Below are 45,112 nucleotides of genomic sequence, written 5' to 3' on the forward strand. Positions count from 1 at the left end.
GTGCTGGCCCGCGTGGCAGCCGGGAGCGAGGACGGCGCCCGGCTGCGCGCCGGGGGCGCGCGGACCCTGACCGGCACGGGCGGCAGCTTCCTGGAACCCACCGTGTTCGACCGGGTCGACCCCGCGTCCCGGCTGGCCCGCGAGGAGGTCTTCGGACCGGTCCTGTCGGTGTTCGTCTTCGACGAGCCGGACGAGGCGGTGGCGCTGGCCAACGCGACGGACTACGGGCTGGCGGCCGGGGTGTGGACCTCCGACCTGAGCACGGCCCACCGGATGTCCCGAGCCCTGCGGGCCGGCACGGTATGGGTCAACTGCTACGAGGAAGGGGACCTGAGCGTGCCCTTCGGCGGGATGAAGCAGTCCGGCAACGGCCGGGACAAGTCCGTCCACGCGTGGGAGAAGTACACCGAGCTCAAGACCACCTGGGTGCGGCTGTGAGGCCCCTGGTCGCGGTCCCGGCGCGCTTCGCCGCCTCCGCCTCGGCGCTGCGCCACGCCGCGGAGGTGACCGCCCGGGCACTGGCGGAAGCGGTCTGGCGGGCGGGCGGCGAACCGGTGACCGTCCACCCGCACGCCCCCGGCGGCACGGCGGACCCCGGCGAGGTCGCCGCCCGGCTCGCCCGCTTCGACGGCGTGCTGCTGCCCGGCGGCGGTGACGTGGCTCCGCACCGCTACGGTGCGGCCGTAGCGCACGCGAGCGTCTACGACGTGGACGACGTGCAGGACGGCTTCGACCTGGCGGTGGCACGCCGGGCGCTGGCCACGGGGATGCCGCTGCTCGCCGTCTGCCGCGGCCTGCAGGTCGTCAACGTCGCGCTGGGCGGCTCCCTGGAACAGGACATGGGCGGCCCGGTCGGCGAGCACCGTCACCGGGTGCACCCGGTGACGGTGTGCCGCGGCTCCCTGCTGGCCGGGGCGACGGGCGCCGGGACGGTCGCCGCTTCCTGCTACCACCATCAGCGGGTGGCCCGCCGGGGGGCGGGGCTGACCGTCGCCGCGCGGGCCGCCGACGGCACGGTGGAGGCGCTCGAACTGCCCGGCGCGTCCGGCTGGTTCACCGCCGTGCAGTGGCACCCGGAGGACACCGCGGCGCACGACCGGGCGCAGCAGGGCCTGTTCGACGCCCTGGTGCGCGCCGCGCGGGCGGCACGCGGCTGAGGCGCCGCCCGGGTCCGCCGCGCTCGCGCGGGCGGTGGCCGGCGCGGTCAGGAGCGGGGACGCCGCCCGCTGCGCCGGGGCGCCGGGGCGGCGCCGTCCAGCAGGGCCAGGCGCCGCTCCTCCCCGTGGGCCTCCACCTGGAGCACGACGCGCCGCAGCACGTCGGCGGTGCGGCGGCACTCCTCGTCGCTGAGCTGGCCGACGACCCACGCCTCCTCCTCGTTGAACTCCGGGAAGAGCCGTCGCATCAGCGTCTCGCCCTCCTCGGTGAGACTGAGCACGGCGAGCCGGCCGTCGGTGGGGTGCCCGGAGCGCCGGACGAGCCCGCGCGTCTGGAGGGTGCGGGCGACGCCGGTGAGGGTGCCCTTGGAGATGCCGGCCTCCTCGGCCACGCGGCGGGTCTCCGATGCGCCCCAGATCCACACCACCCACAGGACGACGAAGGCCGTCCACGTCAGCTCCGCCTCGCGCAGAACGGAGTTCTCCAGGTGCTGCCGGACGGCGGCGGCGGCGCGGTGCATGTTGGCCACCACGGCCATCTGCTCGCGCCGCACGCGGATGCCGCCGAGCTTCTCCTCGACCAGCTTCTCGGCTTCGGTGATGGATCGCTGGCCGGGCACAGGCATTCCTCCGTCGGCGGGTGACCGTTCGGGACCGAATTGTACGGCCGCGCGGGCCGGGGCCGCCGCTGGCCCGCGCGGCCCCGGTCGGCCCTGGCTCGCCCGGGGCGTCGCGGGGCCGCCGCCGCGGGAGCGGCCGGGGCCGTCAGGAGCGCCGGGGCGGCCGGACGCCGCGCAGTTCCCAGTCCCCGCCGAGCGCGGTGGAGCGCACCTCCTCCGACTCCGTGGGCTGTGCTCCGACGTCGGTGCGGACGGGGACGGGGCCGGTCGCGATGTGGTTGACCAGCCGTCCCAGCCCCTCCACCTCGACCTCGACCACGTCGCCGGGGCGTACCGGCCGGGAGTTGGCCGGGGTGCCGGAGAGCAGGACGTCACCGGGGCACAGGGTGATGGTGCGGGCGATGTCCGCGACGAGGTAGTGCATGTCCCACTCCATCTCGTCGGTGGAACCGTCCTGCACCACCTCCCCGTTGACGTAGGTGCGCAGCGACTTGCCGCGGAAGTCCCAGTCGGTGACCAGGCCGGGGCCCAGCGGACACAGGGTGTCCGACCCCTTGACGCGCAGCATGGAGCCCGCGTCGGTGTCGCGGAAGTCGTGCAGGCCGTAGTCGTTGGCCACCGTGTACCCCGCGATGTAGGCACCGGCCTCGCCGGGGGCGATGTTGCGGCACGTCCGGCCGATGACGATGGCGACCTCGCCCTCGTAGTTGAGCCAGGCGCAGCCGGCGGGGCGGACGACGGCCCCCCGGTGCGCGTTGAGCGCCGAGACGGGCTTGTGGAAGTAGGTCGGCGCCGGGCCGAGCGGGATGCCGAACTCCTCCACGCGGCTGCGGTGGTTGAGGTGGACCGCGATCACCTTTGTGGGGGTGACGGGCGGCAGGTGCGTCGCCTCGCTGGCCCGCACCCGGCGGCCGTCGCCGGCGACGAGGTCGTCTCCGGCCGTGACGGTCTGGACGACGGCGCCGTCCAGGAGGATGCGGCGGTACTCAGGCATGGGCGGTCTCCCCGCTCGGGACGGACGTGGTGGCGGGGCGGCTCGCGGACGCGGACGCCGGTGCGGTCCAGCCGCCCGCGGGGCGGTCGAACCACAGGTGCGCCTGCCCGGTGCCGACCGAGTTCTCGTAGGCGCCGTACTGGCGGGCGCGCGCCGTGCAGCGGCTCTCGCCCAGGGCGCCCGCCAGCATCAGGTAGTGGGAGAAGCCCGCTTCGGGCCGGTGGACGCGGAACTCCGGCATGGTGCGCAGGACCTCGTCGTGGCGGCCCTCGGTGAACCAGGCGATGCGCCGCAGGTCGGCCTCCCGCGCCTCGGGGGAGAAGATGTGCACGGGGTCGCTGGCCTCGTGGTCGCGCAGTTCGCGCAGCGGCCAGAAGGTGTGCGACAGGGCTCCGGAGGCGATGAGGAGCACCTTGCGGTCGGTCGCCGCGATGCCGTCGGCCAGGGCGCGGCCCAGGCGCAGGTGGTCCTCGACGTCGCCGGTCTGGCAGACGCCGATGGACACCCACCGCTTGTCGGGCAGCCCTTCGCCGAGGTACTTCCACAGGTTGAGGGTGGCGTAGTAGACGGGCAGGTACGGGTCGTCGATGGGGGTGATCCAGGTGCCGTGCTCCGCGGCGAAGGAGGCCACGCTGCGGGCCAGTTCGGGGTCGCCGGGGTAGTCGTAGGGCATGCGGCACATGCCGCGCGGCAGTTCCTCGGAGGTGTAGAGCCCGGCGCGGCGCGGCTGGGCGGTGACGACGAACTCCACGGTGGTGGCCCAGTGCGAGTCCAGGACGACGACGGTGTCGTAGTCCGCCGTGGCGAACACGTCCTCGCGCAGCCGGCGCAGGCCGGTCACCAGGGTGGTCTCCTGGCCCTCGTTGAGCTCGCGGCGGGTGTGTTCGGGCAGGACGATGGTGGGCACGTGCGCGAGCAGGCCCGCGCCGACGATCTCACCCATGGCGCGACCACCCTCCGGGTGCGGTGACGGCGTTCTTCAGGTCGCAGTAGAAGTCGAAGCTCCAGTTGCCGCCCTCCCGGCCGACGCCCGAGTGCCGGGAGCCGCCGAAGGGTGCCCGCAGGTCGCGGACGAAGAAGCAGTTGACCCAGACGGTGCCCGCGACGAGCTGCCGGGTGACGCGTTCGGCCCGGTCGCGGTCGCCGGTGGCGAGGGTGGCGGCCAGGCCGAAGCGGGTGCCGTTGGCGAGGTCGACGGCCTGCTGTTCCCCGGTGAAGGTCTGCAGGGTCAGCACGGGGCCGAAGACCTCCTCCTGGACGATCTCGGAGTCCTGGGCGACGTCGGCGAGCAGGGTGGGCCGGTAGTGCAGGCCGCCGAGTCCGGGGTGCGGACCGCCGCCCACGACGGCGCGGGCCCCGGCGTCCAGGGCGCGCCGCACGAAACCGTCGATCCGCTCCAGTTGGCGGGGGTGGACGACGGGGCCGAGGTCGGTGGTCTCCTCGCGCGGGTCGCCCTGGACGAGCGCGTCGGCCCGCCGCGCGAACCGGCGGGTGAACTCCTCGGCGACGGAGGACTCCACCAGGATGCGGCTGGCCGCCAGGCAGACCTGGCCGGCGTTGTCGTACTGGCCGACGGCCAGCTCCACGGCCAGGTCGAGGTCGGCGTCGGCGAAGACCAGCAGCGGTGACTTCCCGCCCAGTTCGAGGCTGAGGGGGGTGAGGTTGGCCGCGGCAGCCCGGGCGATGCGCCGCGCGGTGGGCACGGAGCCGGTGAAGCTGATCCGCCGGATGTCCGGGTGGGCCGCGAGGGCGGCACCGGCCTCGGCCCCGTGGCCCTGGACGACGTTGAGTACGCCGTCGGGCAGTCCCGCTCCGGCGGCGATGTCGGCCAGCAGGGAGGCGGTCAGCGGCGACCACTCGGCCGGTTTGAGCACCACCGTGTTGCCCGCGGCCAGGGCGGGGGCGACCTTCCAGGTGGCCAGCATCAGGGGCGCGTTCCACGGAGTGATCAGCGCGCAGGGGCCGGCCGGGTCCCAGGAGACGTGGTTGGTGTGGCCCCGGGTGTCGAAGTCCTGGTGTTCCAGGGCGAGCAGCCAGTCGGCGAAGAACCGGAAGTTGTGCGCCACCCGGGGCATCACGCCCCGGCGGTGCGAGCGCAGGAGGGCGCCGTTGTCCGCGGTCTCGACGCGGGCCAGTTCCTCCAGCCGCCGCTCCACACCGTCGGCGAGTGCGTGCAGGAGGCGGGCCCGTTCGGCCCGCGGGGTGGCGGCCCAGCCGGGGAAGGCGTCCCGGGCGGCGGCCACGGCGGCTTCGATCTCCGGGGCGCCGCCGCGCGCCACCCGGGCGAGGGTGCGGCCGTCCAGGGGCGAGGGATCGGTGAACGTCTCACCGGAGGCGACGCGCCGGCCGCCGATCCAGTGGCGGGTGTCGACGGCGACGCCTTCGACGGTGGCGGTGTGTTCGGACATGTGCGGTGCTCCAGTCGGCGGGCGCGGGGTGTCGTACGGGGATCGGGTCGGTGCGGGGGCCGTTGGGGGCGGGCCGGACGCGCCGGTCACCGGGCCCGGGAGGTGCCTGACGCGAGGAGCCTGCCGCCGTCCCAGACGACGCCGACCTGCCGGTAGTACGCCGCGATCGGCTCGCGGATCTCCAGGCGGGCCAGTTCCTCGTTCGGGGCCTCGAAGAGCTCCAGCTCGGCGTCGGCGGCCCACGCGGGCCCGGCCTCGAAGGCGGCGGCGCCGGACTCGACCAGTTCGTCCAGGGCGAGCCCGCCGCCCTTCTCGATGGAGGGCAGCCAGCGGTGGTGGGCCATGGGGTGACCGTTGACGAAGCCGCCCGTGGCCGAGGGCTCCCGCAGCTCCACCACCGCCTGGGCCAGCCGGCGGTCGCCGGCGGCCAGGGTGGCGCCGAACCGGGCTCCGGGGGCCAGCCGGGGAGCGGGCCCGTGGGGATGCGGCCGGGTCTGGTGGATCGAGCCGAGCTTCTTGGGGTAGCCCTGGTGGAGACCGCGGGCGAGCGCGAAGTCCTTGTCCACCCAGATGTGGACGCAGCGCGAGTAGACGCGCCCCCGGTGGGAGCAGCGCACGACCGCGAAGGCCTCCTTGTACTGCGCGCGCACGGGGTCCAGCAGTTCCTCGCCGGAGGCGCCGCAGGACTGCCAGTCGGCCCAGACGAGCGCGACGGCGCCCGGGTCCTCCTCGGCGAGTTCCAGCGGCTCGGGCAGCAGCTCGCGGACCCGGGCGGGGTCGGTGCGGTACTCGATGGTGATGAGGTCGCCCGAGTAGTGCCACGGGGGAGGGGGGATGAGCGACGACCGGCCGGTCGCCGTCTTGGGCGGGAAGTAGCCGCGGACGCCGGTCACACGTGCCTCCTGTTCGCAGGGCCGTACGGTCTGCCGGGGATGCGGGGATGCGGGGATGCGGGGATGCGGGGATGCGGGGATGCGGGGCGGTGGGGGCCGGGCGCGTGGGCGCCCGGCGGCCCGGGCCGAGGCCGTCTCCGGGAGGGGGAGGAGGAGCGGCACGATAATCGTTTGAGCCCAAACAACATATCCGGGCCTCCGGCTCCGGTCAACACGCCTCCCGGCGGGCGGAAGGGTGCCGCCGCCCCCTTGCCCGCGCCGCCGCTCCCACTTACTGTTTGACCTCAAACGAAATGCGGGAAGGTCAGCTCGGGCCCGCCTGCCCGCCGCGTCCCGCCTGAGGAGCCCCTGGTGAGCGCCCACACACCGCACGAGATCCAGCAGCACGTCGACCGGCTCGCCGCCGCGGGCGTCGACGTCGTCCGCGTCGTCTACCCCGACCTCATCGGCACCGACCGGGCCCGCGACGTGCTGCTCGACCACCTGCCCGCGGCCTGCGAGAGCGGTCTGGGCTTCTGCCGGGCCGTCTACCACACGACCCCGCGCGGCGAGACCGTCCACGTCCCCGGCGGCGGCCTGGAGGCCGGGCTGCCCGACATCGCCGTGCGCCCCGACCTGACCACCCTCGTCCCCCTGCCCTGGGAGCCGGGGGTGGCCTGGTGCCTGGGCGACGTCCTCGACCCGGCCACCGGGGCCCCCGGCCCCGAGTCGCCCCGGGACCTCCTGCGGTCGGTGCTGGCGTCCTGTGCGCAGGCCGGCCTGCGCCTGGTGGCCGGCCCGGAGCTGGAGTACTACTTGTGCGAGGAGTCGGCGGACGCGCCCGGCGGCCTGCGCCGTTACAGCGCGGACACCGGCACCGTCTACACCGCCGGGCTGCGCTCCGACCCGGCCAACCACCTGCTGCGCACCCTGCGCCACCTGCGCGACCTGCGCCTGGACGTCATCAGCGGCAACCACGAGTTCGACGGCGGCCAGTTCGAGATCAACCTCCGGCACGGCGAGGCGCTCCACGCCGCCGACCGCGCCTTTCTCTTCAAGGCCGCCGTCAGGGAACTCGCGCGGCGCGAGGGCCGGGTCGCCACGTTCATGGCCAAGCCCTTCCAGGACGCGGGCGGCTCCGGCTTCCACCTCCACCTGTCCGGGGAGGACCCGGCGGGCGGCAACGCCTTCGACGCCCCCGCGGCCCCCTTCGGGCTGTCGGCCACCGCGCGCCACGCCGTCACCGGCCTCCTCGCGCACGCCCCGGCGCTGGCCGCCCTGCTCAACCCGACCGTCAACTCCTACAAGCGGTTCGGTCCCGACAGCCTGGCGCCCTGGCTCGTCGACTGGGGCCTGGACAACCGCAGCGCCATGGTCCGCGTCCCGCCCGAGCGGGGCGCCGGTACCCGGCTGGAGCTGCGGCTGGGCGACGCCGGAGCCAATCCGTACCTGGCCGTCGCGGCGTCCGCCGCCGCCGTCCTGCTCGGGGTGCGGGCCGGTGAGGAGCCCCCCGCCCCGCTGGAGGGGTACGGCTACGACGGCGCGGCCGCGCGGTCGCTGCCCAGGTCGCTGCCCGAGGCGCTGGACGCGCTGGAGGCCGACACCGCGCTCGGTGAGCTGCTCGGCAAGGAGTTCACCGCCTCCTTCCTCGCCTACAAGCGCGACGAGGCCGAGCGCTTCGCGCGCCACGTCACCGACTGGGAGCGCGCGGAGTACGCCCGGCACCTGTGAGGGAACCGCACGCGGGCCCCCTCCCGGCGCGGAGCCGGGAGGGGGCCCGCGCCGTGCTACGCGCCCGCCGCCCCGCCGGAGCGCTCGTGGACCACCTGCCCGTCGAACACGGTCAGGTCCACCTCGATGCCCGGGATGTCGTGCGGGTCGGTGGCGAGCAGGTCCCGGTCCAGGACGCACAGGTCGGCCACCTTGCCCGGCTCGACGGTCCCCTTCCAGGACTCGGCCAGGTCCTGACGGGCCGGGTGGGCGGTGTAGGCCCGCACCGCGTCGGCGAGGCCGACGCACTGGTCCCGCCCGCTCGGCCGCCCACTGGCCTTGGACTCGCGCAGGAGCATCCCGGCGACCCCCTGCCGCCAGTCCGGCACGGTGATCGGGGCGTCGGAGCTGGCGCACACCGCGATGCCCGCCTCGAACGCCGACCTGACCGGCCACTGGTACGCCGAGCGCCGCTCGCCCACCACCTCGTCCATCAGGTCGGAGATCGTCCACTTGATGGCCGGGTTCATGTTGACCCCGAACCCGTGGGCCGCCAGCCGGGCCAGGCTCGCCGGGGAGACGAAGTCCCCGTGGATCACGTAGTGGCGCGGATCGGCCCGCGGCGCGGCCTCGTTCGCCGCGACGAAGGCGTCCACGACGGTGTCGATGGCCAGGTCGCCGGTGACGTGGACCCCGAGCTGGTACCCCGCCTCGTGCGCGACGCGGATCATCTCGCGCAGCTCCCCGGCCTGCCGCTCGGGGGTGTCCCCGTGGACGCACAGCGCGCCGTGTCCGCCCCCGGCGTAGGGCTCGCTCATCCAGGCGGTGCGGTTGGGCGGTACGCCGTCACCGAAGATCTTGACCCCGACGACGCGCAGCCGGCGGGGGTCGACGGCCGCGCCGCCCTCCAGGGAGGCCCGCAGCGCGGCCAGCCCCTCCCGCAGCTCGGCCGCCGAGCCGCCCGTGGGGGCGGGCAGCAGGAGCACGCTGACGCGGGCCCGCAGCGCCCCGTCCGCCGCCAGCCCGGCGTAGGCGTGCAGCGAGTCGGTGCTCAGACCGCCCAGCAGCGCCCCGCCGCCACCGGGTCCGAGGCCGGGCTCGGTGTAGCTGGTGATGCCGCGGGCGTGCAGCTCCCCGACGAGTGCCTCGATCGCCGTCCGCCGCCGGTCGACGCCGGGCAGGGGCAGGCGGTCCTGGACGAGACGCTGGGCCGCTTCCCGCAGGATGCCGGTGGGTTCGCCGTGCTCGTCGGTGTCGATCGTCCCGCCGGCCGGTGGCACGGTGGCGCCGTCGATGCCGCACGCGCGCAGCGCGGCGGTGTTGACCCAGGCCATGTGGGAGGAGAAGTCGGTGAGGTAGACGGGGGTGTCGGGGGCGGCGGCGTCCAGGTCGCGGCGGTGCGGCATCCGGCGCGCGTCGGCCAGGCACTCGGCCAGGTAGCCGCGGTCCCACCCGAGTCCGGTGACCCACTGACCGGGCCGGGCGGCGCGGACCGCCGCGCGCACGGCGGCCGCCACGTCGGCCAGGGACCCCACGGCCGGGTGCCCCACGTCCAGGGCGAAGGGCGGCTTCGTCAGCGCGTACGCCACACCGTGCAGGTGCGAGTCGTTGATGCCGGGCAGGAGCGTGCGCCCGGCGAGGTCGACGACCCGGGTCTTGGGCCCCGCGAGCGCTCGTATCGCGGCGGTGGTGCCGACGGCCGTGATCCACCGGCCCCGGACGGCCACGGCCTCGGCGGTGGAGAAACGGGCGTCCGCGGTGAGCACCGAGCCGCCGGTGAGGATGAGGGTGGGTGTGGTGTCGGCCATCGAGGGCCCCTTCCGGTTCGTTCTCTGTCCGTCGCCCCCGCCCGGCGGTGCGCCGGCGCGGGGACGCGGTCGCTGGGCACACGGGCCCCGACCGCCTAACATTTGGGGGCAAACGATCTGGGTGCGGTCCGGCCGGGCCGCACGGGAGGGAGGGACCGTGCGCGCACTGGTCGTCCGGCACGAGCACGCCTCACAGCCGGGGTTCGTCGGCGAGCGGCTGGCGGAGCGGGGCTGGGAGCTGACGACCGTGACCGTCGTCCCCGAACGGCACCACCACCGCCCCGCCGTCCGGTTCGACTTCCCCGACCCCCGCGCCTGGGACCTGGTCATCGCGCTGGGCGCGCCGTGGTCGGTCTACGACCACACCACCGTGGGGAGCTGGGTGGGCGACGAGACGGCGTTCCTGCGCGCCGCCCACGACGCCCGCGTGGCCGTGCTCGGCATCTGCTTCGGCGCGCAGGTGCTGGCCTCGGCGCTCGGCGGGGCGGTGGAGGCCGCGCCCCGCCCGGAGATCGGCTGGACCGAGATCGCCACCGACGACCCCGGCCTGGTCGCGGCCGGGCCGTGGTTCCAGTGGCACGGCGACCGCTGCGTGCTGCCCGACACCGTCACCGAGCTGGCCCGCACCGGCGCCGCTCCCCAGGCGTTCACCTCCGGGCGGAGCCTGGGCGTGCAGTTCCACCCGGAGGTGAACGCCGGCGTCCTCCTGCGGTGGCTGGCGGCAGGCGGCCGGGCGCAGCTCACCGCGCGGGGCCTCGACCCCGACCGGCTCCTGGAGCGCACCCGCGCGGCCGAACCCGCCGCGCGGGTGCGCGCACACCGCCTGGTGGACGCCTTCCTGGACCGGGTCGCGGGCACCGGGACGCCGCCCGCGCCCGGTGCCGACACCGCCGGTTAGGGCGGCCTCCCCGGGCGCGCCGGCCCCTCACGGGCCTTCCGGGTCGACCGCGTCCCGGTCGGCCCACAGGGGTTCGACCAGCGACCGCAGGCGCGCGGCGCCGACGCGCTCCAGCACCTCCAGGGCCGCGATGTTCTCCTGGAGCTGCCGGAGGCTGCTCGACCCGAAGAGCACGTTCCCGGCGGCGGGATGGGTCAGCGCGAAGGCGATGCACAGTTGGGCGGGTGTGGCGTCCAGCTCGCGGGCGATGTTTCCCAGCTCGCCCGCGGCCTGCTGGATGCGCGCGCGCACCCCGCCGGGGTCGCGGCCGATCTGCCGTCGGGGGTTCACCTTGCCCGCCAGGATGCCGCCTTCCATCACGTCCGACGCCTGCAGGGTGACGCCGCTCGCGAACACCTCGGCGAACGGGGCGCCGTCCGGGATCGACCGGCGGCACGGGCTGTACTTGAGCTGTGCCATCTGCGGCCCGGGGGAACCGGCGCGCAGCGCGTGCTCGCGGATCGCCAGGACGGCGGAGGCCGACCAGTTGTTCACCCCCCAGCAGCCGATGAGCCCGGCGCGTTCGAGCTCGGCGAGGTCCTCGGCGAGAGCCCGCAGGTCGGTGTCGTCGCGGCGGATGTCCCCGAGCACGGCGATGTCCGCACGGTCGGTCCCCGCCCGCAGGAGGGCGCGCTCGAGCTGCTCCTTCAGCGACTGCCCGGGGTAGGGCTCCAGCCAGAGCTTGGCGGACAGCAGGTAGGCGTCGCGCGCCACGCCCGCGGCCCGCACGACGGCCGAGAACAGCACGTCGGTGAAGACCGGCGGCTGGCCGGGAATCCCGTAGACGCCGACGTCGAACAGGTTGACGCCGCGGTCGACGGCGTGCCGCACCATGGCCACGGCGTCGTGGAAGTCCATGCGGTCGTAAGTGTGCCAGGACCCCAGGGAGAGCACGGACGCCTGCGGTCCTGCGGTGCCGATACGGCGGCGGGGAACGGTCGTGGGTGGCGTGGGCATCTGACTCCTTCGTCGGGCGGACCGCACGGCGGTCCGGGGGGAGGTGAGGGGGAACGGGGTGCGGCTAGGGCTGCCAGGGGTGCACGACGGCCTTGACCTGTTCGAGCCGTGACATCGACTCCACCGCCGCCGACGCCCGGCCGAGCCCCACGGGCTCGCTGAACAGGTCGTCCCAGCGGAAGCGGGAGCGGAAGGTGCGCAGGAACTCCACCGACCGGTGGTAGTCGCCGACGTCTCCGTTGAGGGAGCCGAGCACGGTCAGCTCCTTGCCCATCACGGTGCCCAGCGGGATCGGGTCGGGCCGCGGGCCGGTGCTGCCCACCACCACGAACCGGCCGCCCCAGGCGGCCATGTCCACGGCCTCCGCCCCGACCCCCGGGGCTCCGGCGAGGTCGAGCACCAGGTCGGCGCCCAGGCCGCCGGTGGCGTCACGCACCTGGCCGACGCGCTCGTCCGCGTCGCCGTCCAGGCCGATGGTCACGTCGGCGCCGAAGGAGCGCGCCAGCTCCAGCCGGGCGTCGGGGGCGCCCACGGTGACGACGGTGCCCGCGCCGCTGACGCGGGCCACCGCGGTGGCCAGGAGCCCGAGCGCGCCGGCGCCCTGGACCACGACGCTCGCCCCGGGGCGCACGCCCCCGGCCCGGTCGAAGGCGTGCAGCACGGTCTTGACCGCGCACCCGGCCGCGGCGGCCCAGGTGTCCTCGACGTCGTCGGGCAGGAGGACCTTCAGCGCCCCCGGAGTGACGTAGACGTGCTCCGCCAGGCCCGCGGTGGAGTACGGCCACCGGTCGGCGCGCTGCCGGAAGCCGTAGCCGCGCTCGGAGCAGGCCACCGGCGCGCGCAGCACGGTGCAGCCGTGGCAGTGGCCGCAGACGGACTCCGACCAGCCGATCCGCCGCCCCACGGTGATCTCGCGGCCCAGCGCGTCGACCGTTCCCGGCCCCGCGGCGAGCACGGTGCCCGTCATCTCGTGGCCGAGCACCATCGGCAGCATGTCCGGCAGCGCCATGGCGCCGCTCCACAGGTGGACGTCGGTGGCGCACAGCGTGGCGCAGTCCACCCGTACCAGTGCCGCGCCCGGTTCGCAGGCGTCGGGCAGCGGGATCTCCTCGATCGTCAGCGGTTCCCCGTGGGCGCGCAGGACCGCGGCCCGGGTGAAGGCGGGTATCGACATGTTCGCGTGTGCTTCCTCTCGCTATCGGCTGTGCGCGGTGTCCCACACCTCGTGGCGGCTGCGCCACCACAGCAGCACCACGATCACCAGGAAGGGGACGACGCCCTGGTACTGCTGCACCGCCTCCACCGCCGCGGACAGCCCTTCGAGGCAGCCCAGGACCAGCCCGCCGGCCAGCGTCAGCGGCAGGCTGCGGAAGGCGCCGAGCATCGCGACGGCCAGCGCCGTGTTGATGAGCTTGCCCAGCGTCGAGAAGTCGCCGCCCAGCCGGGGCGCCACCAGCAGGATCACCAGCGTGGTGACGGCCCCGATGACGACCCAGACGACGAGGGCCAGGCGCGGGGCCGCGATGCCCACGACCTGTGCGGTCGACGGCTGCTCGGACAGCGCCTGCAGGCGCAGGCCCACCCGCGTGCGGTGCAGCACGAGCCCGACGCCCGCGGTGATGAGCACCGCGAACGCCAGCGAGACCAGCGCGGACTGCGGCACCACGACGCTGCCGGCGGAGAACACCGGGGCGTCGAAGGGCCGGGGGAAGCTGTGCGCCCCCGTGGTGGTGCTGCCGAACAGCCGCAGCCCCACCGCCATGAGCGCCACGTACAGGGCGACGCTCACGGCGGCCTTGGTGTTCTGGCCGTGCCCGCCGAACCAGCGGACGAGCACCGCTCCCAGCGCCGCGGACAGGGCCGCGCCCGCCGCGACCCCGACGGGCAGGGCGAGCCAGGCGCTCACCCCCGCGTCGGTCAGCGACACCATCACGAAGGCGCCCATCGCGCCCACGGCCGCCATCGTGAAGTTGACCACGGCGACGAGCCGGTAGGTCAGCACCACGCACAGCCCGAGCAGCGCGTACACCCCGCCGCTCGTCAGGCCGGCGATCACTGAGTTCACCATCGGAACCCCCTGGTGGTTCGAGGGCACGCGCGGGGCCGCGCGTGCGCCGGCGGACGGGAGTCAGTTCTGCTCACCGGGGACGATGAAGCCCTCGGGCAGCACCTGCCAGGCGCCGCCCTCGGCCTTCACGAACCGGCTCCCCTTGACGGGGTTGTGCGCCTCGCCGGGGCCGAAGACCCAGGGCGTGCCGACCATGGGGTACTCGACGGGCTCCATGGACTTGAACGCCTCGGTCACCGAGGAGCGGGTGATGTCGCCCTCGATCGTCCTCAGCACCTCGACGAAGACGTCGGCGGACATCACGGCGCCCTGGCTGAAGGCGGTCCGCTGGATCTCGTTCTCCTCGATGATCTTCGACCAGCGTTCGTTGCCCGGCAGGGTGGCGTCGGTGTACGGCTGCCACTCGGTGCCGGCGTAGACGTGCAGGCCCGGCGGGATCGCCTGGGCGTTGGCGTCGGTGTAGCTGTTGGCGCCGACGATGAAGTCCACGTCCTCCATGCCCTGCGTCTTGGCCTGGGCGAAGTAGGGCCCCACCGGGCCGTTGTAGAGGACCGCCTGGCAGCCGGCGTTCTTGTCGGCGACCAGGTACTTGGTCGGGTCGCCCTCGCCGACCGACAGCTCCTGGTGGGCCAGCTCCTTGCCGGTCAGGTCGCTCCACTCCTGGATGGCCGCGTCGACGCCGCCGCCGCTGCCGGGGAGCACGGTGTAGTCGATGCAGACCCGGTCGTGCCCCAGCTCCTCGGAGGCGTAGTAGAGCATCGCCGTCAGCAGGCCGAACGGTCCGGGGTTGACCGGTGCGATGTTCGGGCTGGTGAAGCAGGCCGGGTCGACCCCGACGGCCGGGATGGAGACGATCTCGTGCTTACTGTAGGTGCCGCGGTTGAGCCCGCAGTCCACAGCGCTGGAGGAGCCGACGAGGGCCACGACGCCCTCGGTCTGGATCAGGTCCAGGGCCGCCTCGGTGGACCGCTGCGGGTTCATGGCGTCGTCCACGCTGATCAGTTCCAGCTCGCGGCCGTTGACGCCGCCCGCCTCGTTGACCTCGTCGAAGACCGCCTGGACCGCCTTGGGGACCTCGGGGGTCTGGAAGAGTCCGGTGACACCGTTGATGGAACCGACCTTGATCGGCCCGGTGGTCGCTTCCCCGCCCCCGTCGGTGGAGCAGGCGGCGCTGGCGCCTGCCAGGACCGCCGCGGCCAGGGCCGCGGTCACACGCGCGTGCTTCATGTGGTGCACTTCCTTGTTCTCGACGTTTTCGCCGTTTAAGCCGTTTAAGCCGTTCCCGCCGGTTTTGCCGTTCTCGGCGTTCTCGGCGTTCTCGGCGTTCTCGGCAGTGGTTGCCGCCGGACGGCCTCGGGCGGTCGTCCGGGTGATCCGCTTCCGGGTGGGGGCCGGTCGGGAGCTGGTGCGGGGCGGTGCCCCGGGCGGGCGACGGCGGTCGGCCGTGACCCGGTGCCGCCCGCCCCTGAGGGCGGCGGCCTGGCGGCGGGACCGCGTGGGGTCCCGTGGTGGTGGTCAGGGGACGGGGACGTCCGCCGTGCCCAGGTAGGCGGCCATGACGGCCGGGTCCCGCAGGACCTGCGCGGTCGGCCCCTGGGCGATGACGTGCCCGAAGTCCAGGACGGTCACCTCGCGGCAGGCCGCCCGGACGAGGTCCATGTCGTGTTCGACGAGGAGTACCGAGACGCCGAAGCGCTCGGGGACCTCGGCGAGTCGGCGGCCTAGCGTCAGCGACTCGGCCGCCGACTGCCCGGCGGCCGGTTCGTCGAGCAGGGCCGCCCGGGGGCGGGCGGCGATGGCCGCGGCCACGTCCAGCAGCCGCCGGGTGCCCGCGTCGGTGATGGACACCGGCACGTCACCGGGCGGGCAGCCGAAGAACTCCAGCAGCTCGTCGGCCTCGCCGCGGGACAGCCTGCGGCCCGCTCCGATCGTCAGGTACTCGTACTGGGTGAGCTCGGGGGCGATGGCCGTGGTCTGGAAGGTGCGGCGCAGGCCCCGCCTGGCCCGCGCGGTGGGGCTCAGCCGCTCCAGCGGCTCTCCGGCCAGTTCGACCGTGCCCGCGTAGCCCGCGACGAAGCCGGTGACCGCGGAGATGAAGGTCGACTTGCCGGCGCCGTTGGGTCCGATGAGTCCCACGACCGCTCCGGCGGGCACGGTGAGGTCGACCGCGTCCAGGGCGACCACCTTCCCGTAGCGCACGCTCAGGCCCCGCACCGCCAGGCACGGCCGCTCGTCGGCGGCCCCCTGGGGCGCCGCCGCGGTGGGGGCGGTGCCGGCCGGGAGGTCCGCCTCCCGGGGCGGGCTCGTGCCCTCCGGTGGCTCGGCTGCGGCCGGGGGCGCGGCACCCTCCGGCGCGGTCGGCTCCCGGGGCGGTCCGCTCTGTCCGGGACGGGCGCTCTCGCCCCCGCCGAGCAGCGGGCGGGCCGCGCGTTCACGCCGGCGCGTGCGGGTGAAGTCCGTCTGGCTCACCCCGCTGCGCAGGGCGAACACCGCCGCCACCCCGAAGAGCATCCCGCCCAGGTCCTGGGGCAGCCGCAGTTTGTCCAGGACGGTCGCCATCACCGCGCCGAAGATCCCGCCCATCACCGCGCCCTCGGGGTGGTGCGGCCCGATGAGGATCGCCACCGCGAACAGCGCCAGCGACTGCATCATGGCGAAGTTGCCGGCCACGACCAGGCCCAGTTGCCCGGCCATCAGCCCGCCGCCCACACCGGCGACGAAGGAGCTGATCGCGAAGGCGGCGAGCTTGCTGCGCGCCACCGAGACGCCGTGCGCGGCGGCCGCCCGCTCCGAGTGGCGCAGTTCCGTCCAGGACCTGCCCAGACGGGTGCGGCTCACCCACGTCAGCGCGAGGGCGAGCAGGGTGAAGACGAGCACCGTCAGCACGAAGTACCGGCCGTCGTCGGCGAACATCCCCGGCCGCTGGAGCATCTTCAGCTCGGCCGTGCCGGGGAACTGGTGGATGTTCAAGACGATGTCGGTGGAGACCGCGAAGCCGAAGGTGACCACCGCGAGGTTCACGCCCCTGATGCGCAGCGCCGGCAGGCCGATGGCCACGCCGACCGGGACGGCGGCGAGCCCTCCCAGGACGAGCCACAGCAGGAAGCCGCCGGGCGCGTCGGCCACGTTGAGCCGGAGCACGACCCAGGCGCCGATCGCGGCGAAGGACATCTGGCACAGGGACATCACGCCCACCCGGCCGACGATCACCCCGTAGCTCTGCATGATCACCGCCCCGGTGACCGCGGTGATCGCCAGGTAGATCCAGTACGGGGGCAGGACCACCGGCACCAGCAGGCAGGCCAGCACCGCGGTGCCCAGCCCGGTGGCCAGGGAGCGCTTGTCCGAGGGGGTCATGGTCTCTCGCTCTCTGCCGCGTCGGGGCGTGGGCGGTCGGCGGGCCCGGGGCCGCCGTGCGGCTGCGCCGTTCCGAAGTAGGCCGCGTGCAGCCGTGCGCTGTCGTCCCGCAGGTCGGCGCAGGCGCCCTCGAAGGCGACCCGGCCCTTGCGCAGCACGTAGGCACGGCTGCCGATCTCCAGGGCCAGGTGCGCGAACTGCTCGATGAGCAGGACCGCGATGCCCAGCTCCACCAGGTCGGTCACCGCCCGCATGAGGCGGCGGACCACCACCGGTGCCAGGCCCGCGGACATTTCGTCGATGAGGACGGTTTGGGGTCCGCTCACCAGCGCCCGGCCGAGCACGAGCATCTGCTGCTCGCCGCCGGACAGGCTCCCGGCCTGCAGCGTGCGGCGCTTGTCCAGTTCGGGGAAGAGGCGGTAGGCCGCCTCCGGTCCGCGGTCGCCGGTCTGGGAGACGAGCAGGTTCTGCTCGACGGTCAGCGTGCGGAAGACGGTGCGCGCCTGCTCGACGTAGGCCAGGCCCGCCTGGGCGCGGCGGTAGGTGGGGAGCTTGTCGACGCGGTGCCCGTCGAGCTCCACGGTCCCCCCGCCCGTCCGGGCCAGGCCGGCGATGCCGTCCATCAGGGTCGTCTTGCCCGCGCCGTTCGCGCCCAGCAGGACGGTGACCGAGGCCGGCTCGACGTCCAGCGAGACACCGTGGACGACGGGGACGTCCGCGCGCTTGATGCTGACGTCTTTCAGGGACAGGGCCGGAACGGACATCAGCGGCCTTCCCCGCACGCCGACCGCAGTGCCCGGACGACTTCCGCGTGCGCCCGGGCGGCGTCGGTGAGCTCACTCGCCAGGAGGCCGAAGAAGCCGTGGATGAGGCCGTCGAAGCGCACGAGCTCGACGGCGACGCCCGCGTCCTTCAGGGCGCGCGCGTACGCCTCGCCCTCGTCGCGCAGCACGTCGTACTCGGCCTCCAGTACCAGCGCCCGGGGCAGTCCGGACAGGTCGGTGGCCCGCAGGGGGAGCAGGTAGGGGTCCGCCAGGTCCCGCGCGTCGCGGGGGTACTGGGTGAAGAACCACTCCATCGCGGACGCGGAGAGGAAGTAGCCGTCCGCGTAGTCCGCGTAGGAGGCCCGCCCGTCCCCGCTGTGGCCCACCACGGGCGAGACGAGGACCTGGAGCCGGATGCCGGGCCCGCCCAGGTCGCGCGCCTTGAGGGCGACGACGGCGGCGAGGTTGCCGCCCGCGCTCTCGCCGCCGACCGCGATGCGGCCGGGGTCGGCGGCGAGCGCCGCCGCCTGGTCGTGGACCCAGCTCACCGCCGCGTAGCAGTCCTCGAGGGCGGCCGGGTAGGGGTGCTCCGGCGCGAGCCGGTAGTCGACCGAGACCACCACCGCGCCGGCCGCCGCGCACACCGCGCGGCAGGAGTACTCGTTCTCGTCCAGGGTGCCGATGGTCCAGCCGCCGCCGTGGAACCAGACGAGGACGGGGAAGGGGCCGGCCCCCTCGGGGGTGTAGACGCGCACGGGTATCTCCCCGGCCGGCCCGGGGGCCGTGGTGTCGGCGACACCGCCCACCGGGGGGAGGTCGTCGGGCATCCGCCACACCCGGCGGAACTCCTCGCGCATCGCCTGCGCGTCCAGCGGTGGGGCCTGGCCGGAACTCTCGGCGCTACCGCGCTCGATGATCCGCCGCGCCTCGGGATGCAGGGGCATCGTCACCTCCGATTGCCCAGGTGCGGTGCCGTCGCCACGATCCGGCACTGCAAATCGTATCTGATTCCATGTACGGTAAGGAGCCTCATCGGCGGTGTCTAGAGCGGGAGCGAAGAAGATGCTCGACGAATATCGGGACCTGACCGCGGCGGCCGACCTCGTCCTCACCGGCGGCCCGGTGCACACCGTCGACCGCGCGGACCGCGTGGCCGAGGCGGTGGCCGTCTCCGGCGGGCGCGTCACGCGGGTGGGCACGGCCGACGACGTCGCCCCGCTGATCGGCCGGGGCACCCGCGTCATACGGCTGCGCGGACGGTCGGTCCTGCCGGGCATCAACGACTCCCACCTGCACGGTGTCTGGCTCGGCGCGCTGTGGCCGAACCTGCTGATGGACCAGCTCGCCGACGCGGGCGGCGGGGACGGGCACCACGGCGGCCCCGGTCCGGCCGTCCGGCTGGAGACCGGCGAGCAGCGCCGGCGGGCGATCGCGCGCACCGGGGAGCTGCTGGCACCGCTGGGCGTCACCAGCTACACCGAACCGGGGCTGGGCCCCGGCGAGGACCACGGGGCGACCGGCTGCTTCGGCTCCGCAGCGCTGCACGACTACGCCGACCTCGCCGCGCGCGGCGAGCTGCGCGCCCGGGTCACCGCGCTCCTGCTCTTCGGAGAGCTGGACGGGCCCAGCACCGCCCCCGACCTGCTGCAAGGGCTGCGCGCGTTCCAGGCGCCCGCCGAGGTCCCGGGCTGGTTCCGCGTCGCGGGGGTGAAAATCTTCGCCGACGGCATCCCGCCCATGCGCAGCGCCTGGACGGAGGAGCCCTACCCCGACGGCTCCCACGGGCGGCTGCTGGTCGAGGGCGCCTCGGACGCCGAGCGCGAGGCCGCCCTGGTGTCGATGATCGACGCGGCGCACGCCGCCGGGCACCAGATCGGCGTCCACGCCACGGGCGGCCGGGCGACCCGGGTCGTCGCCGACGCCCTCGCCGCGGCCCGGGCCCGCGACGGCCGGGACGCCCGGCACTACCTGATCCACGGCGACCTGCTGCACCCGCGGACGCTGGCCGTCATGGCCGCGTCCGGGAGCGGGCTGAACACCCAGCCGGGTATCGCGGCGGCGACCGCGGGCATGCTCGCCGGCGCCCTGGGCCCCGACGCCCTCACCCACGCGTGGCCGACGCGCGACGCGCTGGCCGCGGGCGTCCGGCTGTGCCTCAGCTCCGACGCCCCCGTGCTCACGCCCGACTGGCGCGCCGGGCTGGCGGCGGCGGTGACCCGGCGCGGCCTGGACGACACGGTGCGCGGCCCGGAGCAGCGGCTGACCGTCGCCCAGGCCCTGCGCGCCTACACCGTGGGCGCGGCCTGGCAGGACGGCGCGGAGGACTGGAAGGGCTCCCTGGAGCCGGGAAAGGTCGCCGACCTGTGCGTCCTGGAGGCCGACCTGCTCCAGACGGAGGCGCGCGCCCTGCCTTCGGTCCCGGTGGCCCTGACCGTGGTGGACGGCCGCGTGGTCCACGAGGCGTGAGCCGCGCGGGCCGCGGCCGTCGCCGGCCGCGGCCCGCGGTGGTGCGGCGCGCTCACCCGCGCCGGGGAGCGTCCGTGCCCCAGGAGGCGTCGGCGTCCACCACGCCCCGGTCGATCCACAGCTCGGTCACCGCGTCCCGCAGGGCGTCGCCGTGCTCCTGCCACACCCGCACAGCCCCCAGGTTGTCCTCGAACTGGCGCAGGCTACTGGCCCCGAACAGCACGTTGGCGACGGCCGGGTGGGTCAGGCAGAAGGCGACGGCGAGCTGGGCGGGCGTCGCGCCGAACCGCTCGGCCACCCGCTGGACGGCGGGGTAGGCGGCGCTGATGCGGTCGCGGATGCCGCCCGGGTCGGCGCCGATCTTGCGCGCGGGGCGGAGCTTGCCCGCCAGAATGCCCCCCTCGAAGACGTCGGACGCCTGGAGCCCCAGCCCGGCCTCGGAGAACAGCCGCCCGTACGGCGCCCCTTCGGGCACCGAACGCCGGGCCAGGCTGTACTTGAGCTGGGCGAAGGAGGGCGGCGTCATCCCTTCGGCCAGGGCGAACTCGCGGGCGGTCCACACGTCGGCGGCCGACCAGTTGTTCACCCCCCAGGCGCCGAACCGCCCGTCGCGCACGAGTTCGGCCACGTCCGCCACCACGGCGCGGACGTTCAGGTCGCCCACGAAGTCCCCGGCGACGACGAAGTCGGCCCGGTCGGTGCCGACGCGCGAGAGTGAGACCTCGATCTGCTCGGCGAACGAGGACTCGGGGTACTCCCACAGCCACAGCTTGCCGCACAGCAGGTAGTCCTCGCGGGCCAGGCCCGCGTCGGCGACCGCCCTGCCGAAGAGCACGTCGGTGACGGCGTTCTCGGCGTGCGGCCCGAAGTTGTAGTGGGCGACGTCGAACAGGTGGGCGCCGCGGTCGACCGCCCGGCGCACGAGTTCGGCCGCCTCCTCCTTGTCCATGCGGTCCCAGGTGTTCCACGAACCGAGGCCGAAGACCGGCACACGCGGTCCGTCCGTGCCAAGCGGGCGGCTGGGCAACCGAGTTGGGTCGTTCATCGCGAACCTCCGATGGTGGTGCGCGGCCACTGGCCGCCGGAGCACTGATCGTATAACATTCAGCATATTCTTCGGCATCCAAGGAGTGCACCCATGTCCCATGGACCGGACCACACCGACCCCGCAGGACCGGACGGCATCGTGAGCGTCGCCATCGGCTACATGTCCGCCAAGCAGCTCTTCGCCGCGAGCGAGGCCGGGGTGTTCGCGGCCCTGTCCGACGCCCCGGCGAGCGCCGCCGAACTCGCCGAGCGCACCGGCCTGCCCGAGCAGACCGCCCGCATCCTCGCCGACTCCATGGCGGGCCTGGGCCTGCTCGTGCGCACCGACGGGCACTACGCCAACACCCCCAGCACGCAGCGCTACCTGGCCGGCGGGGGAGACGACGTCGACCTGCGGCCCTTCCTCGCCTTCCTCGACTCCGTCAGCTACGGCCACTGGCTCGGCTTCGGCGACACCGTCCGCACCGCGCGCCCCGCCCCGCTGGACCTCGACGGCGACCGGATGGGCACCTTCCTCTCCGGCGTGATGACCTACAACGCCCTGCACGCCCGGATGCTCGCCGAGCACTACGACTTCTCCCGGCACCAGCGGCTGCTGGACCTCGGCGGCCTCTCGGGCTCCTTTCTGGCCGAGGCGCTGCGCACCGCGCCCGGGGCCCGGGGCGTGTTCTTCTCCGGCGGCCAGCTCGTCGAGCACGCCCGCACCACGCTGGCCGACGCCGGGGTCGGCGACCGGGTCGAGATCGTCGAGGGCGACCCGGTGGCCGGCGAGGTCCCCTCCGGCTTCGACCTGGTGCTGCTGGAACACGTGGCCCACCGGTTCGACGCCGAGCAGAACCGGCGCATCGCCGAGCGGGCGCGCCAGGCCGCCGCCCCGGGCGCGACGCTGCTCCTGCTGGACTTCTTCCTGGACTCCCAGGCGCAACAGCGCAGCATCGACGCGCTGCACGCGGGGGAGTACCTGGTCATCGACGGCACCGTCGTCTACCCGGAGGACGAGGTGCGCGGCTGGCTGCGCGCGGCCGGCTGGGAGCCGGTCGAGACGCGCGCGCTGCCGGGCAGCCCGCGCGTGCTGATCGCGGAGGCCCGGTGAGCGCCGCCGGCCGCGTCGTCCTGGTCACGGGCGGCGCGAGCGGGATCGGCCGGGCCCTGGCCGAAGCCTTCACCGCCCTCGGTGACCGGGTGGCCGTGGCCGACGTGGACGCCGCCGCCGCGCACCGCACCGCCGGGGAGTGCGGCGGCACCGCCGTGACGCTGGACGTCACCGACCCCCGCTCGGTCACCGCGGGCCTGGACCTGGTGGCCGAGCGGCTGGGTCCGGTGGACGTCCTGGTGAACAACGCGGGGGTCGTCGCCGGCGGCGGCCTCCTGGTGGAGCTGCCCCTGGAGGTCTTCGACACGGTGGTGGCCGTGAACCTGCGCGGGACGTTCACCGTCACGCAGGCGGTCGCGGCGCGCATGGTCGCGGACGCACGCGCGGGCAGCGTCGTCAACATCAGCTCGATCGGCGCCCGGCAGCCCACCGCCGGGCTGGGGCACTACGAGGCGACCAAGGCCGCGGTGGACGCCCTCACCCGGACGGCCGCCCTGGAACTCGCACCGCACGGCATCCGGGTCAACGGGGTGGCACCCGGCCCGGTGCACACGCCGATGACGGCCGGGCTCATGGAGGACCCGGCGGCCCGGGAGGCGTGGGAGGCGCGCATCCCGCTGGGCCGCATCGCCACCACCGGCGACATCGCCCCGCTGGTGACGTTCCTGGCCTCCGCGCAGGCCGGACACGTCACGGGGGCCGTGGTCCAGGTCGACGGCGGTCAGCTCCTGGTGTGAGCGGCACGGCGGGCACGCGCGCGGGGCCCGGCACACCGACCGGGGAGGTGGTGGGCCGGGCCCCGCGTCGGTGGACGTGCCCGGCCGCGCGCCCGGGCCCTCACCCCCGTGTCCGCGCCGCGCGACGCCGGCCGCGGGCCCGGGCATGCGCCGGCCGCGCGCCCGGTCGGGCGGTGGTCGTGCGCCCCGGCCGCGCGGTCGGCGTCAGCCGGCGCTCCGGTTGCCGTCCGGGCCGGGCGGGGTCTGCGCGCCGTGCAGCGCCTCGGCGGTGGCGATCTTGTGGTCGCAGGCGACGCGTTCGATCTCCCGCGCCTCGGCGCCCGTCTCGATCAGGCGGAGCAAGTCGGCGTGCTCCTCGACCGAGCGGCGCGCGCGGCCGGGGACGAAGGTGAACGTCGAGCGCCGCATGTGGTCCAGCCGCGCCCACTCCGACTCCAGGAGCGCGCCGAGGTGCCGGTCCGGGCAGTGCCGGTAGAGGGAGAAGTGGAAGTCCCGGTTGAGCGCCGTGAAGGCCGCCGGGTCGAACGCCTCCAGGGCCTGGAACATGCCCTCGTTGATCTCCCGCGAGGCCGCCAGGTCCTTGGGGCCCATGTGGGGGGCGGAGATGGCGGTCGCGTACCCCTCCAGCCTGGCCAGGACCTGGAGCGAGTGCTCCACCTGCGTGGCGTCGAAAGTCGCCACCCGCGCACCGACGTTGCGCACGACCTCCACCAGTCCGTCGGACTGCAGCCTGCGCACGGCCTCGCGCACCGGGATGGTGCTGATCCCGGCCTCCTTGGCCAACTGGTTGACCACCAGTCGGTACCCCGGCACGTAGGTGCCGTCAAGGATGCGAGACCGCAGCAGCTCGTAGCTGAGCTCCGCCTTGGACTCGTTGGAATCCTTGGCCTTCTTGGCCCTCGTCCCCGGACTCACTGACGTTCCCTCACTCTCGACCGGCATCCGCGTCCTCGCTGTGGACCGGCTCGCGGTTAGCGGCCGGGAGCCGACGGCTGCCGCCGCCTTCGGCGCCTCCCCCGTGGTCACCGCGCGAGGACTCTCAGGACAGTGTGACGGAACGCGTCACCGGAAAGGGCCTGTTGGTGGTCGCCGGGCACACTCACCAGCTCCGCCACACCCAGTACGCCGAGGACCTGCTCCGTTCCGCGCACCAGCATGTCGTCCTGTCCCACCACGAGCACCGGCGGGGTGGCACCGGCCCAGGCCGTCGGACGGAACGGCGTGCTGCGCAGGCCCTCCACGCACCGCACCAGGCCGGGCGCCGCCTCGCCGTGGGCGCGCACCATGCCCGCCACGGCCGCGGTGAGGGGGTCGCGGGGCTCGCCCGCGCCGCCGACCGCGGCCCGCAGGGCCTCGACGTCCACCGCCTCGAAGGGTTCGGCCGGGCCCAGCCCGCCGAGCACCGCGCGCTCCACCCGGTCGGGGGCCGTCGCGGCGAGTTCCCAGGCGATCCTGGCCCCCAGCGAGTAGGCCACCACGTCGGCGGTCCTGGCCCCCTGCGCGTCGAGCAGGGCGAGCAGGTCCGCGGCGAAGCCGGCGGCCGTCACCTCCCGCGCGGCCGCGGGCGCCGGGCTGCTGCCGTGCCCGCGCAGGTCGGGGAGGACGACCGTCCGCCCGGCGCCGGTCAGGGCCGCGGCGATCCCGGTCTCCACCCAGTCCGTGTGGCCGCTGGAGCCGAAGCCGTGCAGCAGGAGCACCGGCGGCGCCGCCGCGGCGGCGCCCCGCTCGGGCGTGAGGATTCGGACGGCCAGGTCCGCTCGGTCCCGCATTCTTCCGGAACTCTCCATCACATCAGATACCATTCTCGATTGTATCCCGCTCGTACGGGACGGGCTTGACCGGCCGGGCGGACGTGCGGTCGGAATCAGCCGTTGCGGCCCGGCACGGGGAAGTCCACGACGACCTGCCCGGTGCCGCTGCTGCCGAAGTAGGGGCACAGCAGCTCGCCGCGCCCGGTGTACTCCTCCCAGCCGAGCAGCCCGAAGAGCATCGCCGTGTCCGCCATGGCCCCCTCGCCGGTGCACCGCCGGTTGTAGTCCGGGAGCATGTCGAGGAACTCCCTGGCCCTGCCCTGGGTCCACATCTCCAGCACCGCCGCGTCCACCTGGCGGTTGATCTCGCTGCTCACCTCGTTGAGCAGCGACTCGGCGATCTCGTTGGGCGGGAAGGCGTGCGAGAGGGAGCCGCTGGCCAGGAAGGCCACCTTGCGGTCGCTGCGCAGCACGGCCCGCAGCAGGGCCCGCCCGATCCGCCGGTTCTCCTCGATCGTGGAGTAGATGTTGCAGCCGATGGGCAGCACGCGGATCGCGGCGTCGTCGTTCATGAAGTACATCGGCACGAGGGTGGCGTACTCCAGGCCCAGGTCCCGGTAGGTGTGGACGCGCGCCTTCTGCCCGCCCGCGGCGATCTCCTCGCGCACCAGCTCGGCGAGTTCGGGGTCGCCGGGGTAGTCGTACTCCAGGTCGTGGATGAAGTGCGGCAGCTCGTGACTGGCGTAGGACGCCCGGTGGCGCTCCTTGCCGTTGAGGTGGAAGCCGATGCTGTTCATCCAGTGCGTGTCGGCCACCAGGAAGGTGTCGGCGCCCCGCTCGCGGGCCCGCCGGCCGATCTCGGTGAGTGCCTGCTCCGCGGGGCGGCGGATCCCGAAGTGCCGGCCCGGCTGGATGGACAGCCAGATCGACGGCACATGAGTGATCTTGGCCGCCATGACGATCTCTCCCATCACGCCCCTCCCGGGTGTGTGTACGCCTCGCACCCGGCGAAGGCGTCGTTGGTGCGCGCGCCCGGCACCGTCGGCGCGGGCGGGGTGTGACTCCTTCGCCTCGCGCGGTACCGGGTGACCGGAGTGCCGGTCGGGTGTCTCAGATCATGTACGAAGACAAATATCTTGTCCATAGCCCTCGCCAACCGGATCACTCATCGTGCATCATCTCGTATATGATTCAGGTCGACACGGACCACCCGCTGGGGCTGGCCCCCCAGAAGATCATCGCGGTCCACCTCAACTACCGCAGCCGTGCGCGGGAGCGGGGGCGCACGCCCGACGCGCCCTCCTACTTCCTCAAGCCGCCCTCGTCGCTGTCCTGGTCGGGACGGCCGGTGGTGCGCCCGGCCGGGTGCGAGCTGCTCGCCTTCGAGGGCGAGATCGCCCTCGTCATGGGGTCCAGGGCCCACCGGGTCCGCCCGGAGCGGGCGCTGGAGCACGTGGCCGGCTACGCAGCCGCCAACGACTTCGGCGTCTACGACCTCAAACACGCCGACCTGGGCTCCAACCTCCGCGCGAAGGGCCAGGACGGGTACACCCCCGTCGGCCCGGTGCTGCTCACCGACGCCGACCCCGCGCGGCTGCGGCTGTGCACCTACGTCAACGGCGAACGCGTCCAGGACGCCGGCACCGAGGAGCTGCTGTTCGGCTTCGACCTGCTCATCGCCGACCTGTCGCGGCTGATGACCCTGGAGCCCGGTGACATCGTCCTCACCGGCACCCCGGCCGGGTCCACCGTCGTGCGGCCCGGTGACGTGGTCGAGGTGGAGCTCAACGGCACCGGAAGGCTGCGCAGCGAGATCGTCGCCGACACCGGGGAACTGCCCGCGTGGGGAGCGCGGCCCCGGGCCGACGCGGCCACCCGCGCCGCCGCCCACGGGCCCGCGCACGGTGCCGCCCCGCCGCCCGCCTCGCCGCTGGACGAGGAGACCGCCGGGCTCCTGCGCTCGGTCTCCACCGCGACGCTCTCCTCGCAGCTACGCCGCCGCGGCGTCGACCACCACTTCATCGAGGGCGTGCGTCCCACCCGGCCGGACCTGCGCATGGTGGGAGTGGCCAGGACCCTGCGCTACCTGCCGCTGCGCGAGGACGTCTTCGCCGAGGTGGGCGGCGGGATGAACGCGCAGAAGCGCACGGTGGAGGAGATCCGCCCCGGCGAGGTACTGGTCATCGAAGCGCGCGGCGAGCGCGGCGCCGGCACCCTGGGCGACATCCTGGCGCTGCGCGCCCTGCGCCGGGGCGCCGCCGGTGTGATCACCGACGGCGGGCTCCGGGACAGCCCGACCTTCGCCGACCTGGAGCTGCCCGCCTACTACGCGGTGCCGCACGCCGCCGTACTCGGCCGCCGGCACGTCCCCGTCGACTCCCAGGTGCCGGTGGCCTGCGGCGGCGTGCTCGTGATGCCGGGCGACGTGCTCGTCGGAGACGCCGAGGGTGTCGTCGTCCTCCCGCCCGCCCTGGCCGCCGAGGTCGCCCGGGACGCGGCCGAGCAGGAGGCCGAGGAGCGGTTCATCCACGCGCAGGTGGACCAGGGGGCCTCGGTGGACGGCCTGTACCCGATGAACGAGACCTGGCGCGAGGTCTACCGCGAAGGGCACGGGGGCGCGTGAGCCGCCGCACCCCCGGCCGCGGCGGCGCGCCTGCGGGCGCGCGCCGCCAGGACCCGCCGCGCACCCACCCCAAGCCAAGGAGGACCACATGAAGTTCCGTTCGGACCCGGCGGCCGTCCGCGGGTCCATCGCCCCCGTCGTCACCCCCTTCACCGACAGCGGTGAGCTCGACCTCGCGTCCCTGCGGTCGCTCGTCCGCTGGCAGATGGAGCAGGGCTCGCACGGCATCTCGACGGGGGGCTCCACCGGCGAGCCGGGAGCCCTCGACGCCCGGGAGCGGGTCGCGGTGATGGCCGCGGTCGCCGAGGAGACGGCCGGCCGCGTGCCGTTCCTGCCCGGAACCGGCTCGGCGAAGCTTGAGGAAACCCTCTGGCTGACCGGCGAGGCACAGCGGCTGGGAGCGGACATCGCCCTGGTCATCACGCCGTACTACGCCCGGCCCACCCAGGAGGGCCTCTACCGCTGGTACGCCACGGTGGCCTCCGAATTCCCCGACCTGCCGATCGTCATCTACAACGTGCCCTCCCGCACGGCGGTGGACATCGCGCCGCAGACCGTCGGCCGGCTCAGACGGGCCCACGACAACATCGTGGGCATCAAGGAGACCACCAAGGACTTCGAGCACTTCTCGCACGTGCTGCACCACTGCGGCCGTGACTTCCTCATGTGGTCGGGCATCGAACTGCTGTGCCTGCCGCTGCTGGCCATCGGCGGCGTCGGCTTCGTCAGCGCCGCCGCCAACCTGGCCCCCGCCGCGGTGGCCAGGATGTACACCGCCTACGTCGAAGGCGACCACCGGACGGCCCTGGACCTGCACTACGCCCTGCACCCGCTGGTCGAGCTGCTGTTCGTGGAGACCAACCCCGCCCCGGCCAAGTGGGTGCTCCAGCAGCGCGGTCTGATCACCTCCGGGCACGTCCGCCCGCCACTGGCCCCGCCGACCGAGGCGGGGATCGCACGTATCAACGAACTTCTGGCCCACAGCGAGGGAGCGGCGTGATGAACCTGGAGCACTACATCGACGGGCGGCACGCCCCCAGCGTCTCCGGCGCGACCTTCCCCGTGCTGGAGCCGACGACGAACGAGCCCTACGCGACGGCCTCGGCGGGCGGACCCGAGGACGTCGACGCCGCGGTGGCCGCCGCGCACCGGGCCTTCACCGACGGCCCCTGGCCCCGCATGAGCGGCCAGGAGCGCGCGGCGGTGCTGCGCCGCATCGCCACCGCCATCGAGTCGCGCGACGAGGAGATCGCCGCGCTGGAGTGCCGCGACACCGGCCTCCCGATCACGCAGGCACGCGGCCAGGCACGCCGGGCGGCGCACAACTTCCGCTTCTTCGCCGACGTCATCACCACGCTGAGCGAGGACGTCTACCGGGTCGCCTCGGCCCAGCTCAACTACGTCCTGCGCAAGCCCGTCGGGGTGGCGGGCCTGATCACCCCGTGGAACACCCCGTTCATGCTGGAGACGTGGAAGCTGGCCCCCGCCCTCGCCGCGGGCTGCCCCGTCGTCCTCAAGCCCGCGGAGTGGTCACCGCTCTCGGCGGGGGTGCTCCCCGAGGTGATGGAGGAGGCCGGACTGCCGGCCGGGGTGTTCAACATGGTCCACGGCATCGGCGAGGACGCGGGCGCCGCGCTCGTCGCCCACCCGGACGTGCCGGTGATCTCCTTCACCGGTGAGACGGGCACGGGGCAGACCATCATGCGCGCGGCCGCCGACCACCTCAAGACCCTCTCGATGGAGCTCGGCGGCAAGTCCCCGCTGCTCGTCTTCGACGACGCCGACCTCGAACGCGCGCTGGACGCCGCGGTGTTCGGGGTCTTCTCGCTCAACGGCGAACGCTGCACGGCCAGCTCCCGCGTCCTGGTACACGAAGCGGTGTACGAGACGTTCGTGGAGCGGCTGGCCGACCGCGCGGCCCGGGTGCGGGTGGGCGCGCCCGACGACCCGGACACCGAACTCGGGGCGCTGATCCACCGGGAGCACTACGACCGCGTGCTGGACTACGTCCGCGTCGGCACCGAGGAGGGTGCCCGGCTGGTGGCCGGCGGGACGCGCCCGCCCGGGATCGCCGACGGCAACTTCCTGTCGGCCACCGTCTTCGCCGACGTCACGCCCGGCATGCGCGTCTTCCAGGAGGAGATCTTCGGGCCGGTGGTGTGCGTCACCCCGTTCACGGACGAGGCGCAGGCGTTGGAACTGGCCAACGCGACCCGCTACGGACTGGCCGCCTACCTGTGGACCAACGACGTGCGGCGCGTCCACCGGATGGCCCAGTCGCTCGAGGCCGGGATGCTCTGGGTCAACTCCCAGAACGTGCGCGACCTGCGCACGCCCTTCGGCGGCGTCAAGGCCAGCGGTCTCGGCCGGGAGGGCGGGCGGCACAGCATCGACGTCTACACCGAGTCCCACATCGTCCACGTGGCGACCGAGGAGCTGCCGGTCCTCCGCTTCGGCACGGCCTGACGCCCCCGCCCCGCCGGCCCCGGGCCGGCCGCCCCCGGACCGCCCCGGGCGACGGCCGGCCCGCCCGGCACCCCGCCACCCCCCGCCGCGGCGCCGGGTGAGCAGCCGCAGGGCGTGCCTCGGGGTGCCGGCGCGGTGTCCCTGACCAGACCCGGCGACGGAACGCGAAGTCGGATTCTCGCCAGCGTCGGCGCATGGCGACCCGCAGTCTGGACGCATGACGACAGTGACGTACCGGCCGACTGCCATCGCCCCCCCGCGTTCTCGACGAGCTCCGCCGACGCGACGACGCCGGCGCGGCCCCCCGCCCCTACGCGTACGACCCGGACGGAGCGCCCTTGCGCTGCTGCTTGCGCCGCAGCCGGGCGGGGGAGAGGGTCTCGCTGGTGTCGTACGCTCCGCTGCGCCGGTGGGCGGCGGAGGTGGGCGCCGACCCGGGGGCCTACGACGAGGTGGGCCCGGTGTTCGTCCACACCGGCCAGTGCGCGGGCCCGGACGCGAGCTCCGGCCATCCGTTCGCCGAGACCGGGGCGCGGCGCGTCCTGCGCCGATACGACGGCGAAGGCCGGATCGCCGGAGGCACGCTCGTGCGGCTGCCCAACGACCCCGGCCACGCCCGGGCCGCCGTGGACCAGGCCCTGCACACGGCCTTCGCCGACCCCGCCGTCGCGCTCGTGCACGTACGGGCGGTGGAGTACGGCTGCTTCCAGTACGAGGTACGCAGGCCCTGATCACCGACCAGGGCCACGGCCTGCGTGGCACGCGCCCGTCACGGCCCCCGCCCTGACGGGCACGCTCGGAACAGCGGCTCCCCGGCGAACGGTGAGCGCTTCCCGACCCGCTGGCCACGGCACGGTGCCGCGCGAAGCGGTCGATGCCGCACTCGACCCGGTGCCGAACCCACTACTCCGCCGCGTCGCATGCGGGCGGGCCACCGCCGCGCGGGCGTCCGAGTCCGCGACGGCTCGGCTCGACGTGACGGGGGCGAGGGGCGCGACGAGGAGGCCCCGCGCGTCCCCGAGTCCACCGCGCCGACCCCAACCCACGCCCGGCCGTCCGCGCCCGCTCCCTCCTCCGGGCGTCCCGGAGGACGAGATCACCCGGTCGTGCACGCGTCACGCTGCCGGTGAGCCGGTTCCCGAACAGCTCGCGCCCGTCCTGCGCGCACGTCGCGGTGACCGTCAGGGAGGGTTCCCGGGTCCTCACGCCCCTCACGCCACACGCCCGCTCGCCGCGGACGATTGAACGGCGCCGCCGCCCTGGTGGACCCCTCCCGGCCACGGCCTGGCCGTAGGCCAGGAGGGCCGTGACCCCCGCTCCGGCCCGGTGGGGAGGCTGTGCTCGGCTCCCGGTCGTCCGTCCGAACGCAGCGGTGACGAACGGCAGTTCGCCACTTCTGGATAGGCTGGCGGCATGGCGCTGCACCTCTTCGAAACGAATCTCAAAGCCCGGGATGACGCGGCACTGGGTCGGTTCTGGGCGGAGGCGCTCGGCTGGCGTGTTGCCGGCGAGGGGTCCGGTGCGACCAGCGTCAAGCCCTTGGGCCCCGCCTGGCCGGACGCCGCCGCCGTCCGCGTCGACGTCGTCGCCGTCCCGGACCCCGAGACGGTGAACTACCGCGCGCACATGGAACTCGCCACGACCTCCGCCGCCCACCACGCGGAGTTGGTCGCGCGCCTGGAGGAGCTCGGTGCGACGCCTGCCGATGTGGCCCGGGGCGACCTCCCGAGGACAGTCCTGGCCGATCCGGAGGGCAACGTGTTCTGCGTCCAGGAGCCTGGGGAAACCTACCGGGGCACCGGGCCGATCGCCGCGGTGGTCGTCGACTGCGCGAACCCGCGGGCCATGGCCCGGTTCTGGGGCGAGGCGATGGACTGGAAGCTGCACGAGGCGACCGACGATCATGCGCTGCTGCGCTCCGCCACGGGTGTCGGCCCGTGTCTGGAGTTCGTCCGCACGCCCCATCTGAAGGTCACGCGGCACCGCCTCCACCTCGACCTGGCGCCCTACCCCTTCGAGAGCGACGGTCAAGTGGCGGAGGCGGCCCGGCTTGAGGCCCTCGGCGCGACACCGGCCGACGCGGGCCGGGGTGACTTCCCGTGGAAGATCCTGACCGACCCGGAAGGCAACGAGTTCTGCGTCCTCGGTCCGGCCTGACGCGGAGCCTCCTCGCCCGCTCCGCCGCACCCCCGCCACCGGACTGGTCCCTGACGGCGTCCCATCACAGCCCCCGCCGCCTGGGCCACGCCTCCACCGGTACCACCCAGCCCGCCGACACATTCGCCGACGACGGGTTCCGCACCCGCCGGCGCTGCCGTGTCCGGCGTCGGCATCGAGGGCGCACTGCTTCGGTGCGCGTGGGCAGGCGGACCAGGCGGCGGTGTCGCGGACGGCGACCCCCTGTGGTGGAGGACCCGACGAGCGTCACCGGCAGGTCGCCGGCGGTTCGGGTGACCGCTCGGGTTTCCGTCGGACCACCGTCCCGGCGCTCGCCGTGCCCACGCAGGCCAGGGCGGCCCATTGCGCCATCCGCAGGTGCTCGTCGAGGACCAGCACTCCCGCGAGGCCGGCGCTCGCCGGCTCCAGGCTGACCAGCACGCCCACCGTCCTGGTCGGCAGGCGCCGCAGCGCCGCCAGTTCCAGTGAGTACGGCAGCACGGCCGAGAGCACCGCGACCACAGCCCCGGTCAGCAGCACGTGGGGAGCGAGCAGGCGCGTGCCTGGTTCGACCACGCCCAGCGGTACCGTCAGTACCGCGGCCCAGGCCAGCGCCAGGGCCAGTGGTCCCCCGCCCGCGTCCTTGGCCCCCGCCTTCTTGCTCAGCAGCAGGTAGGCGGCCATGCAGGCCCCTGACGCCAGAGCGAGAAGCACGCCGCCGAGCGGGAAGGCGGCGCCGTGCGGAGCGTAGAAGAGCCACACGCCTCCGCCGGCCAGGACGGCGCATCCCGCGTCGCGGGGGCGGCGCGAGGTGAGCAGCGCAAGGGTGATCGGCCCGAGGAGCTGGAGTGCGCTGGCCAGTCCCAACGGCAGGAGGGTCAACGCGGGGTAGATCAGGTTCATCCCCGCGATGGCGGTACCGAAGCCGAGTATCGGTCCCGCGTCCGTGCGGCTGCGGGGCAGTGCAGGCCGGTACAGGAGGAGCAGGAGAACCGCGGCCAGGCCGAGGCGCAGGGCCAACACTCCCGACGCGCCGACCACGCCGGCGAGTTGTTTGCCGATGGCCTGCCCGAACTGGATGCTCAGCACGCTCCCCAGCATCAGCGCGGGCGCTGGAAGCTTCGTCATGACTCCAGGCTTGACGCCGGAAGCATCCACGTCCAGCAAAACATTTTGCCGCTGACCGTTTAGGCTGGACTACATGATCGACCACCGGCTGCACGTCCTGCGGACACTCGCCGAGCACGGAACGGTGACCGCGACCGCCGCCGCGCTGCACCTGACCCCTTCGGCCGTCTCCCAGCAGTTGCGTCTGCTGGCCCGTGACCTGGAGGTGGAACTGCTGCGGCCCGAGGGGCGGCGAGTGCGGTTGACACCGGCCGCGCACATCGTGCTCCGGCACGCTGACGCGCTGCGGCTGCGGTGGGAGGAGGCGCAGGCGGAACTCGCTCAGCAGAGCACGGTCCTTGGGGGCACGCTGCGGCTGTGCGGGGTCTCCTCCGCGCTGGCGACGCTCGCGGCCCCGGCCGTCGCCGGGCTGCGGAAGGCGTACCCGCTGGTAGAGCCACTGGTCACCGAGGAGGAGAGCACCGAGTGTTACCGGTTGTTGCTCGCTGAGGAGGCGGATATCGCTCTGGTGCTGCCCGGCCCGGACGCGCCGCCCGTCACCGACCCCCGCTTCGAGCAGACACCGCTGACGACCGACCGTCAGGACCTGCTGGTCGCCGAAGGCCACCGGCTCGCCCGGCCCGAGGGAGTGCACCTCCTGGAAGCGGCCGACCAAGCGTGGATCGTGAAGAAGCACAACAACGACACCTTCCCCCTGGTGGCAGCGGCGTGTGCGGCCGCCGGCTTCACCCCCCGCATCACCCACCAGGTCAAGGAGTGGTACGCGGTGTCCTCGCTCGTCGCGGAAGGGCTCGGGGTTTGCCTCATACCCAGGATCGTGCCGCTGCCCCAGCACCCGGTGACGCGGGTCCCGCTGCTGGGCGGATCGGCTCCCGCACGCCAGTTGCTGACCGCCGTGCGGCGCGGCAGCGCGGGGCACCCTCTCGTCAAGGCGGGCCTGGAGGCGCTGCGCTCCACGGTTTCGCCGCACGCTGTGGGCGGCTGACAGTCCGTCGCCGCCCCCTCCTCCACAGGGAGCCCGTACCGCCCCGCTCGCCGCAGGACTGTGCCGCTACCAGCACAGTCCTGCGGGCTGCGAGCGCGGGGCTCCGGCCGCCTTCGGCGCGAGGTCTGGCGTTGCTGATCTTCGGTCGGGGGTCCCGCTCAGGCGAGCCGCCGTGAACTGGCCGACGCCGGGTGGGCTTTCGTGCAGCCGCTCCTGCCGCGGTCCGGGCGGGGGCCGCAGACGGCTGGACGACCGGACGGTCCGCACCGGGCTCGCGTGGAGGTTCCGTACCGTCGTGGGCGCCCTCCCCACCGCCGTCAGGCGTGCTGGGCGCCCATGAGCCGGGTGAAGGACTGCGGGTCCGTGTCGAAACCACGGACGGCGCGGCGCCGGGTCCATGTGCCGCCGGAGTCGCGGACGAACTCCACCAGCGTCGCGGCGGTCGCGTCGGGGACGTCCCCGAAGTCGTGCGTCTGCAGTTCGCTGTAGCCCTCGCGGACGGCGAACTCGGTGTGGGTGACGTCGGCGAACGTCACGTGCCCGCCCCCCTGTTGTATGACGACACCCACGACCACGCGCCCGTAGGCGGACGAAAGGCGATCGAGCTCCAGCGTCATCGATTCGTCGGTCCCGAAACCCAGGCCGTTCCGGCTGTCCCTGTCGAGCGTGATGGTGCCGTCCGGGGACCGGCTGTCGAAGTGCGCCAGGTAGGCGGGTGTCCCGTAGAGGTCCTCCGTCCCGTAGACGGCGGCGATGATGTCGAGGTCGTGCTCGGGGGCGTCGGCGGCGCTCGGGTCCCACTTGAGCGTCACCTCGACCTTGCCGAGCCCCTTGTTGAGATTGCTCACCGCATACCCCTTCTCGTACGGTCCAGGTCCAACTGCCCCAGGCCACCGGCCCCGTGTTCATGATGTCACGTGGCGTCAACACGGAACACGGGATACGGAACGCGGTATGTGGAGCGGTGGCCGCCGCCGTACGACCCGTCCCGGAATGCCTCTGCCGAGTCGCCGGCCCTGGCGCGTGAGCCGCGGTCCTCGCCGACGGTCCGGAGAAAGGCAACGGCGAGCCTCGCCCCGGTGCGAAGGCGAAGCGGATCGACACGGCCGACACCCCGAGGGCACTCGCCGGGAGCGCTCGGAGCTGACCGACGCCGCGCACCGGCCCAGCAGGACGCCCCTGGCCGACCGAGAGGCCCCACCCGGGTCCGGGTCGCCGCTCACCTGGCCCCAGGCGGGGGAGGAGCACCGCACGGGGCCGACCGTCCGGCAGGCTGCGTCTCCCGGGCCCTGCACACCGCCCGGCGTGCCCGGCCCCCGAGCGCTCCGAGCGCGCGGCGGCCCCGCCAGGCCCGGGGCGACCCGATGTACCACACATGTCCGGCCGGCGGACGCCGGGCGGATCGCCGGCGAGCGGCTCGCAGCGAGACCGAGGCGGAACGCCGCGCCGTGCGCCGGCCTCGGAGTCGGCCTCACCGTCGGGATGACGGTGCCCTGAGGCACCGGGGAAGCACCGAGTCGCCGCTCGCCCGCCGGTTCCGCGCGTCCGTCCCGCGCCCCGGTGACCGGTCCGGCACCGCGGATCTGTACGACGTAGGTAGTTCTGCGGATAGCGCGGCGTACGGCGCTGGGGGAACGTTGCGCCGACCGGAGCCAGGACGGGAGTCACAGGTGGAGATCGCACTGCAGAACGAGATCCTCGACAGGATGGCGCGTCCCGACGCACTGGAGGTCGCGGCGGAGGCGACGGCCAGGATCCGCCAGGAGATCCCGGCGTTGCGGCGGGTCCGATCCCTGGACGGCCTCGTCGAGCGACTGGTCAGGCATCTCCTGGACGCGCTGGTCGATCCCGAGTGCACGGGCGACGACGTTCTCGCGCTGGCACGCGACACCGGGGCGCGGACGGCGGCCCGGGGACAGCACTCGGGCGAGCTGCTCGCGGCCGTACGGCTGGTCGCGGGAACCATCGTCGTCCGGCTGACGGAATACCTCGACCAGCAGGACGTGTGCGTCGGAGCCGGCACGGTGGGCAAGATCGCACAGGCGGTGTACGCCGCGGCGGATCGCGTGGCCGAGGCCGCTGTCACCGGTTACGTCCGTTCCAGGTCGTACGCGTCCGACGGGCCCGAGGGGCGCCGGCGGAGGTTGCTCAGCCTGCTGCTGAGCGACAGCCCACGGCGGTCGGAGCTGGAGGTGGCGGCCCGGAGCGCGGGCTGGCAGCTCCCCCGCAGGGTCGCGGTGGTCGCGCTGCGGCATGGCGCCCCGGTCGAGGGACGGCTGAGGTTCCCGCCGGAGGCCCTGCTCGGGCTGCAGATGGAGAGGCGCTGCCTGGTCATACCGGAGCCGGACGCCCCCGGGCGGCGTCACCGGTACGAGACGGCGCTGCGCGGGCGGCCCGCGGTGATCGGCCCCACCGTGGAGGTGACGGACGCGGCGACCTCGCGGCGCTGGGCGACCCGGACGCTGGAGCTGCTGCACGGCGACCGCGCCGTCGCCGACGGTGACTGGCCGGTACGCGCCGTCGACATGCTCCCCCGGCTGATGACGTCGTGGAGCGCCGACCTGGTGGACCTGGCGGCGGACGAGCGGCTCGCCCCGCTTGTGGCCACCCGACCCTCTCTCCGGGAGGAGCTGGAGGCGACTTTGCTGGCACTCTAGGAGTGCCACTTCAAGGCGGACCGGGCGGCCGCACGCCTGCATGTCCATCCGCAGACCGTGCGCTACCGGCTGCGGAAGCTCGAAGGTCTCTTCGGCCCCGGGCTGTACGAACCGGGGAACCAGCTCGAACTGCACCTTCTCCTGTACGCCCGGTGTTCGCGCCGCCGTGCCCGGCGGCGCGACCGTTTTGAAGCCCGTTGACCGGACGGCTACGCTCGGCCGAAATGAACCTGCCGCGCGACGCCACGCCCTACATCGGCAGACGGCGCGAGTCGGCCGAGGTCCGTGCCGCGTTGCGTCCGGGACGGCTCGTGACGCTCACCGGTCCCGGCGGCGTGGGCAAGACCCGTCTCGCCCGGGCGGTGGCGGCGCAGACGGCCCGGGAGTTCAGCGGCGGCGCCGATTTCGTCGATCTCACCGAGCTCCGCGACGGCACGCTGCTGCCCGACCTGGTCGCCACTCGTCTGGGGCTGCGCAATCAGTCCGGCCGGGCCGCCCTCGGGCTCGTGGTGAGCCATCTGCGCGAACAGGCACGCCTGCTGGTGCTGGACAACTGCGAGCATGTGGTGACCGCGGTGGCGCCCTTCGTCGCCGCGGTCCTGGCCGAATGCCCCCGGGTGGTCGTGCTGGGCACCAGCAGGCAGTCTCTCGGGGTGGTGGGGGAGCGCGTCCTGCGGGTCGATCCGCTCGCCGTGCCCGGCGAGGGCGCGGCGGCTTCCCCGCCCGAACTGGTCCGGTACGACGCGGTGGCCCTCTTCGCGGAACGTGCCTCGGCCGTGGTGCCGGACTTCCGCCTCACCACGGACAACAGCCTCGCGGTGGTACGGATCTGCCGACGGTTGGAGGGCCTGCCGCTGGCCATCGAACTCGCCGCGGCCCGGCTCCGGTCCCTGTCGCCCCAGCAGATCGCCGACCGGCTCCGGCGGCGGCTGCCGCTGCTCACCTCCGGCCCGCGCACGGCTCCGGAGCGCCAGAGGACGCTGCGCGCCACGATCGACTGGAGCTATTCCCTGTGCTCGCCGGCCGAGCGGGCCGTCTGGCGGCGGGCGTCCGTCTTCGCGGGAACGTTCGACCTCGCCGCCGTCGAGCATGTGTGCACGGGCCTGGACGCCGGGGGCGAGGACGTCCTCGACGCCGTGGAGGGCCTGCTGGACAAGTGCGTGCTGCTCCGCGAGGAGCACGAGGGCGTCGTCCGCTACCGCATGCTGGAAACCCTCCGCGAGCGGGGCCAGGAGCTCCAGGAGGAGGCCGGTGAGAAGGTACGCGTCTCCCGCAGGCACCGGGACTGGATCGACGAGCTGACCGCGCTGGCCGACGCGGAGCTGATGAGCGCGGAGCAGTCCGCGTGGTTCGGCCGGCTGCGGCTGGAGCACGCGAACCTGCGGGCCGCCCTGGAGTGGTCTCTGTCCGAGGCCGGCGAGGCCGGTGCGGTGCTGAGGATCGCCGCCAGGCTCGACGAGTACTGGTGGTTCTTCGGCCACAGCCGGGAGTGCCGCCAGTGGCTCGACCGGGCGCTCGACATGACCGCGCCCGACCACCCCGACCGGCTGTGGGCCATGGCGGTGTGCGCGCTGCACACCGTCTGGAGCCTGGACCTGGACGGTGCGGCCGCGCGGCTGGACCGGGTGGAAGCGCTGGCGGCGGCCCGTGGCGACGAGCTGGTCACGGCCTTCCTCACCTATGTACGCGCGCTCGCCGCGCAGATCGGGGTCGACCCGCGGGCCGCCGAGCTGGCGGCCGAGGCCGCCGAGGCGTTCCGCGCCCAGGGCGAGGTCCGGCGGGAGATGCACCCGCTGTGGATCTTCGGGGTGACCTCCGGTTACCGCCGGGGCGACCTGGTCGAAGGCAGGCGCGCGCTGCACCGGATGGCCGCGCTCTGCGAGGCCCGGGGGGAGACGCACTACCTCGTCATGGCCCAGTTCGGGCTGGCCTATCTGGAGGTGGAGCGCGGTGACGTCGGTGCGGCCGAGGACCTCGCCCGCAAGGCCCTGCACCACCAGATGAGGATCGGCGCTGGCCCCGGTGCCGCCTATCTGCTGGAAGGCTTCGCGTGGATCGCCGACCGGAAGGGCGAGTACCAGAGGTCGGCCACCCTCTTCGGCGCGGCGGCGACGCTGTGGCGGGCCTGCGGGTCCGATCCGCAGGTCGCGGTCTCCGGCCCGCATCGCGCCCACCGGACCAGCACGCTGGCCGCGCTGGGGGAGCACGCCTTCGCCCAGGCCTTCGCGGCCGGCCGGAGGATGACGGAGGCGAGCGCGGTACGGTACGCGCTGGGCGGGGCGACGGGCGAGGACCCGGGCCGGCCCGAGGTGCTGACCGCACGGCAGTGGCAGATCGCCGACCTGGTCGCCCGTGGCATGTCCAACCGGGACATCGCGGCGACGCTGGTGATCTCGCAGCGCACCGTGGACAGTCACGTACAGAACATCCTCGACCGGCTCGGCGCCCGCAAACGGGCCCAGATCGCCGTCTGGTTCGCCACGCACGGGTGACTCCCACTCCCGGCGTGGCTGGCGGCCAGAGTCCCGGCCGGGGAGCGCGCCGCACCGCGCTCCCCGGCCGGGAGCGCCGGGGGAGGGGACGGCTCAGGTGCAGTGGGTGCTCCGGTACTCCTCGATGGTGTCGTTGTCCGCCTGCGGCGGCGGGCACAGGAACCGCTCGTAGCGGCTGTCGTTGTCGACCTGGAGCTTCAGCCAGGACACGGTGTACTGCGCGAGGGTGCCGTCGAAGCCGGTCGGGGTGAGGTGGGTACCGTCGTTGAGCTCCAGATACGCCTTGTCCCGCGACCCGTGGCTCTCATAGAACGGCTCGGCGTGTTGTCCCACGGGGGTGACGCCGTCGTTCTCACCACCGAAGATCATGGTGGGTACCGTGGTGTTGGACCAGCTCTTCCACCAGTGGTACGGGGTGATCGGGAGGCTCGCCCGGAGGGTGGGACGGAGGTACGAGGCGCGCAGGGCGCCGCCGCCGCCCATGGAGTGTCCGGCGACGGCCAGGCGGTCGGGATCGACCCGGTCCTTCACGGCGCTCCGCTCCGTGATGTGGTCCAGCGCGTCGAGCAGTTGCTCACCGCGCGCGTCGGGCTGGTCGTACACGGACTCCGTGTCGATGGTGAAGACCACGAAGCCATGCGAGGCCAGCGTCCGGCCGTACCAGGAGATGGAGTCCTGACGGCCGGTGTACCCGGGGGAGACCGCTATGGCGCCGAACGTACCTTCGCTGTCGTCGGTCGGGTAGTAGAGCGTCCCGCCGTCGAAGGTGGGCTGGTCGGGCACGGTGGCCGTCGCGATCTCGAACGGCCCGTCCTGCTGCCGCAGGGCCTCGGCCGTCGGGACGGGCCCGCGCGGGAACTCCGGCTCCGCCGCCGCGTCGGCGGCGGAGGCGGGAGTCAGGCCGGTGGCGCACAGCGCCGTGCCGAGGGCGACCGCACCGGCGCCTTTCGTCAGCCGCTGGTACGCGCGGGGACGGGAACGGTGCTTCATGGTGACCTCCTGTGGTCGTCCGAGGTGGGGGGTGTCGGCGGTCGCCGGGTGGTGCTCGGTGGCCGCTTCCCGACTGCCCGGTGGGTGCCGGGCGCTTGCCGGGGTGCTGGGTCAGGGGACGTCGGCGGAGGCCGCCTCGCGCAGCACCGCCCGCCCGTCCGCGGGGGTCAGAAACCGGTCGGCGACCAGCTGCCGCACGGAACGGGCGACCGCCCGCACGTAGCTGCCGTGCGAGGGGTAGAGCTCCCTGAGGCGTTCGTGGGTGAAGGGCACCTCGTGCCCGGCGATGGCGCAGAACGAGGCCCCCGTCGAGCTGCCGTTCCAGGTGCTGGTGGGTACGTCGAGGTAGGGGGAGCGCAGTCCTCCGCGTACGTTGCCGAACCGGTCCAGGACCGGCTCGCCGTCCGCGACCTCGATGGGCTCCGCGCGCGGTGGGGCGACGCCGTGCCGGACCCACCGGTCGAGGTTGCTGAGCATGGCGTCGAAGAAGATGTGGCCCGGCAGGCGGCTGCGCGGCCCCTCGTCGCACGCCATGGGCGGGACCTTGCGGCCGGCGGCCTCGATGTCGGCGCCGGACGCGGAGTACAGCAGCTCCTCGGGGGTGGCGTGCCCGGCACCGGCCATCTCGTAGTAACGGAAGCGGTCGCCCGGTGTGTCGCTGTCGGGGCGCCGGGCATCCCTCCCCGTCAGATAGTCGGACTGGGTCATGACGTGCATGATCGGCACGCCCACGTCCCGGAACCGCTGACGCGGATCTCCCGGCGGCGGAGCCGCGGCACACTGGTTGACCGGCATGGCTCCGACGAACCGCCCGCCGGAGGCCGCGACGATGTAGCCGTCGAACAGGGGCCGACCGAGGGCGCGGACGTCCAGGGGGTGCACGGCACCGATGTAGGTCTGCAGATAGCCGCCGGTCTGCGAGTAGCCGAAGCCGTAGAGCTTTTGCACGCCGCGCACCGGACTCGTCCCCCGGTCGCTGCGGAGCAGCGCGCCGACCTGCCGGTACATGTCCCAGACCAGCCCGTTCTCCGTCGCGCGCGAACTGTCACCGGGGAACAAGGACTGCAGGTCCGTGCAGTTGCGCTCGTCGTGCAGCGGCAGCGGATTGGCCATGGAGAGCGCTCCGTAGCGCTGCGGGTCGAAGTTCTTCAGCGCCTCGACGGCCACGGGCTTGGCGGTGATGCCGACCCAGGCGTCCCCGTTCCGCACGATCTGGCGGCGCATGGCGGCCCAGCCGATGTTGAGGTCGAACATGTTGGAGGGGTTGAGCATCTCGACCACGACGTTGCCGCTGAACCGGCGCGGGTTCTCCGGCTGCCGCACCAGCATGCGGGTCGTGTAGGGGGCGTCGCCGGTCCGTACTCGGGCTGGTCCCGGTTCCGGCCAGTCGTAGACGTTGGCCCTGCCGGAAACGAGGTACTCCCCCTCGGTGTAGCCGTAACGCTCGAGACGCTCCGGTACGCGCTGATGGGCCGCCCCGCCGAAGGCGTGCGAGGCGCCGGTCTGCGGCACGGGCCCCGACACATCGGGCAGGGGGATCCCCGGGGCCCCGTCTACGTGGAGCGTGGCGCTGTCGGCGGGCGCGGCAGGTGCGGCGGACGCGGTCGTGACACCGCCCGTCGCCACCCCGAGAAGGACGGCCGCGCCGAGCGAGAGGAGTACCGGGTGGTGGCCGGCCCGCCGCCGTCCTGACACGGGGCCGGCGGGCGAGAAGATGGGGAGGAGTGCGCGCACGGTCAGCGCTCCGCGACGAGGTGGTCGGCGAGGAAGTCCAGTGCGGTGGGCAGCCCGCTGATCCAGTACGACCACTCGTGGGCGCCTTCCCGGGACATGAAGCGGTGCTCCACCTTCTTACGGGTGAGCGCCATGTGCAGGTCGGCGTTCCCCGCGAAGAACTGGTCGTAAGCGCCGCAGTCCAGGTACCAGGCGGTCCGCGAGAGGGTTTCCGTATCGGTGCGGTTGATGGTGTCGAGCACGTTCCACTGCCGGTAGAGGTCGTTGAGCCGGTCCCGCCCCCTCAGGTCGGCGCCCCAGGCACGGGCGTAACGCCAGTTGTATCCCTCCAGGTCGAGCGCCATGTGCTCGGCGTCCGTCCGGATGCCCGCGCTGAGCGCGAACGACGCCGCGAACCACCCGGGCGCACGCAGGGCGAACGACAGCGCGCCGAATCCCCCCATGGAGAGGCCGCCCAGGCTCCTCCGCTCGGCCGCGCCTCCCGCGTGGTAGCGGTCCTCGATGTGGGGCAGGAACTCCTCCATGATCATGTCGGCGTACCGAAACGAGCCGTCCGCGTCGTTCATGTAGTACGTCGCCGGCTGCCGGTCCCCGGGCGTGGCCGGGTCGCGCCGCGCGTCGGGCATGGCCACGACCAGCGGGGGGATGCGGCGACGGGCGATCGCCCGGTCCAGAATCCGCCGGGCCTGCCCCAGCCGCAGCCAGTCGGTGTGCGAGCCCCCGAGCCCGTGCAGCAGGCAGAGCACCGGATACCTGCGCCCGCGGCGACGGCCGGGCGGGAGGTAGAGGGAGTACAACACGTCGGTACCGAGCACGCGGCTGCGCATCGACACCTTCTCCAGCACACGTCCGGCCGGGCCGCCCCGGGCCTGGGCCTGGGCCTGGGCCTGGGCCGGGACGGTGCTCATGCCGGACAGCGCCACGGCCGTGGCGCCGGACGCGGTCAGCAGGGATCTACGTTTCACTGCGGGTGCTCCTGTCTGGAAGAAGCGGCCTGTCCTGCGGCAGTGCCGTCGAGGTGCCGGCCGAAGTACCGGCCCGGGCGGGCCGCGGCCCTGGGTACGGCCGGATTCGCTGATCACCGTAAGGACCGTCCGCGGAATTCCGTTGTCCGGCACCGACAACGTTTCCGTGGACGTTGTCCGGCGGGCCTGTCGGCTATGCCGCAGCCGGACCGCACCCTCCCGCCGCCGGCCGGGTCCGCAGGACAGGGCGGTGACCTGGGCATCTCGCCCGTCACCGCGTCCGGGCCCGCCTTCCTCGACGCCGCCTGCCTCGCGGCCGGGCGGCCCTCCACGGCAGCGCCGTCGCGGTCACCTCGCGCACGGCGGCGGTCTCACCGACGTCCACCTGGTGCTACTTTCCTCGTCCGCCGGCGGCACCCCAGACCGCGCGGCGGCGAGGTCACGACGGGGAGAGCGGGACGGAACGGAGGGGACCGGTGCTGGTCCACGGGCTACCCCCGCGGTCGGCGGTGAGGCACACCACCCAGCGCCCCCGCGCAGTCGGCACGTCCGCCGGCGTCCGTCCGTCCGTCGGCCGGTCCGCACGAGCACCGTCGCCGGCCGGTCCGCACGTGCACCGTCGACCTCGGCCTATGGCATCCACCAAGAACCACCTGACGAGGGAGCGCGTATGTCAGTGACCGAGGCCGAGAGCCAGCCGGGGGACGCCCCCGCCCGCGAGGTGGCGCCGCGCCAGTGGATCGGCCTCGCGGCCGGGGTGGTGCTCGCGCTCATCGTGCGGTTCGTGCTCCCCGACTCGCTGTCCGCGGACGGCAAGAGCGTCGCCGCGGTGGCCACCTTGATGGCCGTGTGGTGGATGACCGAGGCCATCCCGCTGGCGGCCACCGCGCTGGCGCCGCTGGTGCTGATGCCGCTGCTGGGCGTCGCTCCCGTAGGGGACGTCGCCGCTCCCTACGCGAGCGCCACCATCTTTCTGTTCATGGGCGGCTTCATCATCGCCCTGGCCATGACGCGGTGGAACCTGCACACCCGGTTCGCCCTCGGCACCGTGCTCCTCGTGGGCACCAGTCCGGTACGGATGATCGGCGGCTTCATGCTGGCCACCGGCCTGCTGAGCATGTGGATCTCCAACACCGCCACCGCCGTGATGATGCTGCCCATCGGGGTGGCCGTCCTGGGCCTGGTCGCCCAACTGCGGGACGGGCGTCAGGACCCCAACTTCGCCACCGCCCTGATGCTCGGTATCGCCTACGCGGCGTCCATCGGCTCGCTCGGCACGGTCATCGGTACCCCGCCGAACGCCTTCCTGCAGAGCCACCTGAAGGCGGAGTACGGCATCGACATCAGCTTCTTCCAGTGGATGCTCTTCGGCGTGCCGGTAGCCGCCGTGTTCCTGGTGCTCGCCTGGCTGGTGCTCACCCGGGTGGTCTTCAAGCCGAAGATCACCGAGATCGCCGGGGCCCGCGAGATGATCGAGGAACGCAAGCGGGCGCTCGGCCGCATGGACCGGCCCCAGTGGACGGTGCTGGCCGTCTTCGCCGGGGCCGCGGCGTCCTGGGTGCTGGTCGGCGTCCTCAAGCCGCATGTGACCTGGGTGGCGGAGCACACCTCGGACGCGGGCGTCGCGATGCTGGCGGCACTGCTGCTGTTCACCCTGCCCGCCGAGCGGGGCGGCGGCAGGCGGGTGCTCGCCTGGGAGGACACCCGGGATCTGCCGTGGGGCATCCTGCTGCTCTTCGGAGGCGGGCTCAGCCTCTCCGGACAGTTCGGCGCGGACGCCAGCGGGCTGGGCCCGTGGATCGGCGACCAGGTCGGCGGACTCGACGCGCTGCCCGTTCTGCTGCTGGTCCTCGTCATCGCCGTGGTGATCCTGCTGCTGACCGAGCTGACCAGCAACACCGCCACCACCGCCACCTTCGTCCCCATCATGGCGGCGGTCGCCGTCGGGCTCGACCAGGACGTGATGCTCCTTGCGCTGCCCGTGGCGCTCGCCGCCACCTGCGCGTTCATGCTCCCGGTCGCCACCCCGCCCAACGCGGTGGTCTTCAGCTCCGGCCACGTGACGATCGGACAGATGATCCGGGGCGGAGTCCTGCTCAACGCGACCGCCGTCATCCTGGTGACGCTGGCCGTCTACACCACCGGCGTATGGGTGTTCGGCATCAGTCT

At 74.0% G+C, this 45,112-nt stretch carries 37 protein-coding genes and 2 pseudogenes (1 of these 39 running past the window's edge); 17 read left to right on the plus strand and 22 right to left on the minus strand.

Going from position 1 to position 45,112, the window contains the following annotated elements; translation table 11 throughout:
- Both OSB71_RS15175 and OSB71_RS15180 read left to right on the plus strand, forming a co-directional pair.
- A pseudogene (locus OSB71_RS15175) lies at nt 1-438 on the plus strand (aldehyde dehydrogenase) (it extends 1,053 nt beyond the left edge of the window).
- A complete protein-coding gene (locus OSB71_RS15180; RefSeq protein ID WP_265948516.1) occupies nt 435-1,157 on the plus strand; it encodes a gamma-glutamyl-gamma-aminobutyrate hydrolase family protein in 723 nt (240 codons plus the stop codon). Before OSB71_RS15175 ends, OSB71_RS15180 begins: the two are co-directional and overlap by 4 nt.
- A gap of 47 nt (nt 1,158-1,204) precedes the next feature.
- Here the strand turns inward: OSB71_RS15180 and OSB71_RS15185 are convergent, their stop codons facing one another.
- The 5 genes from OSB71_RS15185 to OSB71_RS15205 form a co-directional block, all read right to left on the minus strand.
- The gene (locus OSB71_RS15185) at nt 1,205-1,777 is read right to left on the minus strand and encodes a MarR family winged helix-turn-helix transcriptional regulator (RefSeq protein ID WP_265948519.1); all 573 of its coding nucleotides are present in this window, start codon (nt 1,775-1,777) and stop codon (nt 1,205-1,207) included.
- 145 nt (nt 1,778-1,922) lie between these two features.
- Nucleotides 1,923-2,771 (minus strand): fumarylacetoacetate hydrolase family protein, encoded by an 849-nt coding sequence (locus OSB71_RS15190; protein ID WP_265948521.1) that lies wholly within the window; start codon nt 2,769-2,771, stop codon nt 1,923-1,925.
- On the minus strand, nt 2,764-3,714 hold the full coding sequence (locus tag OSB71_RS15195) for a 3,4-dihydroxyphenylacetate 2,3-dioxygenase (protein ID WP_265948522.1): 951 nt from the start codon (nt 3,712-3,714) through the stop codon (nt 2,764-2,766). Before OSB71_RS15195 ends, OSB71_RS15190 begins: the two co-directional genes overlap by 8 nt.
- On the minus strand, nt 3,707-5,179 hold the full coding sequence (locus OSB71_RS15200; protein ID WP_265948525.1) for an aldehyde dehydrogenase: 1,473 nt from the start codon (nt 5,177-5,179) through the stop codon (nt 3,707-3,709). The genes OSB71_RS15195 and OSB71_RS15200 overlap by 8 nt, the downstream gene beginning before the upstream one ends.
- An 86-nt stretch (nt 5,180-5,265) precedes the next feature.
- Nucleotides 5,266-6,072 carry an acetoacetate decarboxylase family protein gene (locus tag OSB71_RS15205; RefSeq protein WP_265948527.1) on the minus strand — a complete coding sequence of 269 codons (807 nt, stop codon included), beginning with the start codon at nt 6,070-6,072 and terminating at the stop codon, nt 5,266-5,268.
- Nucleotides 6,073-6,423: 351 nt separating this feature from the next.
- On the opposite strand from OSB71_RS15205, the gene OSB71_RS15210 reads away from it, so the two are divergent.
- Nucleotides 6,424-7,782 (plus strand): glutamine synthetase family protein, encoded by a 1,359-nt coding sequence (locus tag OSB71_RS15210; protein ID WP_265948529.1) that lies wholly within the window; start codon nt 6,424-6,426, stop codon nt 7,780-7,782.
- Nucleotides 7,783-7,838: 56 nt separating this feature from the next.
- Here the strand turns inward: OSB71_RS15210 and OSB71_RS15215 are convergent, their stop codons facing one another.
- Nucleotides 7,839-9,569, minus strand: a complete 1,731-nt coding sequence (locus tag OSB71_RS15215; protein WP_265948531.1) for an amidohydrolase — start codon at nt 9,567-9,569, stop codon at nt 7,839-7,841.
- A gap of 157 nt (nt 9,570-9,726) precedes the next feature.
- Between OSB71_RS15215 and OSB71_RS15220 the strand changes: the two genes are divergently transcribed.
- Nucleotides 9,727-10,467, plus strand: a complete 741-nt coding sequence (locus OSB71_RS15220) for a type 1 glutamine amidotransferase (RefSeq protein ID WP_265948532.1) — start codon at nt 9,727-9,729, stop codon at nt 10,465-10,467.
- A 27-nt stretch (nt 10,468-10,494) separates the two neighbouring features.
- Here the strand turns inward: OSB71_RS15220 and OSB71_RS15225 are convergent, their stop codons facing one another.
- From OSB71_RS15225 to lipP1, 7 genes are all read right to left on the minus strand, one after another.
- Nucleotides 10,495-11,463 carry an aldo/keto reductase gene (locus OSB71_RS15225; RefSeq protein ID WP_265948534.1) on the minus strand — a complete coding sequence of 323 codons (969 nt, stop codon included), beginning with the start codon at nt 11,461-11,463 and terminating at the stop codon, nt 10,495-10,497.
- 64 nt (nt 11,464-11,527) lie between these two features.
- Nucleotides 11,528-12,637 (minus strand): zinc-binding dehydrogenase, encoded by a 1,110-nt coding sequence (locus OSB71_RS15230; RefSeq protein WP_265948536.1) that lies wholly within the window; start codon nt 12,635-12,637, stop codon nt 11,528-11,530.
- A 21-nt stretch (nt 12,638-12,658) separates the two neighbouring features.
- Nucleotides 12,659-13,531 (minus strand): branched-chain amino acid ABC transporter permease, encoded by an 873-nt coding sequence (locus OSB71_RS15235; protein ID WP_265948537.1) that lies wholly within the window; start codon nt 13,529-13,531, stop codon nt 12,659-12,661.
- 60 nt (nt 13,532-13,591) lie between these two features.
- Nucleotides 13,592-14,758: an ABC transporter substrate-binding protein gene (locus tag OSB71_RS15240; RefSeq protein WP_265948539.1), complete on the minus strand. Its 1,167-nt coding sequence runs from the start codon at nt 14,756-14,758 to the stop codon at nt 13,592-13,594.
- Between the two features lie 288 nt (nt 14,759-15,046).
- Nucleotides 15,047-16,888, minus strand: a complete 1,842-nt coding sequence (locus tag OSB71_RS15245) for a branched-chain amino acid ABC transporter ATP-binding protein/permease (RefSeq protein WP_265948540.1) — start codon at nt 16,886-16,888, stop codon at nt 15,047-15,049.
- Nucleotides 16,885-17,652 carry an ABC transporter ATP-binding protein gene (locus tag OSB71_RS15250; RefSeq protein ID WP_265948542.1) on the minus strand — a complete coding sequence of 256 codons (768 nt, stop codon included), beginning with the start codon at nt 17,650-17,652 and terminating at the stop codon, nt 16,885-16,887. Before OSB71_RS15250 ends, OSB71_RS15245 begins: the two co-directional genes overlap by 4 nt.
- The gene (lipP1, locus tag OSB71_RS15255) at nt 17,652-18,596 is read right to left on the minus strand and encodes a LipP1 family hormone-sensitive lipase (protein ID WP_265948543.1); all 945 of its coding nucleotides are present in this window, start codon (nt 18,594-18,596) and stop codon (nt 17,652-17,654) included. The genes OSB71_RS15250 and lipP1 overlap by 1 nt, the downstream gene beginning before the upstream one ends.
- Nucleotides 18,597-18,690: 94 nt before the next feature.
- On the opposite strand from lipP1, the gene OSB71_RS15260 reads away from it, so the two are divergent.
- Nucleotides 18,691-20,118: an amidohydrolase gene (locus tag OSB71_RS15260; RefSeq protein WP_265948544.1), complete on the plus strand. Its 1,428-nt coding sequence runs from the start codon at nt 18,691-18,693 to the stop codon at nt 20,116-20,118.
- Between the two features lie 52 nt (nt 20,119-20,170).
- Here the strand turns inward: OSB71_RS15260 and OSB71_RS15265 are convergent, their stop codons facing one another.
- Complete coding sequence (locus OSB71_RS15265) at nt 20,171-21,109, minus strand: aldo/keto reductase (RefSeq protein ID WP_265948546.1); 939 nt, start codon at nt 21,107-21,109, stop codon at nt 20,171-20,173.
- Between the two features lie 147 nt (nt 21,110-21,256).
- Here OSB71_RS15265 and OSB71_RS15270 point away from each other — a divergent pair, with 147 nt between their 5' ends.
- Both OSB71_RS15270 and OSB71_RS15275 read left to right on the plus strand, forming a co-directional pair.
- A complete protein-coding gene (locus OSB71_RS15270) occupies nt 21,257-22,258 on the plus strand; it encodes a methyltransferase (RefSeq protein ID WP_265948547.1) in 1,002 nt (333 codons plus the stop codon).
- Complete coding sequence (locus OSB71_RS15275; RefSeq protein WP_265948549.1) at nt 22,255-22,995, plus strand: SDR family NAD(P)-dependent oxidoreductase; 741 nt, start codon at nt 22,255-22,257, stop codon at nt 22,993-22,995. Before OSB71_RS15270 ends, OSB71_RS15275 begins: the two co-directional genes overlap by 4 nt.
- A 204-nt stretch (nt 22,996-23,199) precedes the next feature.
- Here the strand turns inward: OSB71_RS15275 and OSB71_RS15280 are convergent, their stop codons facing one another.
- The 3 genes from OSB71_RS15280 to hpaD form a co-directional block, all read right to left on the minus strand.
- Entirely contained in the window at nt 23,200-23,910 is a 711-nt protein-coding gene (locus tag OSB71_RS15280) for a GntR family transcriptional regulator (protein ID WP_265948550.1), read from the minus strand.
- Between the two features lie 107 nt (nt 23,911-24,017).
- Nucleotides 24,018-24,764: an alpha/beta fold hydrolase gene (locus OSB71_RS15285; RefSeq protein WP_265948551.1), complete on the minus strand. Its 747-nt coding sequence runs from the start codon at nt 24,762-24,764 to the stop codon at nt 24,018-24,020.
- Nucleotides 24,765-24,859: 95 nt separating this feature from the next.
- The gene (gene hpaD / locus OSB71_RS15290; RefSeq protein ID WP_265948553.1) at nt 24,860-25,717 is read right to left on the minus strand and encodes a 3,4-dihydroxyphenylacetate 2,3-dioxygenase; all 858 of its coding nucleotides are present in this window, start codon (nt 25,715-25,717) and stop codon (nt 24,860-24,862) included.
- 215 nt (nt 25,718-25,932) lie between these two features.
- Between hpaD and OSB71_RS15295 the strand changes: the two genes are divergently transcribed.
- From OSB71_RS15295 to OSB71_RS15315, 5 genes are all read left to right on the plus strand, one after another.
- Entirely contained in the window at nt 25,933-27,369 is a 1,437-nt protein-coding gene (locus OSB71_RS15295) for a fumarylacetoacetate hydrolase family protein (protein ID WP_265948554.1), read from the plus strand.
- Between the two features lie 88 nt (nt 27,370-27,457).
- The gene (gene dapA, locus OSB71_RS15300; protein WP_265948555.1) at nt 27,458-28,369 is read left to right on the plus strand and encodes a 4-hydroxy-tetrahydrodipicolinate synthase; all 912 of its coding nucleotides are present in this window, start codon (nt 27,458-27,460) and stop codon (nt 28,367-28,369) included.
- Entirely contained in the window at nt 28,369-29,835 is a 1,467-nt protein-coding gene (gene hpaE / locus OSB71_RS15305; protein ID WP_265948557.1) for a 5-carboxymethyl-2-hydroxymuconate semialdehyde dehydrogenase, read from the plus strand. Before dapA ends, hpaE begins: the two co-directional genes overlap by 1 nt.
- Nucleotides 29,836-30,077: 242 nt before the next feature.
- Entirely contained in the window at nt 30,078-30,566 is a 489-nt protein-coding gene (locus tag OSB71_RS15310; RefSeq protein ID WP_265948586.1) for a DUF1203 domain-containing protein, read from the plus strand.
- Nucleotides 30,567-31,248: 682 nt separating this feature from the next.
- Nucleotides 31,249-31,992 carry a VOC family protein gene (locus tag OSB71_RS15315; protein ID WP_265948558.1) on the plus strand — a complete coding sequence of 248 codons (744 nt, stop codon included), beginning with the start codon at nt 31,249-31,251 and terminating at the stop codon, nt 31,990-31,992.
- Between the two features lie 267 nt (nt 31,993-32,259).
- Here OSB71_RS15315 and OSB71_RS15320 read toward each other — a convergent pair whose 3' ends face one another.
- Complete coding sequence (locus OSB71_RS15320; RefSeq protein ID WP_265948560.1) at nt 32,260-33,120, minus strand: EamA family transporter; 861 nt, start codon at nt 33,118-33,120, stop codon at nt 32,260-32,262.
- A gap of 73 nt (nt 33,121-33,193) precedes the next feature.
- On the opposite strand from OSB71_RS15320, the gene OSB71_RS15325 reads away from it, so the two are divergent.
- Nucleotides 33,194-34,105, plus strand: a complete 912-nt coding sequence (locus OSB71_RS15325) for a LysR family transcriptional regulator (RefSeq protein ID WP_265948561.1) — start codon at nt 33,194-33,196, stop codon at nt 34,103-34,105.
- Between the two features lie 317 nt (nt 34,106-34,422).
- Here the strand turns inward: OSB71_RS15325 and OSB71_RS15330 are convergent, their stop codons facing one another.
- Nucleotides 34,423-34,953, minus strand: a complete 531-nt coding sequence (locus tag OSB71_RS15330; protein WP_265948563.1) for a TerD family protein — start codon at nt 34,951-34,953, stop codon at nt 34,423-34,425.
- Nucleotides 34,954-35,775: 822 nt separating this feature from the next.
- Here OSB71_RS15330 and OSB71_RS15335 point away from each other — a divergent pair.
- The 3 genes and pseudogenes from OSB71_RS15335 (at nt 35,776) to OSB71_RS15340 (ending at nt 39,254) form a co-directional block, all read left to right on the plus strand.
- On the plus strand, nt 35,776-36,762 hold the full coding sequence (locus tag OSB71_RS15335; protein WP_265948564.1) for a PucR-like N-terminal domain-containing protein: 987 nt from the start codon (nt 35,776-35,778) through the stop codon (nt 36,760-36,762).
- A gap of 12 nt (nt 36,763-36,774) precedes the next feature.
- Nucleotides 36,775-36,963, plus strand: a pseudogene (locus OSB71_RS24660) (helix-turn-helix domain-containing protein); the annotation flags it as partial.
- A gap of 23 nt (nt 36,964-36,986) precedes the next feature.
- On the plus strand, nt 36,987-39,254 hold the full coding sequence (locus tag OSB71_RS15340) for an ATP-binding protein (protein ID WP_265948565.1): 2,268 nt from the start codon (nt 36,987-36,989) through the stop codon (nt 39,252-39,254).
- Nucleotides 39,255-39,347: 93 nt separating this feature from the next.
- On the opposite strand, the gene OSB71_RS15345 is transcribed toward OSB71_RS15340, so the two are convergent.
- The 3 genes from OSB71_RS15345 to OSB71_RS15355 form a co-directional block, all read right to left on the minus strand.
- Nucleotides 39,348-40,244: an alpha/beta hydrolase family protein gene (locus OSB71_RS15345; RefSeq protein ID WP_265948567.1), complete on the minus strand. Its 897-nt coding sequence runs from the start codon at nt 40,242-40,244 to the stop codon at nt 39,348-39,350.
- A gap of 111 nt (nt 40,245-40,355) precedes the next feature.
- The gene (locus OSB71_RS15350; protein WP_265948568.1) at nt 40,356-41,756 is read right to left on the minus strand and encodes an alpha/beta hydrolase domain-containing protein; all 1,401 of its coding nucleotides are present in this window, start codon (nt 41,754-41,756) and stop codon (nt 40,356-40,358) included.
- A gap of 224 nt (nt 41,757-41,980) precedes the next feature.
- A complete protein-coding gene (locus OSB71_RS15355; protein WP_265948570.1) occupies nt 41,981-42,943 on the minus strand; it encodes an alpha/beta hydrolase in 963 nt (320 codons plus the stop codon).
- Nucleotides 42,944-43,613: 670 nt separating this feature from the next.
- On the opposite strand from OSB71_RS15355, the gene OSB71_RS15360 reads away from it, so the two are divergent.
- On the plus strand, nt 43,614-45,112 hold a 1,499-nt coding region (locus OSB71_RS15360), incomplete at its 3' end, for an SLC13 family permease (RefSeq protein WP_265948571.1).

The sequence above is a fragment of the Streptomyces marinisediminis genome, from assembly GCF_026262575.1.
Classification (GTDB): domain Bacteria; phylum Actinomycetota; class Actinomycetes; order Streptomycetales; family Streptomycetaceae; genus Streptomyces; species Streptomyces marinisediminis.

What these genes read in the sequence shown, in the direction of transcription:
- OSB71_RS15190 (WP_265948521.1), bottom strand. Translation starts at nt 2,771, where the DNA reads ATGCCTGAGTACCGCCGCATCCTCCTGGACGGCGCCGTCGTCCAGACC.
- OSB71_RS15270 (WP_265948547.1), top strand. Translation starts at nt 21,257, where the DNA reads ATGTCCCATGGACCGGACCACACCGACCCCGCAGGACCGGACGGCATC.
- dapA (WP_265948555.1), top strand. Translation starts at nt 27,458, where the DNA reads ATGAAGTTCCGTTCGGACCCGGCGGCCGTCCGCGGGTCCATCGCCCCC.
- hpaD (WP_265948553.1), bottom strand. Translation starts at nt 25,717, where the DNA reads ATGGGAGAGATCGTCATGGCGGCCAAGATCACTCATGTGCCGTCGATC.
- OSB71_RS15225 (WP_265948534.1), bottom strand. Translation starts at nt 11,463, where the DNA reads ATGCCCACGCCACCCACGACCGTTCCCCGCCGCCGTATCGGCACCGCA.
- OSB71_RS15245 (WP_265948540.1), bottom strand. Translation starts at nt 16,888, where the DNA reads ATGACCCCCTCGGACAAGCGCTCCCTGGCCACCGGGCTGGGCACCGCG.
- OSB71_RS15295 (WP_265948554.1), top strand. Translation starts at nt 25,933, where the DNA reads ATGATTCAGGTCGACACGGACCACCCGCTGGGGCTGGCCCCCCAGAAG.
- OSB71_RS15240 (WP_265948539.1), bottom strand. Translation starts at nt 14,758, where the DNA reads ATGAAGCACGCGCGTGTGACCGCGGCCCTGGCCGCGGCGGTCCTGGCA.
- lipP1 (WP_265948543.1), bottom strand. Translation starts at nt 18,596, where the DNA reads ATGCCCCTGCATCCCGAGGCGCGGCGGATCATCGAGCGCGGTAGCGCC.
- OSB71_RS15215 (WP_265948531.1), bottom strand. Translation starts at nt 9,569, where the DNA reads ATGGCCGACACCACACCCACCCTCATCCTCACCGGCGGCTCGGTGCTC.
- OSB71_RS15235 (WP_265948537.1), bottom strand. Translation starts at nt 13,531, where the DNA reads ATGGTGAACTCAGTGATCGCCGGCCTGACGAGCGGCGGGGTGTACGCG.
- OSB71_RS15285 (WP_265948551.1), bottom strand. Translation starts at nt 24,764, where the DNA reads ATGCGGGACCGAGCGGACCTGGCCGTCCGAATCCTCACGCCCGAGCGG.
- OSB71_RS15195 (WP_265948522.1), bottom strand. Translation starts at nt 3,714, where the DNA reads ATGGGTGAGATCGTCGGCGCGGGCCTGCTCGCGCACGTGCCCACCATC.
- OSB71_RS15200 (WP_265948525.1), bottom strand. Translation starts at nt 5,179, where the DNA reads ATGTCCGAACACACCGCCACCGTCGAAGGCGTCGCCGTCGACACCCGC.
- OSB71_RS15345 (WP_265948567.1), bottom strand. Translation starts at nt 40,244, where the DNA reads ATGAAGCACCGTTCCCGTCCCCGCGCGTACCAGCGGCTGACGAAAGGC.
- OSB71_RS15250 (WP_265948542.1), bottom strand. Translation starts at nt 17,652, where the DNA reads ATGTCCGTTCCGGCCCTGTCCCTGAAAGACGTCAGCATCAAGCGCGCG.
- OSB71_RS15315 (WP_265948558.1), top strand. Translation starts at nt 31,249, where the DNA reads ATGGCGCTGCACCTCTTCGAAACGAATCTCAAAGCCCGGGATGACGCG.
- OSB71_RS15325 (WP_265948561.1), top strand. Translation starts at nt 33,194, where the DNA reads ATGATCGACCACCGGCTGCACGTCCTGCGGACACTCGCCGAGCACGGA.
- hpaE (WP_265948557.1), top strand. Translation starts at nt 28,369, where the DNA reads ATGAACCTGGAGCACTACATCGACGGGCGGCACGCCCCCAGCGTCTCC.
- OSB71_RS15320 (WP_265948560.1), bottom strand. Translation starts at nt 33,120, where the DNA reads ATGACGAAGCTTCCAGCGCCCGCGCTGATGCTGGGGAGCGTGCTGAGC.
- OSB71_RS15230 (WP_265948536.1), bottom strand. Translation starts at nt 12,637, where the DNA reads ATGTCGATACCCGCCTTCACCCGGGCCGCGGTCCTGCGCGCCCACGGG.
- OSB71_RS15340 (WP_265948565.1), top strand. Translation starts at nt 36,987, where the DNA reads ATGAACCTGCCGCGCGACGCCACGCCCTACATCGGCAGACGGCGCGAG.